Annotated in this window: 37 protein-coding genes and 3 pseudogenes; 14 read left to right on the top strand and 26 right to left on the bottom strand. The window is 68.9% G+C overall.

Annotated features, from left to right (window positions below):
- Positions 1-219: pseudogene (locus tag E3T42_RS04940) on the bottom strand (acyltransferase); the annotation flags it as partial.
- 4 nt (positions 220-223) lie between these two features.
- Entirely contained in the window at positions 224-733 is a 510-nt protein-coding gene (locus E3T42_RS04935) for a universal stress protein (protein ID WP_134365061.1), read from the bottom strand.
- A gap of 184 nt (positions 734-917) precedes the next feature.
- On the opposite strand from E3T42_RS04935, the gene E3T42_RS04930 reads away from it, so the two are divergent.
- Positions 918-1,685: a potassium channel family protein gene (locus E3T42_RS04930; protein ID WP_134365062.1), complete on the top strand. Its 768-nt coding sequence runs from the start codon at positions 918-920 to the stop codon at positions 1,683-1,685.
- A gap of 9 nt (positions 1,686-1,694) precedes the next feature.
- Positions 1,695-2,126, top strand: a complete 432-nt coding sequence (locus E3T42_RS04925) for a DNA methylase (RefSeq protein WP_134365063.1) — start codon at positions 1,695-1,697, stop codon at positions 2,124-2,126.
- 269 nt (positions 2,127-2,395) lie between these two features.
- On the opposite strand, the gene E3T42_RS04920 is transcribed toward E3T42_RS04925, so the two are convergent.
- Positions 2,396-2,692: a putative quinol monooxygenase gene (locus tag E3T42_RS04920; protein WP_134365064.1), complete on the bottom strand. Its 297-nt coding sequence runs from the start codon at positions 2,690-2,692 to the stop codon at positions 2,396-2,398.
- A gap of 307 nt (positions 2,693-2,999) precedes the next feature.
- Here E3T42_RS04920 and E3T42_RS04915 point away from each other — a divergent pair, with 307 nt between their 5' ends.
- Both E3T42_RS04915 and E3T42_RS04910 read left to right on the top strand, forming a co-directional pair.
- Entirely contained in the window at positions 3,000-4,094 is a 1,095-nt protein-coding gene (locus tag E3T42_RS04915) for an S-(hydroxymethyl)mycothiol dehydrogenase (protein ID WP_134402583.1), read from the top strand.
- On the top strand, positions 4,094-4,723 hold the full coding sequence (locus E3T42_RS04910; protein WP_134365066.1) for an MBL fold metallo-hydrolase: 630 nt from the start codon (positions 4,094-4,096) through the stop codon (positions 4,721-4,723). Before E3T42_RS04915 ends, E3T42_RS04910 begins: the two co-directional genes overlap by 1 nt.
- Before the next feature lie 246 nt (positions 4,724-4,969).
- Here E3T42_RS04910 and E3T42_RS04905 read toward each other — a convergent pair whose 3' ends face one another.
- Positions 4,970-9,835, bottom strand: coding sequence for an NAD-glutamate dehydrogenase (locus tag E3T42_RS04905; RefSeq protein WP_134365067.1), 4,866 nt, complete (start codon positions 9,833-9,835; stop codon positions 4,970-4,972).
- A gap of 257 nt (positions 9,836-10,092) precedes the next feature.
- Between E3T42_RS04905 and E3T42_RS04900 the strand changes: the two genes are divergently transcribed.
- From E3T42_RS04900 to E3T42_RS04885, 4 genes are all read left to right on the top strand, one after another.
- Positions 10,093-11,070 carry an NAD(P)H-quinone oxidoreductase gene (locus E3T42_RS04900; RefSeq protein ID WP_134365068.1) on the top strand — a complete coding sequence of 326 codons (978 nt, stop codon included), beginning with the start codon at positions 10,093-10,095 and terminating at the stop codon, positions 11,068-11,070.
- A 1-nt stretch (position 11,071) separates the two neighbouring features.
- Positions 11,072-11,683, top strand: coding sequence for a histidine phosphatase family protein (locus E3T42_RS04895; RefSeq protein ID WP_241975846.1), 612 nt, complete (start codon positions 11,072-11,074; stop codon positions 11,681-11,683).
- 38 nt (positions 11,684-11,721) lie between these two features.
- Entirely contained in the window at positions 11,722-12,066 is a 345-nt protein-coding gene (locus E3T42_RS04890; RefSeq protein WP_134365069.1) for a hypothetical protein, read from the top strand.
- A gap of 111 nt (positions 12,067-12,177) precedes the next feature.
- On the top strand, positions 12,178-12,393 hold the full coding sequence (locus tag E3T42_RS04885) for a hypothetical protein (RefSeq protein WP_134402582.1): 216 nt from the start codon (positions 12,178-12,180) through the stop codon (positions 12,391-12,393).
- Positions 12,394-12,749: 356 nt separating this feature from the next.
- On the opposite strand, the gene E3T42_RS04880 is transcribed toward E3T42_RS04885, so the two are convergent.
- A complete protein-coding gene (locus E3T42_RS04880) occupies positions 12,750-12,959 on the bottom strand; it encodes a hypothetical protein (protein ID WP_134365071.1) in 210 nt (69 codons plus the stop codon).
- On the opposite strand from E3T42_RS04880, the gene E3T42_RS04875 reads away from it, so the two are divergent.
- On the top strand, positions 12,949-13,560 hold the full coding sequence (locus E3T42_RS04875) for a hypothetical protein (RefSeq protein ID WP_134402581.1): 612 nt from the start codon (positions 12,949-12,951) through the stop codon (positions 13,558-13,560). The two genes, E3T42_RS04880 and E3T42_RS04875, sit on opposite strands and share 11 nt — an antisense overlap.
- Positions 13,561-13,623: 63 nt before the next feature.
- On the opposite strand, the gene E3T42_RS04870 is transcribed toward E3T42_RS04875, so the two are convergent.
- Positions 13,624-14,370, bottom strand: coding sequence for an endonuclease/exonuclease/phosphatase family protein (locus E3T42_RS04870; protein WP_134365073.1), 747 nt, complete (start codon positions 14,368-14,370; stop codon positions 13,624-13,626).
- A gap of 91 nt (positions 14,371-14,461) precedes the next feature.
- Here E3T42_RS04870 and E3T42_RS04865 point away from each other — a divergent pair, with 91 nt between their 5' ends.
- Together E3T42_RS04865 and heR are read left to right on the top strand one after the other, a co-directional pair.
- On the top strand, positions 14,462-15,016 hold the full coding sequence (locus E3T42_RS04865) for an MOSC domain-containing protein (protein WP_370261760.1): 555 nt from the start codon (positions 14,462-14,464) through the stop codon (positions 15,014-15,016).
- A 77-nt stretch (positions 15,017-15,093) separates the two neighbouring features.
- Positions 15,094-15,894 carry a heliorhodopsin HeR gene (gene heR / locus E3T42_RS04860; protein WP_134365074.1) on the top strand — a complete coding sequence of 267 codons (801 nt, stop codon included), beginning with the start codon at positions 15,094-15,096 and terminating at the stop codon, positions 15,892-15,894.
- A gap of 46 nt (positions 15,895-15,940) precedes the next feature.
- Here the strand turns inward: heR and E3T42_RS17230 are convergent, their stop codons facing one another.
- Together E3T42_RS17230 and E3T42_RS17225 are read right to left on the bottom strand one after the other, a co-directional pair.
- Positions 15,941-16,495: a BBE domain-containing protein gene (locus E3T42_RS17230; protein WP_241975845.1), complete on the bottom strand. Its 555-nt coding sequence runs from the start codon at positions 16,493-16,495 to the stop codon at positions 15,941-15,943.
- A complete protein-coding gene (locus tag E3T42_RS17225) occupies positions 16,452-17,351 on the bottom strand; it encodes an FAD-binding oxidoreductase (protein ID WP_241975844.1) in 900 nt (299 codons plus the stop codon). Before E3T42_RS17225 ends, E3T42_RS17230 begins: the two co-directional genes overlap by 44 nt.
- Positions 17,352-17,397: 46 nt before the next feature.
- Between E3T42_RS17225 and E3T42_RS04850 the strand changes: the two genes are divergently transcribed.
- Entirely contained in the window at positions 17,398-17,967 is a 570-nt protein-coding gene (locus E3T42_RS04850) for a GyrI-like domain-containing protein (protein WP_370261755.1), read from the top strand.
- A gap of 61 nt (positions 17,968-18,028) precedes the next feature.
- On the opposite strand, the gene E3T42_RS04845 is transcribed toward E3T42_RS04850, so the two are convergent.
- From E3T42_RS04845 to E3T42_RS17000, 6 genes and pseudogenes are all read right to left on the bottom strand, one after another.
- Complete coding sequence (locus tag E3T42_RS04845) at positions 18,029-18,385, bottom strand: hypothetical protein (RefSeq protein WP_134365075.1); 357 nt, start codon at positions 18,383-18,385, stop codon at positions 18,029-18,031.
- Between the two features lie 7 nt (positions 18,386-18,392).
- The gene (locus tag E3T42_RS04840) at positions 18,393-19,271 is read right to left on the bottom strand and encodes an alpha/beta fold hydrolase (protein ID WP_134402580.1); all 879 of its coding nucleotides are present in this window, start codon (positions 19,269-19,271) and stop codon (positions 18,393-18,395) included.
- Between the two features lie 127 nt (positions 19,272-19,398).
- The gene (locus E3T42_RS17570) at positions 19,399-19,791 is read right to left on the bottom strand and encodes a hypothetical protein (RefSeq protein ID WP_338144962.1); all 393 of its coding nucleotides are present in this window, start codon (positions 19,789-19,791) and stop codon (positions 19,399-19,401) included.
- Positions 19,792-19,873: 82 nt separating this feature from the next.
- Positions 19,874-20,863 (bottom strand): annotated as a pseudogene (locus E3T42_RS17565) (FAD-dependent monooxygenase); the annotation flags it as partial.
- 118 nt (positions 20,864-20,981) lie between these two features.
- The gene (locus E3T42_RS17005) at positions 20,982-21,119 is read right to left on the bottom strand and encodes a hypothetical protein (RefSeq protein WP_198418092.1); all 138 of its coding nucleotides are present in this window, start codon (positions 21,117-21,119) and stop codon (positions 20,982-20,984) included.
- Between the two features lie 84 nt (positions 21,120-21,203).
- Positions 21,204-21,548 (bottom strand): hypothetical protein, encoded by a 345-nt coding sequence (locus E3T42_RS17000; RefSeq protein WP_198415930.1) that lies wholly within the window; start codon positions 21,546-21,548, stop codon positions 21,204-21,206.
- A 224-nt stretch (positions 21,549-21,772) separates the two neighbouring features.
- On the opposite strand from E3T42_RS17000, the gene E3T42_RS04825 reads away from it, so the two are divergent.
- Positions 21,773-22,783 carry a diacylglycerol kinase family protein gene (locus tag E3T42_RS04825; protein ID WP_134365077.1) on the top strand — a complete coding sequence of 337 codons (1,011 nt, stop codon included), beginning with the start codon at positions 21,773-21,775 and terminating at the stop codon, positions 22,781-22,783.
- Positions 22,784-22,900: 117 nt separating this feature from the next.
- Here E3T42_RS04825 and E3T42_RS04820 read toward each other — a convergent pair whose 3' ends face one another.
- The 4 genes from E3T42_RS04820 to E3T42_RS04805 all read right to left on the bottom strand — a co-directional run bounded on the left by E3T42_RS04820 (position 22,901) and on the right by E3T42_RS04805 (position 28,029).
- Entirely contained in the window at positions 22,901-23,632 is a 732-nt protein-coding gene (locus E3T42_RS04820; RefSeq protein WP_134402579.1) for a DUF4386 family protein, read from the bottom strand.
- Between the two features lie 350 nt (positions 23,633-23,982).
- Positions 23,983-25,029 carry a DUF2207 domain-containing protein gene (locus E3T42_RS04815; protein WP_134365078.1) on the bottom strand — a complete coding sequence of 349 codons (1,047 nt, stop codon included), beginning with the start codon at positions 25,027-25,029 and terminating at the stop codon, positions 23,983-23,985.
- A gap of 389 nt (positions 25,030-25,418) precedes the next feature.
- Positions 25,419-26,831 carry a DUF2207 domain-containing protein gene (locus tag E3T42_RS04810; RefSeq protein ID WP_134402578.1) on the bottom strand — a complete coding sequence of 471 codons (1,413 nt, stop codon included), beginning with the start codon at positions 26,829-26,831 and terminating at the stop codon, positions 25,419-25,421.
- Between the two features lie 304 nt (positions 26,832-27,135).
- Entirely contained in the window at positions 27,136-28,029 is an 894-nt protein-coding gene (locus tag E3T42_RS04805; protein ID WP_241975841.1) for a hypothetical protein, read from the bottom strand.
- 500 nt (positions 28,030-28,529) lie between these two features.
- On the opposite strand from E3T42_RS04805, the gene E3T42_RS04800 reads away from it, so the two are divergent.
- Complete coding sequence (locus E3T42_RS04800) at positions 28,530-29,306, top strand: alpha/beta fold hydrolase (RefSeq protein ID WP_134402577.1); 777 nt, start codon at positions 28,530-28,532, stop codon at positions 29,304-29,306.
- Positions 29,307-29,451: 145 nt separating this feature from the next.
- Here the strand turns inward: E3T42_RS04800 and E3T42_RS04795 are convergent, their stop codons facing one another.
- The 8 genes and pseudogenes from E3T42_RS04795 to E3T42_RS04760 all read right to left on the bottom strand — a co-directional run.
- Positions 29,452-30,966 carry a DHA2 family efflux MFS transporter permease subunit gene (locus E3T42_RS04795; protein WP_134402576.1) on the bottom strand — a complete coding sequence of 505 codons (1,515 nt, stop codon included), beginning with the start codon at positions 30,964-30,966 and terminating at the stop codon, positions 29,452-29,454.
- 329 nt (positions 30,967-31,295) lie between these two features.
- Positions 31,296-31,859: a helix-turn-helix domain-containing protein gene (locus tag E3T42_RS04790; RefSeq protein ID WP_241975840.1), complete on the bottom strand. Its 564-nt coding sequence runs from the start codon at positions 31,857-31,859 to the stop codon at positions 31,296-31,298.
- A gap of 239 nt (positions 31,860-32,098) precedes the next feature.
- On the bottom strand, positions 32,099-33,349 hold the full coding sequence (locus E3T42_RS04785; RefSeq protein WP_198415931.1) for a TIGR02679 family protein: 1,251 nt from the start codon (positions 33,347-33,349) through the stop codon (positions 32,099-32,101).
- Positions 33,346-37,497, bottom strand: a complete 4,152-nt coding sequence (locus tag E3T42_RS16995) for a TIGR02680 family protein (RefSeq protein ID WP_198415932.1) — start codon at positions 37,495-37,497, stop codon at positions 33,346-33,348. Before E3T42_RS16995 ends, E3T42_RS04785 begins: the two co-directional genes overlap by 4 nt.
- Positions 37,494-38,660, bottom strand: a complete 1,167-nt coding sequence (locus tag E3T42_RS04775) for a TIGR02678 family protein (RefSeq protein WP_134365085.1) — start codon at positions 38,658-38,660, stop codon at positions 37,494-37,496. Before E3T42_RS04775 ends, E3T42_RS16995 begins: the two co-directional genes overlap by 4 nt.
- Positions 38,657-40,342 carry a TIGR02677 family protein gene (locus E3T42_RS04770; RefSeq protein WP_198416884.1) on the bottom strand — a complete coding sequence of 562 codons (1,686 nt, stop codon included), beginning with the start codon at positions 40,340-40,342 and terminating at the stop codon, positions 38,657-38,659. The genes E3T42_RS04775 and E3T42_RS04770 overlap by 4 nt, the downstream gene beginning before the upstream one ends.
- Positions 40,343-40,607: 265 nt before the next feature.
- Positions 40,608-40,901: pseudogene (locus E3T42_RS17220) on the bottom strand (IS3 family transposase); the annotation flags it as partial.
- Positions 40,902-40,908: 7 nt separating this feature from the next.
- The coding region (locus E3T42_RS04760; protein ID WP_134402575.1) for an IS30 family transposase at positions 40,909-41,416 on the bottom strand (508 nt) is incomplete at its 5' end.

The raw sequence follows: 41,416 nt of genomic DNA, 5'->3' as shown, positions 1-41,416 counted from the left end.
CCCCCCCCCGATGATGAAGAAGAGCGGCATGATCTGCGCGACCCAGGTCACCGGGGGCAGCCACGGCTGGGCCGCCAGCACGTTGTCGAGCCGCAGGCCAGCGCCCGGGCGGAGGGTCGCCCCCATCATGAGCAGGTGTCCGAGCACCACCGGCAGAACGCAGACGACCCGCATGAGGTCGAGCACCCGGTCGCTGGCATCCGGTGTGTCAGGCGCCATGGCCTCAGCCGCCCTCCCAAGGGAGAGGCTCCTCGAAGGGGACGGGAGCGAGCGGGATGACCACCACCGGCCGGTGCTGCCGGTGAGCCAGCCGCACGGCGACGGAACCGCTGATGAACTTCGCCAGGGTGGACCGCACATTGGACTCCCGGGTGCCCACGACGATCATGGCCGCCCCGAGGGTCTGGGCCAGATGGCCGAGGGCGCGAGCCGGGTCGCCGGCCAGCGCACGGGTCGACCAGACGACCCCGGCCCCCTCGAGGATCTCCGCCAGGTGCGCGGCCAGGCGCGGATCGAACCTCTCTTCGGTCAGCTCGGGAGTGTCAGGGTCGAACGGGAGGGAACTCATGCTGCCGTCGGCATGCTCCACCACCATGTACCGGGTCGCCTCGACGGTGGCGCAGACGAGTTCGGCCTGGAAGCGGGAGGCGAAGACGGCGGCCTCCAGCACGACGGCATCCGGCTGCCTGTGCGTCACTCCGACGATCACCCGGACCGGTTTATCTGCACTCATCGCGCCCTCCGTTGCTTTCGCTGGTGACACTAGTCAGAAACCGGCGGACCGTCACCGTTTCGAGGGCGAGGCCGGCAGGGCGGGTCGGTGCGGGTCGCTGCGGGTCGGGTCGGTGCGGGTCGGTGCGGGTCGGGCGATCCGGCGCCGCTGGGCGAGCTAAGTTGGAACTGTGGGGCAGTCGACGATGACCAGGAGCGAACGGTGGGAACGGGCGACGGATGCGCCCCTCCTCTGGCTCGGGTTCGCTTTCCTCTTCGCCTACGCGACCCCGATCATCGCGCCCGAGATCGGCTCGTGGTGGCGCCTGCTGCTCGAGTGGGTCGAGATCGCCACCTGGGCGGCTTTCGCCCTCGACTTCACCGTGCGGCTAAGCCTCGCCCGCGGGCGCCTGAAGTTCATCCGCACCCACCTGCTCGATCTGGTGGCCGTCGCCCTGCCGCTGTTCCGGCCGCTCCGGGCGCTGCGCGTGCTGTCGATCGTGATCCTCTCTGCCCGGCGCCTGAGCAAGAAGCTCAAGAACCGGGTGATGACGTACGCGGCCGTGACCGCGGTCTCGGTCTGGTTCATCGCCGGCCTCGCGGTCACGGATGCCGAGCGGGGCGCCCCGGGCGCCAACATCCACTCCGTCTGGGAGGGGTGGTGGTGGTCGTTCATCACGATGGCCACGGTCGGATTCGGCGACCTGTACCCCGTGACGGCCGAAGGACGACTCGTCACGGTCGGTCTGGTCGCCACCGGCATCGCCCTGATCGGCACCCTCACCGCGTTCATCGCCGCCTGGTTCGCGTCGGCGAGCCGGGAAGCCGAGGAGGAGATCAAGGCCGAACTCGACGTCAGCGAGGACAAGCTCGACGCCCTGAAGCTCGAGATCGGTGAACTGAAGACCCTGGTCGAACGTCTGCTCGAACGACCCGTGCCCCCTTCGTCACCATCGCCATCGCCTGAGGGGTAGACAGGGGGCGTGACCGCACACATGACCGCCGCCGACCTCGGCCTCGACCTGTCCGACGGGGCCGAAGACCAGCTCTTCCGCTGGTTCCTGGCCAGTGTGCTCTTCGGCCGTCCCATCCAGCAGGAGGTCGCCGCCCGCACCTATGGGGTGCTGATCTCCCACGGCCTGACCGCCCCGGAGGAGTTCGCCCGCTACGACCGGGAGGGCCTCCGGGCCCTGCTCGACGAGGGCCACTACGCGCGGCTGGACTACATCATGACCGACGAGCTGCACGAGGTGATGCGAAGCGTGGCCGCCGAGCACGGGTCGGTCGGCGGGATGGTGCGCGCGGCGGCGTCACGGGAGGAGCTCACCCGCACACTCGTCGCGTTCAAGGGCATCGGACCGACGACCGCAAAGATCTTCCTGCGGGAGCTGCCGGCGAGCGTGCTGCCGCGCTGACGGCATCCGTTCTTTGTGCCACGTACCCCGCCGAGTCTCTGGACAGGTTCAGGTTCATCTGCCTAACATGGTAATGAGCGAATGCCCTTTTCGGGGCCGGGGAACTCGCCAGCAGAATCGACGCCACGCCCCACATGCCCCACGCAATAGAAAACGACATCCTGCCGATTCCGACCTGTGTCTCCTGTTTCACCCCCATGGCCCCGGCCGGCGGTGGCTGGTGGTGCGACGGTTGCCAGGAGTTCCTCTGACCGGGTTGACGGCTCCGTCTATTTGACGGCGATCAGCTCGATCAGACGGATGTCGGGATCATTCGCCAGCAGGCTCGGCCCGTGTTCGGCGAGGGCTGCGGGGATCGCACCGCCCAGGTGAGCCTGTCGGCCCTCCTCGGTCTCGAAGGTGTCGAAGATGCCGAACGTCTTCTCGTCGACCCGGAAGGCGTACCAGGTGCGGGTCTGGGGCTCCTCGTCCACCACCGCGCGGCCCGCCTCCAAGAAGTCCCACACGTCCTGCTCCTTGCCCGGCTTCGCTTCCACCAGGGCCAGTACTCCGAACTTGAGTGCCATCGGACTCTCCTTCACTTCTTCTTGGCTTCGTCGCGTCGTGAGCTCCGGGCGGGCGGATGTCCCCCGTGCAGCGAGCGTAGAACGCCGCCCCTGCCCCGGCAAGGACTGCGAGGGACCCGCCCCTAACGAATTCGACGGAGATTCTGCGTTAAAACCGTGCGCAGGAGGCGAAACGGCTCATTTTCGGCAAAATCTCCGTCGAATTGGTTACACAGGGCGGGGGCGGGGAGGTTGGGTAGTGTGGACGGGTTCCACCCCCGGCCAGCGGCACCAATGTCCACTACCGGCACCAATTCAGAGGAGTCCCATGTCGACCACCGTTAAAGGCGTCATCGCACGATCGAAGGGCGCGCCCGTTGAGCTCGTCGACATCGTGATCCCTGACCCCGGTGCGGGCGAGGTCATCGTCGACATCGAGACCTGCGGCGTCTGCCACACCGACGTGCACTACCGCGAGGGCGGCATCAACGACGAGTTCCCGTTCCTGCTCGGGCACGAGGCCGCCGGACGCGTCAGCGTTGTCGGCGCCGGCGTGACCCACGTCGAGGTGGGCGACTTCGTGGTGCTGAACTGGCGCGCGGTCTGCGGCGACTGCCGGGCCTGCAAGCGCGCCGAGCCCTGGTACTGCTTCAACACCTTCAACGCCGACCAGAAGATGACCCTCACCGACGGCACCGAGCTCAGCCCGGCCCTCGGCCTCGGGGCATTCGCCGAGAAGACCCTCGTGCACGAGAAGCAGTGCACGAAGGTGAACCCGAAAGCAGACCCCGCCGTCGTGGGCCTGCTCGGCTGCGGCATCATGGCCGGAATCGGAGCGGCCATGAACACGGGCAACGTCAGCCATGGCGACTCGGTCGCCGTGATCGGATGCGGCGGCGTCGGCAACGCGGCGATCGTCGGGGCCCGGCTCGCCGGGGCATCCGTCATCATCGCGATCGACCGCGACGCCAAGAAGCTCGTGATCGCCCAGACCCTCGGCGCCACCCACTCCATCGACTCCTCCGACCTGGACGAGGACGGCGTGGTCGCGGCCGTGCAGGCCCTGACCGGCGGCTTCGGAGCGGATGTCGTGATCGACGCGGTCGGACGCCCCGAGACCTGGCGCCAGGCGTTCTACGCCCGCGACCTGGCCGGCACCGTCGTGCTGGTGGGGGTGCCGACGCCCGAGATGATGCTCGAGATCCCGCTGCTGGACGTGTTCGGGCGCGGCGGCTCGCTCAAGTCCTCCTGGTACGGGGACTGCCTGCCCGAGCGCGACTTCCCGATGCTGACCGACCTCTACCTGCAGGGGCGGCTGCCGCTGGACGAATTCGTCAGCGAGCGCATCGGCATCGGACACATCGAGGAGGCCTTCGCGAAGATGGCCCGCGGCGACGTGCTGCGCTCGGTCGTGGTCCTCTGATGGCCGCCCGGATCGAACACCTCGTCACCTCGGGCAGCTTCAGCCTCGACGGCGGCACCTGGGATGTCGACAACAACGTCTGGATCGTCGGCGACGACGACGAGTGCGTCGTGATCGACGCCGCCCACTCCGGTGACGCCATCCTGACGGCCATCGGCGACCGCAAGCTCGTCGGCATCCTCTGCACGCACGCGCACGACGACCACATCGGCGCCGTCGCCGACGTGCAAAAGGCGCACACCGCGCCGACCTACCTGCACCCGGACGACATGATGCTGTGGGACCGGGTCTACCCGGATGCCCCGCCGAGCCGACCGTTGGAAGACGGCCAGCTGATCGAGGTGGCCGGGATCGACCTCCAGGTGCTGCACACGCCGGGCCACTCCCCCGGCGCGGTCTGCTTCTACGCGCCCGCGCTCGGCACCGTGTTCAGCGGCGACACCCTCTTCCACGGCGGCCCCGGCGCAACCGGCCGCTCCTTCAGCGACTTCCCCACGATCATCACGTCGATCCGCAGTCGGTTGCTCACGCTGCCCGCGGAGACCGTCGTTCTCACCGGCCACGGCGAGTCCACGACGATCGGCGCCGAGGCGGCCCACCTCGACGAGTGGATCGCCCGCGGCCACTAGGCGGATGCCGCCGACGGATGCCGCGGCATCCGTCGGCCGTCACGCCCGTTTGTTGTGGCTGTATCTTGTGGCTAATTCAGGAGATCTCGCCGTCGGGCCGCAACTCGCCGCATGATTCCGCGGCCGGTGTGGCGCCGGTAGACGGTTCTCCTGAGTTAGCCACACGGCCGACGTTTGAAGGGGCGGGATCGGCGGCAGGGATCGGCGACGCGGGGCCGGCTCAGGAGGGCCGGCCCACTGTTCGGCTCACCGGCGCACGATCGAGCGCAGCAGCCGCACCACCACAGACAGGGACGCCATGTCGTCCTGGGCGAGGGCATTGACCTCCTCGAACACGCTCCGGGCCCGGCCCAGCTGTTCCGCGTTCTGTTCCTCCCAGGCGAGCAGGCGGTCCTCGGCGCTGGCGGCGTCCGTTTCGCTGAGCACGGCCCGGGTCATGTCGGCCACGGTCGTGTACAGGTCGTCGCGGAGGGCGGCGCGGGCCAGTGCCTGCCACCGGTCCTTGCGCGGCAGCACGGTGATGCGCTCGAGCAGGTTGTCCACCCTGAAGCGGTCGTACACCGTGTAGTACACCCCGGCGACATCCGTCATGGGCTCGTCCGTGTGGGCGGCGATCGTGGCCACGTCCAGCAGGGCGAAGGCCTCGAAGAGTTCCGCCCACCGGCGGCCGAGGTTCTCGGGCACGCCCCACGCCTGCGCGGTGTCCAGCAGGGACAGCACCCGCTTCAGGTCCCCGCCCTTGAGGTAGTCGTCCAGGTGCGCCCGCATCAGGTCCATCTGCGGCTTGTACTGCGCGACCACGTCGCCCACGGGCCGCGATGCGCCCTGATTGACCTGCCAGCGCACGGCACGGTCGAGCAGGCGACGGATGTCCAGGTGGATCGCCGTCCAGTGCCGGGTCGGGAACGACGACGGCAGGGCGTTCAGCTCCTCGACCAGCACGTCCAGTTCAAAGATCTCGCGCAGGGCGACGAACGCCCGGGCGATCGTGGCCTGGTTCGCCGAGGTCTCCTCCATCGCCCGGAACGCGAACGTCACCCCGCCGAGGTTGATCATGTCGTTCGCAACGACCGTGGCGATGATCTCGCGGCGGAGCGGATGCGTGTCCAGCTCGGCGTCGAAGCGCTCGGACAGCTGCCGGGGGAAGTACCGGCGCAGCGTGCGGCGGAACCACGGGTCGTCGGCCAGGTCGCTGTCCCGCAGCGCCGTGGCCAGTTCGATCTTGGCGTACGCCGCCAGCACGCTCAGCTCGGGTGAGGTCAGGCCCTGGCCCGTTTCCAGGCGCTCGCGCAGAGTCGACGTCGTCGGCAGGGCCTCCAGGTCGCGTTTGAGGTCGCCGGATGCCTCCAGCCAGTCCATCAGGCGTTCGTAGCTGGGGCTCCAGCTGGCCACCTTCGCGCGGTCGTTGAGCAGCAAGATGTTCTGGTCGACGTTGTCCTCCAGCACCAGGCGGGCGACCTCGTCGGACATGGAGGCGAGGAACTCCGACCGTTCCTCCTCGGAGAGCTTGCCCGCGGCGACCATGCGGTCGACGAAGATCTTGATGTTCACCTCGTGGTCGGAGCAGTCGACCCCGGCGGAGTTGTCGATCGCGTCGGTGTTGAGGATGACGCCCTGCAGCGCCGCCTCGATCCGGCCGAGCTGGGTCAGCCCGAGGTTGCCGCCCTCGCCGACGACCTTGACCCGCAGGTCCCTGCCGTCGACCCGGATGGCGTCGTTGGCCTTGTCGCCGACCTGCGCGGCCGTCTCCGTGCTCGCCTTGACGTAGGTGCCGATGCCGCCGTTGTAGAGCAGGTCGGCGGGGGCCGTCAGGATCGCCCGGAGCAGTTCCGGCGGGCTGAGGCGCGTGGTGCCATCGGGCAGCCCGAGCGCGGCCCGCACCTCGGCGGAGATCGGCACCACCTTGGCCTGGCGCGGGAAGACCCCGCCGCCGGCGCTGATCAGGCTGGAGTCGTAGTCCGCCCAGGAGGAACGCGGGAGGGTGAACAGGCGCCGTCGTTCCGCGAACGAGGCCGCGGCATCCGGAGTCGGGTCCAGGAAGATGTGCCGGTGGTCGAAGGCCGCAACGAGACGGATGTGCTGCGACAGGAGCATCCCGTTGCCGAACACATCGCCGGACATGTCGCCCACCCCGACGACCGTGAACTCCTCTGACTGCGTGTCCACGCCGAGTTCGCTGAAGTGCCGTTTGACGGACTCCCACGCACCGCGGGCGGTGATGCCCATGGCCTTGTGGTCGTAGCCGATCGAGCCGCCGGAGGCGAACGCGTCGCCGAGCCAGAAGCCGTACTCGGCGGCCAGCCCGTTGGCGATGTCCGAGAACGTGGCCGTTCCCTTGTCGGCGGCGACGACCAGGTAGGAATCGTCGTCGTCGTGGCGCACGACCCGGCTGGGCGGCACCAGCTGCTCGCCGTCCGCGGTCGTGACCAGGTTGTCGGTGAGGTCGAGCAGTCCCCGGATGAAGGTCTTGTAGCTTTCGATGCCCTCCGCCATCCACGCGGCCCGGTCGACGGCCGGGTCGGGCAGCTTCTTGGCGAAGAACCCGCCCTTGGCCCCGGTGGGCACGATCACGGCATTTTTGACCGTCTGCGCCTTGACCAGGCCGAGCACCTCGGTGCGGAAGTCCTCGCGCCGGTCCGACCAGCGCAGACCGCCGCGGGCCACCTTGCCGAAGCGGAGGTGCACCCCCTCCACCCGCGGGGAGTAGACCCAGATCTCGTAGCGCGGCCGGGGGAAGGGCAGCAGTTCGATCGCCGTGGGGTCGAGCTTGAGACTCAGGTACGGCTTGCCCTGGAAAAAGTTCGTGCGCAGCGTCGCTTCGATCAGGTTGATCAGGGTGCGCAGCACCCGGTCCGCGTCGAGCGTGGTGACCTGCTCCATGGCCACGGTCAGGTGCTCGCGCACCTGCGCCGCCCGGCTGGTGCGTTCCTCCTCGGCCAGATCCGGATCGAACCGGGCCTCGAACAGCGACACCAGGCCGCCGGTGACGGCGGGGTTGGCGAGCAGCGTGTCCGCGACGAACCCGTAGGAGTTGGTGTTGCCGGCCTGGCGGAGGTACTTGGCGTAGCTGCGAAGGATGACGACCCGGTGCCAGGCCATGCCCTCCCTGAGTACCAGCCGGTCGAGCCCGTCCGATTCGGTGGCTCCGCTGACGGCGGCGCCGAACGAGTCGGCCAGCAGGGCGCCCGTCTCGATCGGGTCGACGCCGGCCGGGTAGGTCAGGCCCAGGTCGTAGAGGTAGAAGTCCCGGCCGTCGGCGGTTCTGATCTCGAAGGGCACCTCGTCGAGAACCTCGATGCCGAGGTTCTGCAGGAACGGCAGGATCTGGCTCAGGCTCTTGGGCTCCATCAGGTAGAGCTTGACCCGGGCATCCTCTTCGGCGGCGCCGCGCCCAGCGGTGCTCCCATCGTCGGCGTCGGCGACGGTGTCGCCGGCGCCCGTGCCGGTCGGAAGGTAGACGTGAAGTGCGGGCCTGGCCGGCTCAGTGCCGACGGCACGCGCGGCGGCTGCCGCGGCGGCGCCCTCCTCGAATCGGCCGATGTCTTCCAGAGCCTCCTCGAGCTCGTAGTCCACCCGGTAACTGGCGGGGAAGGCCTCCGACCAGAGTTCGGCGAGGCGCTCCGCCTCATCCAGCGGGTAGCTCTCGCGCAGTTTCTCGCCGATCCCCTCGGGCCAGGACCGCACCGCCATCACCAGGCGGTGTTCCAGTGCGGCGGTGTCGACGACGCCGACCGTGTCGTTCTTCTGCAGCCGGATCCGGAAGAACAGTCGAGCCAGCGCGGACTCGGTCATCCGGGCCTCGAAGTCGACGGACTCCGCGTGGAACGTGTCCCGCAGCTCCTTCTCGATCCGGAGACGGACGGCCGTGGTGTACCGGTCGCGGGGGAAGTAGACCAGCGCGGTCATGAACCGGCCGTAGACATCCGGGCGAAGGAAGAGCCGGGTGCGGCGGCGCTCCTGCAGCCGCTGGATGGCCAGCGCGGTGGTGAACAGCGTGGGCACGTCGATCTGGAACAACTCGTCGCGGGGGTACGTTTCCAGGATTCCGAGCAGCTCCTTGCCGCTGTGCGACCCGGGCGGGAAGCCGGCCTGCTCCATCACCGCGTCGACCTTCTCGCGCAGGATCGGCACGTCCCGCACCGAACTCGTGTACGCCGTGGCGGCGAACAGGCCGATGAAGCGCTGCTCCCCCCGCACGTTGCCGTCGGCGTCGAAGCTCTTGATCCCGATGTAGTCGAAGTACGCCGGCCGGTGCACGCTCGACCGCGAGTTGGCCTTGGTGATCACCAGGGCGCTGCGTTCTCGCGCCTTGTGCCGGCCGGCATCCGTCAGGTGCTGGATCTGGTGGCCGTCTTCCATCGAGCGCAGCAAGCCGAGGCCACTGCCCTCACGGATGGTCAGCACGTCTTCGCCGTCGACGGTCTCCAGGTCGTACTCCCGGTAGCCGAGGAAGGTGAAGTTGTCGCGGTCGAGCCAGCGCAGCAGGTCCTGCGCCTGCTTGATCTCCTGGATGCCCTCGGCGTGGGCGACGTGGCCGAGGTCGTCGGCGATCTGCACGGCCTTCGTTCGCATGGCCCGCCAGTCCTCGTTCGCGGCGCGCACGTCGCCGAGCACCTTGGCGAGACCGGTGACCAGGCTGGCCCGGGCCTCGTCGTTGGCGGTCTCGATCTCGATCGCGATCCACGACTCGACCTGGCTCACGGTCTCGTCGACGTCGCCGGGCCGGGCGGCGTCACCGCCGTGCACACGGCTGACCCCGATCAGCTCGTTCGTGTGCCGGTCGCGGGTCACGACGAGGAGCGGGTGCACCTCGAGGTGGATGGCGGAGTGCTGCCGCACCAGCTCGGCGGTGACGGAGTCGACCAGGAACGGCATGTCGTCGGTGACGATGTAGACGACGCTGCGGCCGGCTTCGTTATGGACCTCGATGTTCGGGGTGCCGGGAGTACGGCTGAGGGCGACCTGCCAGTGGTGGACGGCCCGCTCGTGGAGGGTTTCCACGTTGGAGTTCTGGCGGTCTTCACCGGCCAGGTGTTCGTAGTAGTCGGAGATGAAAGCGTCGAGCGTGCTGCCTGTCGGGGCCGGGATCGCACGGGTGGACTCAGACGTCATTGAAAACAGCCTCCATCAAATATGTGATCTCCGCGTCATTGCGGATGGTCGAGCCGTGAACGCGACGCGCCGGCTGGTGTCGGCGGTCGAACGAGGAGACTCCCTGACCATCGTAGTTTTGTTCCCGGGATCCGCCCAGTCGCCCGGCGGCGGGTCCCCGATCTGCCCCGTCATGTCACCTTTCCGGTCGAGAGCGCCCGTTCCGCCGGTCACTCTCGACCGGAAAGGTCACGGTCGGCGCTCGTAGGATGGCACGCATGCGCGCGATTCTGGTAGACACCCCCGGCGGGCCCGAAACCCTCACCCTCACGACCGTGGCCGACCTGCCCATCGGGCCCCGCGACATCCGGATTCGGGTGGCCGCGGCCGGCGTCAACCGGGCGGATGTCGCCCAGCGGCTGGGCAGCTACCCCTCGCCGGCCGGGGCGCCGCAGTGGCCCGGGCTGGAGGTGTCCGGCACGGTCACCGGGACCGGCGCCGAGGCCTCACGGTTCCAGGTCGGCGACCGGGTCTGCGCCCTGCTGGCCGGCGGCGGCTACGCCACCGAGGCCGTGGTGCACGAAGACCTCGCTCTGCTCGTCCCCGACTCGACGGACCTCGTCGAGGCGGCCGCCCTGCCGGAAGCCCTGGCGACCGTGTGGTCGAACGTGTTCCTCTGCGCAGGATTGGCCGCCGGGGAGACCCTGCTCGTGCACGGCGGCGCGAGCGGCATCGGCACCACGGCGATCCAGCTCGGCGTGCTGGCCGGTGCCCGGGTGGCGGTGACGGCCGGGTCGGCCGCGAAGCTCGCGGTGTGCCGGGACCTGGGCGCGGACATCCTGATCAACTACCGCGAGCAGGATTTCCCGGCCGAGATTGCCGCGGCGACTGGGGGGCACGGCGCCGACGTGATCCTCGACATCATCGGCGGCTCCTACGCCGCCCGCAACGTGGCCGCCCTGGCCCTGAACGGGCGCATCATGGTGATCGCCAACCAGAGCGGCGAAGACGCCATCTTCAACCCGTTCCACCTGATGCAGAAACGCGGCCGGTACTGGGGCACCACCCTCCGCTCCCGCCCGTTCGAGGAGAAGGCCGCCATCATGCAGGCCGTCAGAACGGATGTCTGGCCCTGGGTCGCATCCGGCCGGTTCCGCCCGGTGATCGACAGCCGTTTCTCCTTCGACGATGCCGCCCAGGCCCACCGGCGGCTGGAAGCATCCGTTCACGTGGGCAAGATCCTGCTGGTGCCCTGACATGATGCCGACGGCCCGGAAGAACGACATCGTGCTGGTGCGGCACGGGCAAACCGAGTGGAGCATCTCCGGCCGGCACACCGGGCGCACCGACATCCCGCTGACCGATCTCGGTCGACAGCAGGCGGATGCCCTCGGCGGCATGCTGCAGGGCCGCGATTTCTCGCTGGTGCTGTCGAGCCCCCTCACACGAGCCTGGGAGACCATGCAGCGGGCCGGATATGCTGGCAAGGGCATGCCCGACGAACACATTCTCGAGTGGGATTACGGCGTCTTCGAGGGCCGCACGACCGCGGACATCCGCGAGGCGGAGCCCGACTGGTCGGTCTGGACCTCTCCCATCGTCGGCGGCGAAACCGTCGACGATGTCGGCGTGCGGGCCGACACCGCCATCGAACGCTGCCTTGGCGCCCCCGGCCCCGTCGCCGTGTTCGCCCACGGGCACTTTCTGCGAATCATGACGGCCCGCTGGATGGGTCTGCCCGCGGCCGCGGGGCGGCACCTCAGCCTCGGCACGGCGACCGTGTCCACCCTCGGCTGGGAACGCGAGACCCGGGTGCTGCAGATGTGGAACGACGCCTGCCACCTCAACTCGATGGACCCCGTGGTCTGATCGACGCCAGCGGGCAGGTCCCGGCTACACTCCGGGGCATGATGATCACCGAGCTTGCGTCTGACGAAGTCTTCGTCTTCGGATCGAATGCCACCGGGATGCACCTCGGCGGAGCGGCCGCGACGGCGCAGGAGAAGTTCGGCGCGGTCTGGGGCGAAGGCCACGGCCTGCACGGCCAGTCCTACGCGATCGACACCATGAGCGGGCTCGAGGTGATCGCGGCGGAGGTGGCGACGTTTCTGGAGTTCGCGGGGCAGCATCCGGAACTGCGGTTTCTGGTCACCGAGATCGGGTGCGGGATCGCGGGCTACACGCCCGCGCAGATCGGGCCGCTGTTTCGCGGGGCGCCCGGCAATGTGGTGCTGCCGGAGAGCTTCCGGTAGGCGCCGGGCGGGGATTGCGGGCTGCTCGGGTTCGGCCCACGGGAGTGTGCCAGACTCGATTCCGGCCGCCACCCGAGCCTGGTTCGGTTGCTGTGAACGTCTCCCACCCGATTGGACATCGAACCCGTGAAGAACTGGTCCTTCAATACCTGCGCGATCGCCGGGTTCAGCTTCAGCACCTTCTCGGTGGCGCTGGTCATCCTGAACGCGGTCACCGCGAACCGGTTCCTGACCGTGCTCTTGTCGGTCGCGGGGGTGGCCCTCCTGATCGGAGGCGCACTGTCCGTGCGCGCCCACTTCCTCTGGTCCCGCGGCGGATCGCGCTAGCCGGGGCCAGGCTGTTCTCGCGACCTGTCCCGCTTCCGGTCCAAGCGCTGATAGCTTCGGCCCATGAGACTGTCTTGGGGTGCGGCCGTTGTGGTCGCGGGAGCGCTCGTTGCATTGTCCGGCTGCTCGTCGGCCGGTCCCGGCGCCGGTGAGGCTCCCGCCTCGACTCCGGCGGCCGCCGCACCCCTGACCTGTGCCGAACTCGTTGGTGGGCCAGACGTGGATGCGGCCCTCGCGTCACCGTCGACACCCAGCGATTTTGCGAGTCTCCTGTCCTACCCCACCCCGCACGACTCCGCATCGACCGCAGCCGGAGGGATTCGCTGCGCCTGGCTGGCCGATGGGTCCCAGGGCCGCTACTCGAAAATCATCGGCGAACCCGGGGTCCCCTGGCTCGACGTCGAGGTCTTGCCCGGCGCCGCCGAGAAATGGACCTCGTACACGTTCGGCGACGGACCGGGAACAACGGCGACAACACCGTTCGCGGTGTTCGACGGAGCGCAGTCCTGTGGCGATCCCGGCTGCAAGGCCACGGCGCCCATCGGCTCCGCCTGGGTGAGCGTCATGGTGCACGATCCAGGGTTCGGCGTGGGAGACAGCCTGGTCGGATCGTCGCAGGAGGATATCTTCGCGAAGCTCAACCCGGCGGCCTCGGCCGTGTTCTCAACCATTGCGAACGCGACTCCGCCGCAGCTCGACTGGCCGGCGACGCCGGCTCGTGCGAGCGATCCTCTGGTGGAGCCCTGCTCGAGCTTCCTCAAGGCTCCGGCGCTGGCCACCGCGCTCGGAGTGGCAACCGTTGGTGAGTATGCCGACTCGGCCGCTCTGCCGTCGGACATCGTCTCGCTCGACAGCGTGGCCCTCACAGATGCGGGGTTTGTGGACTGTTTTGCGGAGGCAGGGTTCGACGCGAGGGCGAGTTTCGTTCTCGCGCTCGACAACGCAGCCATCGTGGATCGCATTGCTGCCGGGCTCGGACCGAACAGCGACGAGCACCTCGACCGGCTGATGGGTCAGACGGGAAGCGAGAAAGCCGTGTCGAATTGCGTTGCTGGTCGCCCGAATTGCGACCTCTGGTTCTCGCTCGGCGCGGACGCCATCTTTGTCTCGTCGATTTCCAGCGATTCGAAGGCCATCGCCCAGGCCATCATCGCTCAGGCGCGATAGGCGCGATAGGCGCGATAGGCGCGATAGGAGGGTCGGCGCCGTCGGCGGGACCCCGGCCCCGGCTCAGATACTGAAGTCGCCGCCCGGGGCCCGCTCCGACTCGGCGAGGCTGGCCGGGACGTTCGTCTGGTTGACGGGTTCGTCACTGTACGACGACGTGACGAGGATGGGCATGTGGTCGGAGTCGCCGATCGGCAGCGTCTCGACGTTCTCGATGGTCAGGCCGATGGAGGTCGCCAGGTCGAAGTGCCCGCGGAAGAACTTGTACCGGGTGTAGGTGCGCGTGTCACTCATGGTGAGGTCGTAGCCGGACTGGTTCACCTGGTCGCCGAGGTGGCCTTTGAAGATGGGGTAGTTGTAGTCGCCCACCATCAGGGTCGGCAGGCCGGGACCGAGGATGTTCAGCTCCTCGTGGGCCGACCGGATCTGGTTGCGGCGCAGGGAGTTCAGCGCGGTAAGCGGTGCGGCGTGGAAGGACGCGACGACGAGTTCGCGGTTCTCGGCGAGGTCCGTCAGCCGGGTGCCGATCAGCCGCTCGTGCGCGGGCGTCAGCAGCCGGTCATGCAGGGATTTCTTCAGCGCGAAGGTCTTGGTGTGTTCCGCCGTGAAGCGGTCCTTGCGGTAGTAGATCGCCAGGCCGAGCCGGTTGCGCACGGTCGAATCGGCCAGGTGCAGCAGGCCGATCTCTTCGGGCAGCTCGCGGGTGTCACATTCCTGCAGGCAGAGGACATCGGGATCGTAGCGCTCCGACAAAGCGATGAGTTCGCCGCTCGCGCGGTCCTTACGGAGGTTGTAGCTGATGACCTTCACGAAGCCAGCCTACGTTTGCGCCGGAAAAAATCCACATCGTCTAAGTGAATTCTCGGCTGACCGAACACGGGCGTATGCGAGACTCGGGGACATGATGCAGGATGCGCGCGGGGCGGTGGTCTCGGTCAGCCGGGACGACCGGCACCGGTTCAGCAAGCCGGTCGTGCCGGACATCCGTCTGATCAGCGGCGTCGGCGTCGAGGGCGACGCGCATGCCGGCGCCACGACCGCGCACCGCTACCTGGTGCGGAAGGATCCCGGCCGGGCCAACCTGACCCAGGTGCACCTGCTGCCCGCGGAACTGTTCGACGACCTGGCCGAGACCGGGTTCACCCTCGCGCCCGGCGAGCTGGGCGAGAACGTGACCACGCGCGGCCTCGACCTGCTCGGCCTCCCCCTCGGCACTCGGCTGCATCTCGGTGCCGACGCCGTCGTGCAGGTCACCGGCATGCGCAACCCGTGTTCCCTGATCAACGGGCTGCAGCGCGGCCTGATGAAGACCCTGATCGAAACGGATGACGCGGGCCGGGTGACCCGACGGGCCGGCATCATGGGCATCGTCGTCAGCGGCGGCACGGTCACCCCCGGCGACCCGATCCGGGTGGAGCTGCCGGCCGGAGACCACCTGCCTCTCGGCATGGTCTGAGACGTCCATCGCGCCTTCTGGGCAACGACAATACGCCCTGCTATTCTCGGCCTCATCCACCCGTGAAGGAGTCCCCGATGGCCCGCAAGGTGCGCACTGATGATCAGACGATCTCCCGCCTCAGGGCGTACAACATCGTGGCCGGCTCCCTGCATCTGGTGCAGGCGATCGGGTTCGCCTATGTCCTCACTCTCCTGAGCGACCAGGTCACCTTCGCCGTCACCGCCGACTACCTGGCCGGGCCTCCCGGGGTTCCGCTGCCGCCCGAACGCGTGACCCTGTTCGACGTCAACGTCGGCATCGGCGTGGTGGCATTCCTGGCCCTGTCGGCCTTCTTCCATTTCCTGATCTCCTCGCCCTGGTTCTTCGCCCGCTACGCGACCGGACTTCGGCAGAACCACAACTACTTCCGCTGGGTCGAGTACTCCCTGAGCTCGTCGATCATGATCTGGCTGATCGCGCAGATCACCGGCATCACGGATGTCGCGGCCCTCTTCTCGATCTTCGCCGTGAACGCCGCCATGATCATGTTCGGGGCGTTGCAGGAGAAGTACGAGACGCCCGGCAACGGCAACTTCCTGCCGTTCATCTTCGGGGCGATGGTGGGCGTGGTGCCGTGGATCGTCATCCTGATCTATTTCATCGCCCCGGGGTCGACCAGCGAGGCCGAGCCGCCGGCCTTCGTGTACGGCATCATCATTTCGCTGTTCCTCTTCTTCAACACGTTCGCGGTCAACCAGGTGCTGCAGTACAAGCAGGTGGGCGGCTGGCGCGAATACCTGCGCGGCGAGCGCGCCTACATCACGCTGAGCCTGGTCGCCAAGACCGCACTGGCCTGGCAGGTCTTCTCTGGCGCGATCATCCCGGCGCTCTCCTGATCGGGCCTTCCTCCACGACGAGGACGGGTCGGGACGACCGCCGGAATCAGGTGGTGGAATCGTGGAAGGTGCTGAATCGCGGCACGACCGGTTTGATGTTCTCGTTGAGGTGGAAGACGTTCTCCGGGTCGTACTTCGCCTTGACCGTGGCCAGCCGGTCGTAGTTGACCCGGAAGGTGTCGGCGATGCGCACCTGGTCCTCCGAATCCTTGAAATGGATGTAGCGGTCGGGTTCGGAGAAGGGCCGCAGCGCGGTCCAGAAGTCACGCACCCATTTCATGTTCGCCTGGCTGTCGGCGGGGTCGTCCCACATGCACGCGATCGTCGGCGAGAACCGCGTGTGCCGGTAGGGGAACGCCGTCTCCTCCGGGCCGACGCGTTGAACGGCACCGTCGATGGGATGGATATGAACGGACGTGTCCAGGGTGGGCACCATCCGGCCGAAGTCCAGATACGCGGTGATGGCCCCGTCACTGAGCTCGGGCAGGAAGTTGGCCTTCCCGTAGACATGCAGGCCCGAGCGCAGCCCCCCGCCGAAAACCGTGTTGGCTTCGGCGTTAGGGCATCCGCTGCACCATGGCGCCGACGACCGGGGCGACATCCAGGTAGGGCTGCCAGCGTGCCTCCCCCTCCGCGGGGTCCCCGATCCAGATGCCCGCGACGACGCACATCGGTTCGCCGTGCCGTTCGGAAGGCAGGTAGGACGCCGCCGGGCACAGGTGGAACCCGAGAAACGCGCTGAACTCCTTAGGGGCGCTCGCCAGGTGTTCCCGGTAGAACTCCGCCACCGTCCGGGAATCATCGATGGAGTAGAAGATCACGCCCGCGTGCACCATGTCGACCGGATGCAGCCGGTATTCAAACGATGTGACGACCCCGAAGTTGCCGCCGCCGCCCCGCAGGGCCCAGAACAGGTCCTCGTTCTCGATCGCACTGGCCGTGTGCACGGTCCCGTCGGCGATCACGACCTCCGCCGAGAGCAGATTGTCGCAACTCAAACCGTATTTGCGGGCGAGGTAGCCGATCCCGCCGCTCAGGGTCGGCCCGGCGATTCCCTCCGCGCCGTCGAGGCCCCCGGTGGTGGCCATGCCGAATGCATGAGTGGCGTGGTTGAAGCCCGCCCAGCGGGCGCCGCCCTCCGCGCGCGCCCGAGCGGTCACGGGGTTCACTCGTACCCGGTCGTAGTCGGCGAAATCGATGACGATCCCGCCGTCACAGGTGCCGAAGCCCGATGCGCTGTGGCCGCCACCGCGAATAGCGAGATCGACACCGAATTCCTGCGCAATCCTGACGGCGCCGACGACGTCGTCGACACCGGAGACGCGCACAGTGGCCGCGGGCCTCTTGTCGACCAGGTTGTTGTAGACGAGGCGGGCGATCTGGTAGTCCCTGTCCACAGGGGTGATCACCCGCCCCTGCAGGCGAGTCATCAACTGGGGAATCAAGCTATCGGGCACGACGGCCTCCTATGCGAATTCCCCACCAAAGTAACGCCGCCCCGCGGTGGCTGTCAACGAGACGCGGCTCACGGCGGGCCCTACTGACGGCCCTGAACGGGGACTACATTGGGTGCCGTCGGCCTCGGTCGAGGCCGGCATCCGTTGTCGCCGCCCTGGAGGACCCCATGAACGAGTCGAACTCGAGCCGCGCACCCTGGTCGGGGTGCACGAGACGATCAAAATGACCCCGATGAGCGAGTTCATGGGGCGGGCCTTCGGCACCGCGGCCGCCGAACTGGGCAAGCAGGGCGCCTTCCCGGCCGGTCCGCCGATCTCGATGTACCACGGCATGCCCACCGACACCGTGGACGTGACGGCGGGTTTCCCCGTGGCCCACCCGGTCACGCCGACACCCCTGGTGGTCGTCGAGACGCTGCCGGGTGGCCCGGCCATCGAGGCCATCCACACCGGCTCCTATGACACCCTCACCCAGACCTATGGCGAACTCAGCACGTGGCTCCTGGAGCAGAAGCTGGACCTGGCCCCGGACATGTGGGAGGAATACCTGGTCGGCCCCGACACCGAGCCGGACCCCGCCAAGTGGCAGACCCGGATCGTGTTCCCGCTGCGCTGATCCCGGATGTCGCGTCCGAGTGCTTCTTCTTTCGGTGCTTTCGCCTAACGGATGCTTTCGCCTAGCGGATGCCCAGCTGGCGGACCAGCCCCGGCAGGTCCTCCGCCAGGGCGTCCCAGACGAGCTCGTAGTCGACGTCGGGGGCGGCCGCGAGGTAGTCGGCGAGGAACCGCAGCTTCTCCCAGGCCACCAGCGGATACCGATCGCGGTACGCCGTGGGCAGTGCCTGGACGGCCGTCTGAACGTCGATCACGATGGCTCGCCCCTCGAGCCGACGGGCCAGGTCGGCCGGGCCGGCCGGACGGGCCGGGTGGACGAACGACTCGCGGCCGCGACGCGTGATGAGCTCTGCGCGACGCACGAGATCACGGATGTCGGCCAGCAGGGCATCCGTTCGGTCGAAGTCGCCACCCATCATGCGTCAATCATGGCGCAGGATCCGGCGTATTCGGCGACCAGCCGTCGAGGAACTCGAGCACGTCCTGCATCAGGCGAGGTTCACTGGTCACGACCATGTGCCCCTGGCCGGGGTACACGATCGCACGGCCGTTCGGGATCAGCGCCGCCGTCTGCCGGAACAGCTCGACCGGGTAACCGCCGTCCCGGTCGCCGCCGACCACCAGGGTGGGCGCATCGATCTCGCTGAGCCGGTCGCGCAGGTTGAAGCCGTCTTCGGCGTGAATGATGGCCATCATGTCGGGCGTCGCCTTGCCCAGCATGGCCGGGCCCAGGAGCCATCCCATTCCGCCGGACAGCCACCGGGTGAACGCCGAGGTGCCGAGGGTGCGGAACATCTCGAGCCCGGCCCGGCGCGGGCGGCCCGCCGCCACCTCCTCCGCGACACGCGACTGCACCTCCTTGCCCACCGGCCCCAGCTTGTAGGCCGCGGAGACCACGATCAGTCGCTGCACCACGTCCGGGTGGTCGGCGGCCAGCTGCAGGGCGATGCTCCCGCCGGTCGAGATCCCCATCACATCGACCGGCCCCGGAAACTCCAGGCGCAGGGCGTCGGCGTAGTCCCGGGCGATTTCCTTCATCGTGGAGTTCGGGTCGAGGCCGGGGCGCGAGGTCAGCCGCAGGATTCGGTGGTTGGCCGCGAGCGGCATCAGCGTCTGGGAGACGAACATCCGCTCGAAGCCGACCGTCGGTTCATTGTTCTGGCCGAATCCAGGCAACACGACCAGAGGCGTGCCGGTGCCGAACCTCAGGTAGGGCATCCCGCCGAGCAGGGTGCCCGTTCGACGGGCTATGGCGCGCGCATCCGTGCTTATTTTCGTGCCTGTCGTGGCTGTCCTGGGGGGCATCGAAGCGACCCTTCCGTTGATAGTGCGTCGGTGGTTGATAGTGCGTCAGTGAACGTGACGGATGCCGTCGGCCGGCTCCGCGGCAACCGCTGGTGAGCGTACCCGCGCCCCGTGCCCCCCGGAAGAGTCACCCGCGCCCCGGGTGGAGGCCGACCAGGCCCAGCCACTCCAGGATCGGGTCCGGGTCGGCCGTGGCCGCGCGGAACCCGACGTAGCCGTCGGGGCGCACGATCAGCACGCCGGTTCCGGGGCGGTCGGTCAGGCGGTGCAGGTGGATGCGGGCATCCGTCGGCCCCCCGCCCTGCGGCGCCAGGCCCGGATCGGCCGCACCGGCCTGCAGCAGGATGTGCACTCCGGGGCGCGCGAGGAGGGCGTGCAGCCGCACCCGCTCCCCCGCGCAGGTGACCTCGGTGTCGGCGACCCGCGACCCGGGGCGCGGGCCCCGCCCTGAACGCGGAAGCTGCTGGTTTTTCGCCGGCACTGCCGCATCGACCGAGAGCGGGCTGCCCCGGTAGTTCATCCGGAACTGGGACGGCGTGCGTCGCGCGCAGCACGAGCTGGTCGGCCGGGCGCCGCTCCCGCTCGTAGGAGTTCAGCAGCACCGGGCTCGGGCGGACCTGGCCGGCGGCGAAGGCCAGCTTCCAGCCGAGGTTGAGGGCGTCCTGGATGCCCGTGTTCATGCCCTGCCCGCCCGCCGGGGAGTGCAGGTGGGCGACGTCCCCGGCGAGGAAGAACGGCCCCCGCCGGAAATGCGTGGCCAGCCGGTGCTGCAGCCGCACCTGGGCCGACCACGCGACATCCGTGATCGTGGCGGGCAGGCCGGCCTCGTCGACCAGGGCCTGCAGCTCGGCCCGCGGGACTGCGGGTCCGGGCTGCCCGAACGGCAGCGGGGCGGGGCCGGCGGGGCGGGTGGCGAGCATGCGCCAGGGGGCGCGCTCACCGTTCGCGAACAGGAACAGCAGTCCGCGGCGTGCGGCGACGACGTGGGCGCTGCCCGGGTCGAGGGTGTCGGCGGCAGCCCCGTCACCGTCGGACCGGGACTGCAGGCCCAGGTCGGCGAGCACCACCTCCTGGGCATAGTCGCCGCCGCGCCAGGCGCCGACCCGTCCGCGCACGAGGCTCGCGGCGCCGTCGCAGCCGACGAGGTAGCGGTACGCCGCCGCCTCGATCCCCGATTCCCGGCGGATGAGCGCCAGCCGGTTCTCCAACCGGAAGCCCACCAGTTCCGCGCCGCGCTCGATCCGCACCCCGCGCTCCTCCAGCGCCTGCGCCAGCACGGCCTCGACGTCGGCCTGCCGGATCACCAGCAGGTGCGGGAAGGCGGTTCCCGGCAGGTCGAGCTGCCGGGAAGCCACGGCGACCACCCGGGAGCGCAGGTGCAGCCGAACCTCGGCTGCGGTGTCGCCGCGGGCGAGGAGGGCATCCGTCACCCCCAGCGGCCGCAGCACCTCGAGCGTGCGCGGGTGCATCAGCAGGGCCCGGGACGGCCGGAACAGGTCTTGGCGGCGTTCGATGATGCGCACGCGCGCGCCGTGGTCGTGCGCCTGCAGCGCCAGGGCCAGGCCGGTGGTGCCGGCCCCGACGACCAGCACGTCGACGATCCGGTCAGTCACCGCGGGGCCCAGTCATTGCAGGGCCCGGTCACCGCGGCGGCCCGTCAACCGCAGCACCCGGTCACCGCATCGCCGGCACGGGCTGCGCGGGCAGCCATCAGGCTTCGCCGGCCGACCTCGGGGCCAGGGCGCCGGCATCCGTCGCCAGAACGGGATTGGCCAGAAAATCGTCCCGACGGATGCCCGGCAGCACCCGGTAACGGATCGAACCGGGCACGCTGCCCAGCGCCAGCACCCGCCAGAGTGTGCGCGTAGTTCTCCGCGCGTTCCGGGCCGTCCCACTCGTAGATGCCGCGGTAGACGCCGTTCGCGTCGTTGGTCAGCCACAGTTTTGACACGTAACCGGGGAATCCGACCACAGGGGCGTGCTCAGGATGCTCTCGGCGCGGAACAGGGCATGGGCAGAGTCGCTTCGGAGCACGCGCAGCCGGAACGCGACGATCAGCACCGTTGGGTGGAGGGTCGGCCCGCGATCGACGATCGTCTCGCGGTAGACGACTGCCTCGCTGCCGTCGGTGAAGGGCAGCCGGCGCCCCACCCTCTGCCGGGGCAGGTGCACGCGGCGCCGAGCCAGCAGCATCCCTGTGGCGGCGACGCTGCGGCCGACATATCTCACGGTCTGCCACGGCTCGGCCGGTGGTTTCGGCAGGCGATCGGGGTTCATAGGTGCCTCCTGGCTTCATAGGCGATAGGAAACGCGGGTGGAATTGCGGGGCTTTCCGGGGATTCGAGCCCGTTCGGTGCCAGCATAAGGAGGCGGTCTGCACCTGGGAAGACCCTCCCCCGGCCCGATAGGGCGTGACGAATGGGCGGCGGCATCCGTCTTACTAGAGTGACTTGTTCGCAGAATGAAACACCTGACCTCGCTTCCCCGAACGGACGGACCCCATGACGACCACCGACCTCCACAACGACGCCCCGACCGAATCGGCGACCGACAGCCTGCTCGCCGCGGTCATCTACAACCCGGTGAAGGTGAACCTCGACGACCTCAAGGCCGCCGTCGCGGCCGAGCAGACCGCCGCGGGCTGGCCGGAGACGCTGTGGTTCGAGACGTCGGAGGAGGACCCGGGGCAGGGCCCGGCCCGGAAGGCGATCGAGGCGAGGGCATCCGTCATCATCGTGGCGGGCGGCGACGGCACCGTGCGCGCCGTCGCGGAAGAGGTGGCCGGCACGGAGTGCGCGCTGGCCCTGCTGCCGTCGGGCACCGGCAACCTGCTCGCCCGCAACCTGAAGCTGACCCTCGACGACGCCGCGCACTCGCTGCACACCGCCTTCACCGGCAAGGACAAGGCGATCGACGTCTGCCGGATCAAGATCGAGCGGGCGGACCGGTCGGTCGACAAGCACGTCTACCTGGTGATGGCCGGGCTCGGCCTGGACGCCAAAATGCTCGCCAACACCGACGACGGCCTCAAGGCGAAGGCCGGCTGGCTGGCCTACGTGAAGGCCCTGGTCGCCGTCGGCAAGGACGACAGCGAGCTGAATTTCCGGTATCGCCTCGACGGCAAGCCCGAGCAGTCGTTGCGCGCGCACACGGTCATGATCGGCAACTGCGGGTCGCTGCCGGCCAGCATCGAACTCATCCCCGACGCGGCCCTCGACGACGGGGCCTTCGACGTGGTCGTGATGAAGCCCAAGGGCCTCGGCGGCTGGATCCAGATCCTCTCTAAGGTGCTCTGGGAGAACGGCGTACTCAGCCGCACCGCGCTCGGGCGCAAGCTGCGCACCGGCGACGTCGACGCGCTCAACTACGCCACCGGCAAGGAGCTCATCCTGCGTCTGCACCGCCCGGAAGAGATCGAACTCGACGGCGACGGGTACGGCACCGCCGTCGCGCTCAAGACCTGGGTGGAGCCCGGCAGCCTCACCGTGCGAGTGCCGAGCGACGCCGAGTAGGCCGCGGCGCGGCATCCGTCGCCCGTCTGTTCTGCTCGAACGCGCCAGGTGCGCCGCTCTGCGCGTGGCGTACTGCCAGCGAAACGGCGCAGCACGCGCGCGCCGCGGAAACAGCTGTCACCGCGGCGTGCGCAGGCCGAGCCGCACCAGGGCGATGCGCACCACCAGGAACCAGGCCGGCATCAGCAGGCCGTAGCCCAGATAGAACGAGGGAACCACCTGCCGCAGCGCCTCACCGGCGACGCCGAAGACCCCGGCGGCCACTCCCAGCCAGCCGATCCAGCGCGGCAGAGCGCTGTGCAGCATCGCCAGCGAGATGAGCAGGATGCCCGCCGCGGACAGCACACCGACGATGGCCGGGGTGTTGTTCTCTCCCAGGATCGCCTCCGCTGCCGTGGCGAAGCGCGCACGCTCGGTGTCTGAGGTTGCCTCCGAATGGCGGCCGCTCAGGTAGACCAGGGTGAGCGAGCCCCGGCTGGTGACGGGGATGGCCAGGAACGACGCCCAGGACAGGCCGCCGACCACCGCGCCGATCAGAGCCAGGCTACGATTTGTCGGCGCCACCGCCACGAACAGGGCCACGAAGGTGAGCACCGCCAGCATGTTCGGCAGCAGCCAGAGCACCTGCTCGGCCACGTAGACCGACTTGTTCGCCGCGATGAACTCGAGCGTTTCCGCGCCGCCGTCGACCGGTGGCGGCGCCACGGTGTCCAGTGTGATGGCCGCGATCAGCAACAGGATGAAGCCGACGGATGCGCCGCCCGCCACCAGATACAGGGTGCGCCACGAGTTGATGCCCTCGGCCGCCCGGGCGGAGTCGCCCACGGGCCTCACGTTGCGCTCGGTCATGCGGCACCCGCGTCACATGCGGCACCCGCGTCACGTTCGGCACGTGCGTCACGTGCGTCACGTGCGTCACGTTCGGCACGTGCGTCACGTGCGTCACGTGCGTCACGTGCGTCACGTGCGTCACGTGCGTCACCGACGATTCGTTGCATCCCGCCAACTCCCCTGCGCTCGATGGTGCCCGCGGCCGGCGTCGGCCGGCCCGGCACTGCTCGTGACAGTGTGCGCGCGGGAGCGCCCGGGGTCAACGGGTCAGGCTGCAGGCTCGAGGATTCCCCGTCCCGGCCGTCGAACTCGCCTGAGGGGTCCCAAATCGACCTTCCGGAGGCCCGGGAAGGTCGATTTGGGACCCCTCAGCGGCTGGCGGGCGAACCGCCGGGCAGGGTGGCGGACTTGGCGACCGAGCCGATCAGTCCGGTCACGGCAGCGTTGAAGGCGGTCGCGCTGAAATCGCCCTGCAACATGAGCCAGCCCGGTTTCGGTGCACCCTGCTCGTAGAGCACGACGAGCTCCCTGGCCCAGTCGCGCTCGACGCCCCAGAGCACCGCGAAGGGGAGCAACTTCTCAGAGAGCCTAACCAGTTCGACGGTGTCGGGTGCGCCGGCGGCATCCGTCTTCACAGCCGGCGGCGCGTCGTCGGCGCTCTGCACCAGGCGCACGCGGTCTGCCTGGGCGAGCCCGAGGAAGATCTTCAGACCCTTGAGATGGTCGCGCTGTTCGGCACCCGCCTCGGTGAGCTGCGGCGTGGCCGCGGCGAAACGGTTGGCGAGGTAGATGCAGATCGCGGCGATGCCGACGAACGGAACCACCTTGCCGAGCTGGCCGGATCCCGCGCTCTGCACCACCGCACCGAAGATGACCAGGGTCGGCAGCAGCACGGCGGCCATCACGATGACGATCAGCTTGCCGCCGCGGCCGACCATCAGAGCCCGCCAGCCGCGGGCCGTAACCAGGTCCCTCGCCGCCCTGGGGCAGGAGCGCAGCTGGGCCGCCAGCGCCCGGTCGGTAACCCCGAGTTCGCGCACGCCGCCGACCGCCAGTCCGGGGAACAGCGCCTCGAGCAGCTGGCGTTCCAGGGTGTGCACGCCCTTCACGGTCAGCAGCTGCAGCGTGTAGGCGCCTCCGCCGGCACTGACCGGGAAGGCGAGGATGCGCACCTTGCCGCGCACCGCCAGGCTCACCAGCTGCGCGGCGACGGCCGTCGTCGGCCGATTCACGAGGTCGGCCGCCTCCAGCAGGTTGTAGCCCGTCGGCACCTCGTACCGGGCGATCACGGCGCCCCGGCCCGCGGCGCCGCGCTGTCCGAAGCGGCGACGGAGGTAGGCGGCCGCGACGCCGAGGAGGCTGACGGCCGACAGGATGATGATCAGGGACGTCTCGGCGTCTGCGGTCGGTTGCATGGTGCAGCTCCAATGTCTGGCGGCGCCTGAAGCCTCGACGCGGCGAAACGGCGCCGAGACGTGATGCCCCCACAACAGCCGCTCAGTACAGGCTAGTACGGGCGGTCGGGCCGTCGCGGCCCGGCAACTGCTCTGCTGACGCGGCTGAGGGGTCCCAAATCGACCTTCCGGAGCCCCGGGAAGGTCGATTTGGGACCCCTCAGGGTGGAGCTAGCGGCCGCCGCCACCGCCTCCGCCGCCACCGCCGCCGGAATGCCCGCCTCGGCGAGCTCGAGGTAAACCTTGATGCCCTTGAGGTAGTCGCGCGGTTCGGCGCCGGCCTCGGTCAGTTTCGCCCGGTCCGGTGCCAGCCAGCCGGCCGCGATGACGCAGAACGCGGCGATAAAGACTCACGGCACCACTTCGCCGTACTGCGGGGAGCCGTTGATCAGCGCCATCCCGATCAGGATGACCAGAGCGGGGACCAGCACGACGGACATGCCGATGCCGATCCAGTGGCCGCCGCGGCCGGCTGCCTTGGCCCGCCAACCGCGGGCGATGACCGACAGCTTCGCGGCGTGGAGGAACCCGCTCAGCTTGGTCGCGAGCGTGCTGTTGACGGCCCCGATCTCCCGCGTCACGCCGATCGCCCCGTGCGGGAACAGGGCTGTCAGCAGCTGGCTTTCCTGGGCGTCCACACCCTCACGGGTGAGCAGTTGCAGCGTGTAGTCCCCGCCGCCCCTCGTGACCGGGTAGTCGAGGATGCGCACCTTGCCGCGCACCGCGAGGCTCACGAGTTGCGCGGCGATGGCCGTCTTCTGCCGATTCACGAGGTCGGCCGCCTCCAGCAGGTTGTAGCCCTTGGGCACGCTGTACTGGGCGATGATGGCGCCCCGCCCGCGCGCATCGCGCACCGCGAGCCGGCGATAGCCCCAGGCCGCACCGACGCCGAGGATGCTGACGCCCAGCACGAGGAACGCCAGCACCGTCGCGGGGTCCACCCCGCTGTCGGAATAGCCGCCGTCGGAGTACCCGTCACCGCTGTAGCCGGCCGAGGCCGGCACCTGCAGGAACGTGCCGGGCTGGAACCCGATAGCGACGGTGACGTTCTCGCGCGGACCGAGGGTGCGCTCGGACGAGGCGAACAGCTGGCCGGTGGTGCCGGGCACCGCGGCATCCGGTGTCTGGGTGATCTCGCACCGCGTGGTGTCCGCCTGAACCCCGGAGTAGCAGGCGTAATTGCCGGTGAGGAACTCGGCGATGCCGGGGTCGACGTGCACGCGCGCGGTGACGGAGCCGAAGGGCTGGTCGAACCCGGTGCCGTTGGTGTCCCAGTAGAGTTCGTCGTTCTTGGTGTCGGCGAATGCGCGCACCACGTTCTGCTGCGTGTAGGTGATCGTGTAGGTCTGCGAGCCGCGCACGAACTCGTCGGTGCCGAGCGGCACCTCGGTGATGCTGCCGCGGTCGAGGGCCTCGAAGTTCACGGGCGCACCGGTGGCGTCGGTGACGGATTCGACGGTGGTGTGCAAAGGCACCCCGTTGTAGTCGTTTGGGAGGAGCCGCACCATTCCGCGGTTCTGGTCGAAGTTCGGGAACTTCGCCACGAAGGTTTCCACGGTGCGCAGGGTGGAGTGCCCGGCGTCGTCACGGGAGAGGTAGTAGTCGGCGTCGAAGGAGGTGAACGTGAAGTCGCTGGTGTCCGCGGAGGCGGCCAGCGGCATCCCGAGTGCCAGCGCGGTGGCGACGGCGAGCGCGGCGACTACCCGAACAAATCGCCGCCCGCGTCGCCGCAACGGATGTCTGGTCGGTGCGTTCCCGTGCATGCTGCGGCTCCCCCTGGTTCAACCGGAGCCGGGAGCCTCGCCGCGGCGAAACCGCGCCGAGGCGTGCCGCCCCCGCAACATCCGTTGTCAGAAGGCTAGCGGAGGGTTCCCCCGTTTCCCGCGGTCCGGCCGCAACGCCGCCGCGTCCCGCGCCTTGCACGTTTCCCGCGGTCCGGCCGCAACGCCCCCCACGCAGCGCGCCGAGCCGTGAGTCTGGCCCCATTTGTCGGTGAAAACAGGGGCGCAACTCACGGCTCGGCGAGGTGGTGCGGACGTGTCGGGGTCAGGTCCGGGGGTCAGAGCATCAGTACCAGTTGACGGCCTGCGAGTGCGCCCAGGCGGCGCACGGCGTGCCGTAGGAGGAGGCCTTGATGTACTGCAGGCCCCAGGCGATCTGCGTGGTCGCGTTGGTGGCCCAGTCGGTTCCGGCCGAGGCCATCTTGCTGCCGGGCAGCGCCTGCGGGATGCCGGTGGCACCGCCGTTGGAGTTGACGGCGTCGTACTTCCACTCGGATTCCTTCTGCCACAACTGGCTCAGGCAGGAGAACTGGTCACTGCCCCAGCCGTACTGGCTCAAGGCCATGGCCTGGGCGGTGGCCTTCGCGCCGGCGGGGGTGTTGCCCGCCGCGAGCGACGTGACCCGGTTGGCTTCGGCTGCCGCGGCCGCGGCGACCGCGGCTGCGGCGGCGGCTCGGTCGGCCTCGGCGGCCGCAGCGGCCAGCGCCGTGGTCTCCGTCTTGGTCTTGCTGGTCAGGGACGAGATCTCGTCGAGAGGCAGAACCTCGTAGCCGGCCAGGGAGCTGGTCACCTGGGTGAGGGCGGAGGCATCCGCTTTGCCCTGCGTCGCGGAAAGGACTTGGTTGGCCTGGTCCAGGGCGACGGATGCGTTGTGCTGCGTGTGCGCCTTGGCTATGCCGTGATAGGCGTCGAGCTGTTCGGGGTGCACGCCGGTGCTCTCGGCCAGCGCGGCCGTGGCGGACACGCGGTCCTGGGCGGCGACCGCGGACTGAGTCGCGAACGTGCCGCCGACGACGAGCCCGGCGATGGCCAGCGCACTGCCGGCGAGGATCGCGATGCGGTGCGGCTTCTTGAGCGTGTGGCGGGCGCCGGTGTTGGTGTCGTTGCTGCTGGCCGTGCTGTTGCTGAACTTGTTCTGTGCTGCGAAGCGGATGATTTTTTCTTCGGGTGTTTCTGGCATGTTTGTGCGAATAACCTTCGGGTGACGCAAGCGCGAGCGCTGGTGAGCGCCGGCTCACTGAGCGTCGGGCCTGCGCTCTCGGGGTGCGGCGCAGACGAAGCGTCAAGCATGCCTCAGGTTTCTGAACGAACCCTCACTTATAGCTCGGAAAGTCATGTGTGCCAGGGGCTTGACACCGGCCTGGGCAGTCTATTCGCCGCAGGAGCTGCCCGGGGATGCGGCGGCGAACACCTGATGAGAAGGAAGATTTTCTCGGCGAGCAGGTGCCGCAGCGCTGCGAGGTCGGGCATCCGGTTCTGCTGGGATGTGCACCCCTCAAAGTCGTCGGTTCCCAGGTATTTCAGGGACTCGCCCACTCTTCGCGCCATTCCGACGCCCGCTGGCGGGTGTTGCGCCGGGACCGGGTAGGCGTCAGGCTGGGCGACAATGTGACGGGGCGGCCGAGCTGAGCTGAGCCGAACCGGGCCACTGCCACTGCCACCCACGACGAGGGAGCCCCGATGATCCAGACCGTGCAATCCGCCGACGGAACCAGCATCGCCTACGAGAAGAGTGGATCCGGCCCCGCGCTGATCCTGGTCGGCGGCGCGTTCAACACCCGACAGTCCCCCGGGCCGCTCGTGCCACCGCTCGCCGAGCACTTCACCGTCTACACCTACGACCGCCGCGGCCGCGGGGACAGCACCGACGTGGCGCCGTATGCCACCGACCGCGAGGTCGAGGATCTCGCCGCCCTGATCGACGCGGCCGGCGGGACCGCGATGCTGTACGGGCACTCGTCGGGTGCCATCCTGGGGCTGCTCGCGGCGGCGAGCGGCCTTCCGATCACTCGCCTCGCCGCATACGAGCCGCCCTTCACCGCGGAGGAGCGCGGGTCGGGGCCCCTCGATGGCTGGGGAGCAAGCGTGCAAGCCGCCTTGGATGACGGCGACCGCGCCCGGGCCGCCCAGCTCTTCATGCTGGGCACGGGTGCCGATCCGGCGATGGTCGCGGGGATGTCCGAGTCGCCCTGGTGGCCGGGCCTGCTGGCCATTGCGCACACCCTCCCATACGATCTGGCCCTGACCGGTGATGGCCTGGTTCCCGCCGGCCGCTTGGCGAGGATCCCCGTTCCCGTCCTCGTCGTCGTCGGGGGCGACAGCCCGCCGTGGGCCGCCGCAGCCGCCGGGGCGGTGGCGCGCGCGGTGCCCGGCGCCACCCAGGTCACCCTCGACGGGCAGACCCACAACGTGGATGCCGCCGCGCTGGCCCCGGTGCTGATCGACTTCTTCGGGTAGCCAGCGCCGCGTCTGCACCGCCCGATGCGATGCGCGGGGGCTGCGCCGCTACGCGGGTGGCGTGCCACGCGCGCAGCGGCGCAGCTACCGCGCGACGGCTACCGGCGCTCGAATCAGGCGTGCACGGGCGCGGCTTCCGGCAGGCCTACTCCCCCGCGGCCGCCGGGCGGCGGGTGAAGAAGGCCGCGGGGATCGCGAACAGCGAGATCACCGCTCCATAGAGGAACGCGGCCTGGATGCCCGCGGCGGTGGCGGCGACATCCGTGGCCCCGGTGGCCAGCCGCGACGCGGCGACGGATGCCATCACCGTCACGAACAGCGCCGTGCCGACCGCACCGGCGAGCTGCTGCACGGTGCCCACGACCGCGCTGCCGTGCGAATACAGCGACGGCTTCACGGCGGCGAGGCTCGCGGTGAACAGCGGGGTGAAGAGCAGGGCGAGTCCGAAGCTGAGGGTGACGTGGGCGGCGAGCACGAGCCAGGGCGAGCTGTTCGCGTTCAGCGGCGTCATGCCCCAGAACACGGCGCTGACGATGCTGGAGCCGGTGATCAGCAGCCGGGTAGGCCCGGACCGGTCGTAGAGGCGCCCGACGAACGGGGCGAGCAGCCCCATCAGGAGACCGCCCGGCAGCAGGAGCAGGCCCGCCTGCAGGGCGCTGAGGCCGAGCACGGTCTGCGTGTAGATGGGCAGCAGGATGATGGTGCCGAACAGGGCCATCATGCTGATCGCCATCGTCACGATGCCGAACGTGAACGTGCGCGAACGGAAGGTGCGCAGGTCGAGGAGGGCGGCATCCGTGCGCTGGAGTACCAGCTGGCGCAGGATGAACAGGGTGAGTGCGAGGGCGCCGCCCAGGATTGGCAGCCAGCCCTCGACCGACGCGATGCCGCCGGATGCGGTGCCCAGGTTGCTGAGGCCGTAGACGAGCCCGCCGAAGCCGAGCGCGGACAGCAGCACCGAGACCACGTCGATCGGCATCGTGCGCGGGGTGGTGACGTTCTTCATCAGGATGCCGCCCACGAACAGCGCGGTGAGGGCGATCGGCAGCACGAGGATGAACATCCAGCGCCAGTCGAGCACGCTGAGGATGGCGCCCGAGATGGTGGGGCCGATGGCCGGGGCGACCGAGATGACGATGGAGATGTTGCCCATCATGCGGCCGAGGTGGGCGGGCGCGACGAGGGTCATCACCGTGGTCAGCAGCAGCGGGAACATGATCGCCGTGCCGGTGGCCTGCACGACCCGGGCGGCCAGCAGCACCTCGAAGCCGGGCGCGACCGCGGCGATCAGGGTGCCCGTACTGAACAGCGTCATGGCCGCGATGAACACCGGCCGCGTGTTGAAGCGCTGCAGCAGGAACCCGGTGATCGGGATCACCACGGCCATCGTGAGCATGAACGCGCTGGTCAGCCACTGCGCGGCGCTGGCCGTGATCCGCAGGTCGCTCATCAGGCGCGGCAGGGCCACGCCCATGATGGTCTCGTTCAGGATCACGACGAAGGTCGAGATCAGCAGCAGGGTGATGACGAGCCGGTTACGGATGTCGGTGGCCGCGTCGGCGGCGGATGCGTCGGCCGGGTGCGCGGCGGCATCCGTGCTCGTGGTGTCGATGTTGGTGCTGGCGTTGTTGTGGCTGGCGGCGGTGGCGGTTTCAGCCATGCGAAGGTCCCGTCGGGGTCGTGCGGTCAAAACGACGTGCGGTCAAGAGGTGGTGAGGCGGTCGCTCCGGGCCGGAGCGTGGTTCATAGAGGGGGAACCCTGGCGGAGCGGGATTCATTCCGCGCCGCGTCGCGCCGGTTTTCGGGAGCCCCGGCCCGCATTCTGGGGAGCGGTCTCGGCGAGTGTCGCCGTTTGCGCCGAGAGTCGCCAACCCAGCGGCGATTCTCGGCAGAAACGGCGACTCTCGGGCGTCGGCACGGTCGCTACGCCCGGTCGGCGATCGCCCTACCCGATCCCCAGCTGAGCCAGCAGCCGCGAAAAGTCCGTGACTAGGGCATTCCAGACGATCTGATAGTCGGTGTTCGCGTAGTCGTGCGTGACGAACCGGCGAGCAGCGCATCCGTTAGGTCGAATTCGCGAGTCATCCCGTGGCCCGAGTACCTCACAGCGGAACGGCCTCGGCGACCGCCCGGTCCCGAATGGCGCCTTCGGCCCGGTCGCTCATCACATATGTGCACGCCGAGGAGACTCTCGAGGTCGAGGACGAGTCCGGCCGCATCGAGGAGGGACGCCGCGGGGTCGAAGGTGACGAGGAGATCGATGTCGCTGCCGACGGCTTCCGTGTCCCGGGCGATGCTGCCGAAGACCCGCACGTTGCCGGCGCGGCGACGGCCGGCGAGTTCGAGCACGCTGTCGCGGTTGCGACGCAATACAGCCGCCGGCCGTTCGGCGGTGGCGGCCAGGATGCGGGAGAGGGTCCCGGGCCGAGGTTGCACGCGACCGGCCTCGTAGGCGGAGAGATTCGGCTGCGGCACTCCGGCGCGCGCGGCCAGCTGGCTCTGCGAGAGTCCGGCCCGGGCGCGCGCCTCGAGAATGCGGCTTGACGTGCTCATGCCGGAACTTTAGCTCCGGGCTATAAGGGGGGGGGGCTCGACGCCGCGCCCATGCATAACTCCTGCAAATCGGTGAGTGTTCCCGCACGTTCAGCGTGATTTCGCGGGTGAGGAAACTGGAGGTGCAGAATCTGCAGGAATTATGCACGACTCGCGCGGGTCACCGCACCGGCGTTCGCGCTTCACCGGACTGGTGTTGAAGTACGACTGCTCGAGCAGGTGCAGAACCCGTACGTGCGCTAGTCGACGCGCAGGTCGTCCAACAGATCCGCGAGCACCGACTCTTCCTCCACCCGCAGCCGCAGTTCTTCCATCGCCCCGGAGAGCCCTCCGTCCCAGGGGGTGTCGCCAACGGCACCCGAGAACACCGATGTGGAGAGACTCGACGCGCACGCGCTGCGGTAGTCGGTCTCGCCGAAGCGCCACGGCGTCCACGGCACGCTGCGAGCAACCGTGCGCGCGATCGAAAGTCCGCCGGCGTCGAAATCTCCGTGGTAGCGCAGGCGGGCGCCGCCGTCGACGAGCTGGGTGAGCAGACGGATGACTGCAGCTCCCGGCTGTCCATTGACGCAGACGAGAGGGACAGCGCCAGCGCTTGCGCCGAACCGGTCGGCAGCCGCAGCGATGACCGCCGGGTTCTCACAGACCGACACGAGCAACGGTGCGCGGCCGATGTCGTCCACCGCCAATTGCCGGTAGGTGAGCACCGCCGGCTGACCTGCCTCACCGAGCGCCGCGAGGGCGCGGGCCGTCGGCGAGGTCAGGCCGCCCGGCAACCCGAGGGCCAGCACGGTCGAGGACAATTCGTCCACGACAACCCCACAGGACTGCCAGGCGTCCCGCCTCCACCGAGAGCCGGTCCCCGGCGACTGGCCGGTCGCTGCCGCCGCAAGCCCGACGGCGAGCGGTCCGAGCGGGGTCTTCGGGTCGAGGGCATGCGCATCGCCGAACAAGCGAGCCGCGAGAACGCCGAGCGGCACCCCCTCCACCGGCAAGGCCCGCGCGAGCACGCCGAGCTGAAGCGACATCTCGTGGGCTGCCGCGGCGGATGCCGTCGCTCGCCGCAACGCTCCCGACCTGTTCACGTTCTCCACCCACCCGGAGAGCTGGGGCCGATCGTTGGCGATCAGACGCAACGCGTCAGAGACCTCATGCCAACTCTCCCGCTCCGCCCGACGCACGTCCGGGCCCACGATGGGGCCTACGAGCGCAACGACCGCGGATGCCAGCCCAGCGGGCCACGCATCGCGCCGCAGCATCACGTCAAGCTGGTCAAGCGACACGGACGCCGACGAGCCCGACCGGACAGGTCGTCCGATGAGGCGGCCAGCCGCCATTCGTTCTGCCGTGCTCGCGCCCTGCTTCGTCACGGTTCCCTCGAGCGTGCCCTTCTGCTCCAACCGGGCACGCATCCGTTCCAACAGCCAGGCCGTCTCCGGCGAGCCGAGCAGGCGCCTGATCCTGTCTGTTCCTTCGGCAGACGGGCTCACCACAGCCCCCCGTCGGCAGCTGCAGCATCGACCGCGACCGCATCGACGACAGCCGTGCGCCGGCGACCGTCCCACCTCCACCGTTGGACATGAACCGCGTCGCTGCCGTCGAACCGGGTCAGCTGGGAAATCGCGAGTCCGGGCACTTCCGCGTAGCATCCCCACTCCCGTTCGCTCGTCATCACCACGTCGAGGTCGAACTCCGCCAACAGCCCCAGGCAACTCGCTCGCGAGTTGTCGTCGACGCCCGCGAAGGCCTCGTCGAGCATGATCAGGCGGGGAGCGTTCGGGTTCGTTGCGGTTCGGTAGTGCGATGAGGCGGCGGCGAAGAGGGGGATGCTCGCCGCGAGCACCCGCTCACCGCCGGAAGCCGGGCCGGTGGCGGACTTCCACGAGCCGCCCTGCTGGCGCTCGACGGTGAATTTGTGCCACCGGCGATAGTCGAGCGCTTCGCCGAGGTGGTCGTACCAGTTCCCGGCCTCGTCGGCGTCGCGAACCTCCCCGATGCGAGCCTGAAGGAACGCGCCCAGCGCCGCCCGGTCCTCCTTGTCCCACACATCGGCGCTGGTCGAAAGCAGCCGACGGGTCGCGATGAGTCCCGTGGGGCCGTCCGAGCGCGGTTTCCACAGCACCCGGAGGATCATGCCGGTTGTGGTGGGCCGTGAACGCAGCTCCTCGTTGAGCTGCACGATCTGCCGGTCGGCATCCCCGATCAGCTCAGACAGCTGCGCCCCGACCTCGGTGACGAGATGCGACTCGATGATGTCGCGCTCTCTCGTGCTGAGCAGGAGCAGGTGCTGCTCGATCTGGCCGCCGAGTTGCTGGGCGAGTTCAACGAGCAGCATCTCCCGGCCGCTGAAGGTGACGACGACTCGCACGCCGTCATCGTTGGGGTAATAGGCCGCCTCATGCCCGTGCCGACCCAGCGACCGCTGCAGATCGGCGAACTCGGTGAACACCTGCGATTGCAGCCGGCTGTACCGCTCGTCGGATGCGTCGAGGTCCGGCATTGCCGCGTCGATGGCGCGGGCGAACTGCACGCCCTTCGTCACCGTCCAGTCCGCTTCGCCGCCGGCGTCCGGTTCGACCACGCCAAGATCGGCCAGGGCGGCGACCTGCACCAGCCCCAGCGTGGTGGTACGCCGCAGCGCCGCGACCGCATCGACCCGAGCGGAATGAGCGCGGTCCTGATCGCCACGGATGCCGCGCAACCGCTCCAGGAGACCCGCCTGGCGCTGCCCCTCGACTCTCTCCGTGTCGACCAGACAGCGCAGTTCGGTGACGATCGCCTTCAAGCGATGTTTTACCTGGGCCACCCGATCGCGGTAGCCCTGCACGTCGGCGCCGAGCCGTCCGCGCAGCGTGGCCAGGTAGCTCCGGCTGCGGGTCAGTTCGGCGGTCGCCGCCTCCCGCTCGTCCGCCGAACGCACCCGTTCTGCAAGCGCGGCGGCGAGCCAGGTTTCGGCACGCGCGAGCTGACGAGCCACCTCTGCACGACGCTCCACCTCGCGCCACAGGTCTGCGGCCCGCTTCTCGTACTCGGTCAGGGACGCCCCGAGCCCCCGGATCATGTCGACATCCGTGGGCAGCCGCAGTGATGCGGCATCCGCCGCGAGCTCCGCAGCAGCTTCGTCGCGCGCTCGACCGGCGACAGCGTTCTGTTCTCGCGCCTCCTCGCGTTCGACCGTGCACCGCGCAACGTGATCGGCCGCTCGTGCGGCCGCCCGGTCCGCTGTCTCGAGTGCCGTCGGATGCGGCACCGAGGTCTGCTCCCGCTCGACGACCCGCGCCCGCGCTGCGAGACCCTCGAGGTCAGCCGTGAGGCCACCCTGCCTCGCGGCGATCAGGTCGAGCTCGGAGTGCGCCTCTCTCAGCCGCTGTTCGCGCGCCGCTTCCCGTGCGCTCTCCCCCACATATCGAGCCGACTCAGTCGACCAGGCGCCGCGGGCCGAACCCAAACGATAGCTGCCGGTCAGGCCCACCCAGACCGGAGCCTGGTCACCGTCCACATCGCTGTCGGCCACGGCGATGGCGCGCAGGACCGCCTCGATCGCGTCGACCGTCACCGCAGAGCCTGCCGGCGGCTCGGCGACGAGTACGGATTCAAGGGTGCGAGCGGATGCCGCGCCCTCCGACGGTCGCAGCAGCAGCTGTCCATCGAGGGGCTCGCGCAGCTCCCCACCGGGCATCACCACGGCCGTGAGCAGCCCGCTGCCCTCGAGGGCCGCCTCGAGGCCGGCCCTCGAGGCGGCGTCGAGGTCATCGCGGAAACTGACCGCGCGCCAGAGCGGAATCGAGCCCTCGGGTGCGACGGCGCGGGCCGGTGGAAGGGTCGGCTCCACCACCTGGCCCCGCTCGAGTCCGGCGATCTCGGCGCTCAACACCGTGTACTGGGCCGCGAGGGTCTTCAATTCATGTTGCGCGGCGGCGCGCTGAAGCTGCAGTTCGGACTGCACGCGCAGCGCGTCCACCCGCAGGGCGCCGATGGCGGGGTTCTCAGCCGTGCGGTGGCGCACCCAGTCTGTGAAGGCACCGAACGCGTCATCGGACACGGCGAGCTCGGTCAACCCGGCGAGTACGATCTCGACGTCGGAGATGTAGGAGTCGACGTCGATCTCGACCGCGGCATCCGCGAGCGAACGTACGTCGGTCGCCTCGGCGAGACGGGTCTCGGTTTCGGCCTCGCGTGCGGCCGCAGCCGCCGTGCGCGCCTCCGCCTGCTGCAGCGCGGCGATCAAGGCGACCACCCGCTCGAGCGCGTCGCGCAGGCGAGCGACTCGAGCGGCAGCCGCGGCACGTTCGTGCTTGAGCGCCGCCTCGAGCCCTTCAGCAGGCAGCCCGTCGAGGGCACACTGATCGTGCACGAGTCGCGCGTCCAGGGCCGCGGCCATCGCGGCGGCCCCTGCGTGGCGCAGCCGCGCCTCCGCTGCCGCGACCGCGGTGCGGTCTTCCGCGGCCTCCGCCTCGGAGGTGCCGACTGCCGCATTCGCGTGCTCCAAGCGTTGCTCGGCGGAATCCGCCCTCTCCCCGGCAGTGGCGGCCGCAGCATCCGCCCGCTCGAGGAGGACTTCGCTCTGGGCGTGCTCACTGTCCCGCAACGCCTCTTCCTCGGCATCCAGCGTGCCGCGTTCAGTGCGGAGCTCGGCGCTGGCGGATGCGACGCCGGCCAACGATTCCTGCAGCCGGTCCAGCTCCGCGGTCACCTCGAGGATGGCGCGCCCGTACTTGTCGTGCTCGGACTGTTCGCGGCGCGGACCGGCGGCCTGCCGTTTGAGCATCACCTGCGCGTACCCGCGGTAGTGATGGAGGAAACCCTGCACCGCCTTCTGCGCGGCCGCGAGCTGCTGCACCTCGTCGCGCTCCTCATCGAGCGATCGCAATCCGTCGGCCACCGACTTGATGACATCGTCACTGACCGGGGTCAGGGCGCGAGTCAACGCCTCCGACAGGGCGGCCTCGCTCGGTTTCTTGGACAGCTGCGGAGCGCGGATCTGAAGCAGCAGCTCGATCAGCTCCGCGTAGCGCCGCTCGCCGAGGCCGAACAGTTTCGAGTCCACCGCCTGCCGGTATTCGGCTTTGGTGTCGTAGACGCGCCCAGTGTCGCCCAGGGCCTGGGCGAGGCGCTCGCGACCGAGCGCGAGACGGCTCCTGTCGATCAGGTCGAGCGTCTCCCCCACGCGTTGTTGCGTGACGAAGAACCAGTGCTTGGTGATGCCCCGGCCGCGCGCAGCCTTGAGACCGGCGCCGATCGTGACGAATTGCGGCTCGCCGGCATCGTCGATGCGGCCGAATTCCAACCAGCTGTAGCCGAGCCGCTCGCTGTTCGGGTGCTCGTCGCCGAGGAGCAGGTTCCACTCCATGCGCTTCTGCCGGTCGCCATCGGGTTCAACCCGTTGCGGTGACAGGTCGCCGTCGAGCAGGAACGGCAAAGTCAGAGCCAGCACCTTGGACTTGCCCGCGCCGTTGTTGCCCCGGAGCAACAATCGGCCATCGACGAAGGGGAACTCTTCGTTGTCGTAGTAGAACAGGTCGACCAGGCCGAGGCGCTGCGGCTGCCACCGCGCGCTGGTCGGAACCGGCAGCGAAGAGGTCACGGTCTCCGGGTCGCTTTCACCGGCGCTGAGGGATGGTGCGATGTCGAGGGTCACTGCTTTCGGGCTCCGATTATTGTTGGTGCAGCCAGGGCGAATCGAGCGAGGGCGGGCAGCACGCGGATGACGTCACCGTCACGGGCCACGAGACGAAGAGCGAGGAGCCGGCCGAGAGCCGTCTCGACCAGTTCGGATGCGGCTTCCGCCGCGCCCTTGCGCCAGTACCTGGCGTAGTCGGGGGCAATGGATCGGACATGCACCACAAGGGTGTCGACACGGGACTCCGCCGCCCCGGACTGCGCCAGCAACTCAGCCAGCAGTAGGGTGACGTGGCCCTCGGTGCCCTTCTCAGGCATCCGCACGTCGCTGAAATCGTCATCGAAGTCCACCATGGCGATCCCTTCCTGACGGATCTCTGCGACCAGCCCGGTGCATTCGGTGATGCGGCGGCAGATCAGTGCGCGTTGGCTGCGCAGGTATGCGGTCTCCTCCTCGGTGAGCTCGTCGAGGTAGAGCACGGGATCGTCGAGCAGACGCCGGGTGAGGGTGTGCCGCAGGCGCAGATTGCGCAACTCAGCGGTCGGGGCCGTTCCCCGATCCCGCATGCCCGCGGTGCGTTCGCTGAAAGCCGTGGCGGCGATGGTCGACGGGCCCCGCCGGGTGACCAGCAACTGCGACAGCACCCGTCGAGACACGTCATAAAGCGCATCGCCCGCGTTGCGCACGAATTCCTCTTCATCGCCCGCGACCCGGGCGAGCACGCCCCACTCCAGGAGCAGCTGCACAGCGGCGACGAGGTCGCTGCGCTCCTCCCTGGTGCCCAGCTCGAACGCGAAACCCGCGGCGACGAGTTCGGGGGCGGCTGCGATGACCATCACCTGTTCCGCCAGGCGCCCGAGCGCGATCTGGGTGTCACTGCGTTCGAGAACGGACAAGCTGAGCATGAGGAGCACATACCTGCGGCGCGAGAACGGCATGCCGCCACGGCGGGCGGCGAACGGATGCGTCGCGTCCTCCAGCGAGGCCGGCTCGCGTTCGAGCCGCACCACCTCACTGTCGACGTGCAGCGCCCACCCGGTGTTGATCTCGAACCATTCCGTGAGGGTGCTCGCGTGTCGGCGCACGAGACGATACCGGTCCTCGTCGGTGGACCGGATGAGCGGGTGGCGCAGCAGGAGGCGCGCCGCCCTCTGCTGGTCGTCTACGGCCGAAACGCTCATGTCACCTCCGCGAGTGCAGCCGCGGCGTGCGCGCCCCGGGTGCGCTCATCGCGCTCTCCCTCGATGTCCGAAACGGGCTCTCCGGCGGAGGCTAGATCGGCGCCGTCCGCCATGAGGTCAGTGATGCGCACCAGGTGATCGGGTCCGCGGAGGGTGCCTCGCTCCGTCTCGAGCGCGACGAAGCCGGCCTCGGACATCGGTGTCAGTTCGATGCTCATGGTGCCATCGCTGGACGCGGTGTGAATCGGTCCCCCGTCCGGCGGACGGGCCACGAGTGCGTCGCCGAGGAGGGTGAGGAACAGTCCGAAGGCCGTACTGTCCAGCCCGGCGAGCGCGCTTAACTCAACCGTGCCGCCCGTCGCGAGCCTCTGGCGGGCGGCAGCGATCTGTTCGGACTGCTGTCGCACCTGGAGGGCGATCAGGGCCCGGGCAGCCGAGCGGTCGACTACCTGGTTCGGGCGTCCCTTCCGTTCATAGGTGCCGGTCTTTCGCAGTTGCGGGGAGATTTCGATCGGTGGGGCATCCGCCCAGGGAGCGCCGACGAGCGTCGCATCGTCGCTCCAGTGCTGCCAGGTTTCGGAGTCGACGGTCAAATGCCGCGCAGAGTAGAGCCCGAATGCTGCCCGCGCCAGCCGGTGCCGGTGGTCGTCGGTGGGTGCCTCCTGGAACCACTGCGCGAGCCGCAGGTAGTCGGTGGACCGGTCTGAGCGCCCGGAGCGTCGGGCATTGACCGCTCGCACAGCGTCGAGCAGCGCGGGGATCGCGGCGAGGGCCGCCATCCGCAGGAGCTTGGCCTGGCTGTCGCGACCGTTGCCCGAGAGGAACCATGATCGCAGGCCCTCCCAACGATTGGTCCAGACGGCGTAGTGGCGGGCTGCTTCGACCAACGACTGCGCATCGTCGGGGTCGGGGGCTTCGGCGGTCGCGTCCCGGTCGGCAAGGGCCCGGAGGGCACGATCAACATTCTCGCTGCCGGCTCTAACCAGTAGTTTCGCGATTTGCGGTCCGCGCACCGTGAGGTCCTGAATGAATCGTTCAAGGTACTCGACCAGTCGGGACTTGTAGGCAACGAAGGCGGCCTCGTCGGTTTCGGTCAGGTCGATGGTGCGCTGCAGCGACGCCATGAACGCGCTCGCGTTATCGGCGAGTTCGGTGAACCGCATGGTTAGCGCGGCCAGGGTTTGCTGCAGCATGCCCAGGTCGAGGGCATCGGCCTCGATGAGCGTGACGAACTGGTGGAGCGTCACCGCGATGTCTTCGAGGGCGACGCTCTGCAGGGCGCCCCGGCGCCCGAGGGTCTCCTCGAATCGCTCCAGGGCGCGCTCGGCGGCCTCGCCCGCTTGGCTGAGTTGGAAGAGGTGGCGCTTGCGATAGAAGTCCTCGACGTGAACGACTCGCCCGGTGTCGGGCGAGGCCAGGAGATTTCCCCAATCCGCCAGGGAGTCCAGGGCGGCGGTGACTGCTTCGATGGTCAGCGCGTCGCCAGGATCTGCGCCATCCGCCGCGGCGTCTCGCCGAAGCTGGCTGAGCACGTCGTCTGGCCGGAGGTGAACCTGAAAGCGCTCTTTGGCCGTCACGAATGCACCCAACACCCGGCGATAGGCGTCACTGTTCTGCGCGTTCAGGTGGCTGAACACGCTGAAGTCAGGTGCGGTCTGGCCCCGAGCGGACACCTCGCTCACCTCCCCTTCACTCGGCTTTGATCAGAACAACTCACAGTCCGTGACTCGTCACGGTGATGACCCCGAATTCATCATGCAGCATTCCTCTGACATGGGCGGTCACATAACTCTGTAGACCAGAATGGGGTATCGATTTTGGAGGGATCATCACAGACGCATCTTTCAAGCCTATTTCCATCTTTTTGAAATTCAAAAAGACGCTAATACTCTTGCTATGGATCTTTGCGCCCGTCAAGTTATTGAGACAATCTGGTGTGTTTTTCTTCTACGCCGCAGCCTTGTGGCGGCGGTCGTGGTGAGCGGCCAGCGCGGCGGCCGGTTGTAGTCCTCCGTTGTGCCAATGAGGGCGACGCCGGTTCTACCAAGATTCGATGTATTCCATCACCGCGGTCCTCGCGGCGAGGTGGTTTTCGAAGTCGCGCTGGTAGTACATTTCCGTCTTCAAGTGAGAGAAAAAACTTTCCGCAACAGCGTTGTCTCAGCACACGCCGATGGCTCCCATCGACTGCGTGACCCCGTTCCCGGCGCACCATTTCTGGAACTCACCCGAGGTGTATTGGGCGGATTCAACCGGTCGTCGCAACACCGGTGCTTGCGGTCAACAGTAGCTCGTTCATCGCTTCGGCTGGCGTCTTGAATCCGAGTGTCTTACGAGGGCGTTCGTTCAGGGTCTTGGCGACGCCGTCGAGATCGTCCAGGGCGTAGCGGGTGAAGTCGGTGCCTTTGAGGAAGTACCGGCGCAACAGCCCGTTGGTGTTCTCGTTGCTGGGCCGCTGCCAGGGCGAGTGGGGATCGGCAAAGTAGATCGGCAGCCCGGTCTGGATGCGGAGTCTGGCGTGTTGGGCCATCTCGGCACCCTGGTCCCAGGTCAATGACTTGCGCAGGGTCTCGGGCAGACCGGTGATGGTTCGGGCGATCGCATCACAGACGGCGTCGGCGCCGTGTCCGGCTGTCGCGGGCCCGTTCTTCACCTGAGCGCCGATCATCTTGTGCTCGTCCATCGGAGACCGGTGCAACAGCATCGTGAACCTCGTGGTGCGTTCGACCAGGGTACCGATCGCGACCCCGCCCAGT

The organism is Cryobacterium sp. TMT4-10 (assembly GCF_004403275.1).
GTDB lineage: Bacteria > Actinomycetota > Actinomycetes > Actinomycetales > Microbacteriaceae > Cryobacterium > Cryobacterium shii.
Note: the sequence above shows the minus strand (reverse complement) of the source record. Positions and strands in the feature narration are given on the sequence as shown.

Bases quoted from the DNA above. Each gene is read 5' to 3' on its own strand.
- E3T42_RS04775 (WP_134365085.1), bottom strand. From the start codon at position 38,660: ATGAGCGTTTCGGCCGTAGACGACCAGCAGAGGGCGGCGCGCCTCCTG.
- E3T42_RS04825 (WP_134365077.1), top strand. From the start codon at position 21,773: ATGACGACCACCGACCTCCACAACGACGCCCCGACCGAATCGGCGACC.
- E3T42_RS04800 (WP_134402577.1), top strand. From the start codon at position 28,530: ATGATCCAGACCGTGCAATCCGCCGACGGAACCAGCATCGCCTACGAG.
- E3T42_RS04935 (WP_134365061.1), bottom strand. From the start codon at position 733: ATGAGTGCAGATAAACCGGTCCGGGTGATCGTCGGAGTGACGCACAGG.
- E3T42_RS04810 (WP_134402578.1), bottom strand. From the start codon at position 26,831: ATGCACGGGAACGCACCGACCAGACATCCGTTGCGGCGACGCGGGCGG.
- E3T42_RS04820 (WP_134402579.1), bottom strand. From the start codon at position 23,632: ATGACCGAGCGCAACGTGAGGCCCGTGGGCGACTCCGCCCGGGCGGCC.
- E3T42_RS04880 (WP_134365071.1), bottom strand. From the start codon at position 12,959: ATGACGCTCACCCAGGCGGAGCCGATGGGCGCCGTGGCCTTGCAGCCG.
- E3T42_RS04915 (WP_134402583.1), top strand. From the start codon at position 3,000: ATGTCGACCACCGTTAAAGGCGTCATCGCACGATCGAAGGGCGCGCCC.
- E3T42_RS04790 (WP_241975840.1), bottom strand. From the start codon at position 31,859: ATGAGCACGTCAAGCCGCATTCTCGAGGCGCGCGCCCGGGCCGGACTC.
- heR (WP_134365074.1), top strand. From the start codon at position 15,094: ATGGCCCGCAAGGTGCGCACTGATGATCAGACGATCTCCCGCCTCAGG.
- E3T42_RS04905 (WP_134365067.1), bottom strand. From the start codon at position 9,835: ATGACGTCTGAGTCCACCCGTGCGATCCCGGCCCCGACAGGCAGCACG.
- E3T42_RS04815 (WP_134365078.1), bottom strand. From the start codon at position 25,029: ATGCAACCGACCGCAGACGCCGAGACGTCCCTGATCATCATCCTGTCG.
- E3T42_RS04795 (WP_134402576.1), bottom strand. From the start codon at position 30,966: ATGGCTGAAACCGCCACCGCCGCCAGCCACAACAACGCCAGCACCAAC.
- E3T42_RS04805 (WP_241975841.1), bottom strand. From the start codon at position 28,029: ATGCCAGAAACACCCGAAGAAAAAATCATCCGCTTCGCAGCACAGAAC.
- E3T42_RS04895 (WP_241975846.1), top strand. From the start codon at position 11,072: ATGATGCCGACGGCCCGGAAGAACGACATCGTGCTGGTGCGGCACGGG.
- E3T42_RS17230 (WP_241975845.1), bottom strand. From the start codon at position 16,495: ATGTCGCCCCGGTCGTCGGCGCCATGGTGCAGCGGATGCCCTAACGCC.
- E3T42_RS04845 (WP_134365075.1), bottom strand. From the start codon at position 18,385: ATGATGGGTGGCGACTTCGACCGAACGGATGCCCTGCTGGCCGACATC.
- E3T42_RS04900 (WP_134365068.1), top strand. From the start codon at position 10,093: ATGCGCGCGATTCTGGTAGACACCCCCGGCGGGCCCGAAACCCTCACC.
- E3T42_RS04930 (WP_134365062.1), top strand. From the start codon at position 918: ATGACCAGGAGCGAACGGTGGGAACGGGCGACGGATGCGCCCCTCCTC.
- E3T42_RS04890 (WP_134365069.1), top strand. From the start codon at position 11,722: ATGATGATCACCGAGCTTGCGTCTGACGAAGTCTTCGTCTTCGGATCG.
- E3T42_RS04910 (WP_134365066.1), top strand. From the start codon at position 4,094: ATGGCCGCCCGGATCGAACACCTCGTCACCTCGGGCAGCTTCAGCCTC.
- E3T42_RS04840 (WP_134402580.1), bottom strand. From the start codon at position 19,271: ATGCCCCCCAGGACAGCCACGACAGGCACGAAAATAAGCACGGATGCG.
- E3T42_RS17570 (WP_338144962.1), bottom strand. From the start codon at position 19,791: ATGAACTACCGGGGCAGCCCGCTCTCGGTCGATGCGGCAGTGCCGGCG.
- E3T42_RS04865 (WP_370261760.1), top strand. From the start codon at position 14,462: ATGATGCAGGATGCGCGCGGGGCGGTGGTCTCGGTCAGCCGGGACGAC.
- E3T42_RS17000 (WP_198415930.1), bottom strand. From the start codon at position 21,548: ATGAACCCCGATCGCCTGCCGAAACCACCGGCCGAGCCGTGGCAGACC.
- E3T42_RS04920 (WP_134365064.1), bottom strand. From the start codon at position 2,692: ATGGCACTCAAGTTCGGAGTACTGGCCCTGGTGGAAGCGAAGCCGGGC.